Origin of the sequence: Shewanella scandinavica (assembly GCF_031932065.1) — a bacterium.
In the GTDB taxonomy this organism is placed as follows: Bacteria; Pseudomonadota; Gammaproteobacteria; order Enterobacterales; family Shewanellaceae; genus Shewanella; species Shewanella baltica.
Map to the genome: position 1 here is coordinate 1 of NZ_JAUOES010000031.1, position 55,622 is coordinate 55,622.

50 protein-coding genes and 1 riboswitch are annotated in these 55,622 nt (G+C 46.9%); of the genes, 31 read left to right on the forward strand and 19 right to left on the reverse strand.

The features are described 5' to 3' along the window. From Q4Q50_RS19560 to Q4Q50_RS19575, 4 genes are all read right to left on the reverse strand, one after another. On the reverse strand, positions 1–403 hold a 403-nt coding region (locus Q4Q50_RS19560; RefSeq protein WP_311900739.1), incomplete at its 3' end, for a helix-turn-helix domain-containing protein. An 11-nt stretch (positions 404–414) separates the two neighbouring features. Then, positions 415–1,179, reverse strand: coding sequence for an SDR family oxidoreductase (locus Q4Q50_RS19565; RefSeq protein ID WP_311900741.1), 765 nt, complete (start codon positions 1,177–1,179; stop codon positions 415–417). A gap of 184 nt (positions 1,180–1,363) precedes the next feature. Continuing rightward, a complete protein-coding gene (locus Q4Q50_RS19570) occupies positions 1,364–1,552 on the reverse strand; it encodes a hypothetical protein (protein WP_006085974.1) in 189 nt (62 codons plus the stop codon). Positions 1,553–2,231: 679 nt separating this feature from the next. Then, a complete protein-coding gene (locus Q4Q50_RS19575; RefSeq protein ID WP_012088350.1) occupies positions 2,232–2,435 on the reverse strand; it encodes a YheV family putative zinc ribbon protein in 204 nt (67 codons plus the stop codon). Between the two features lie 253 nt (positions 2,436–2,688). On the opposite strand from Q4Q50_RS19575, the gene Q4Q50_RS19580 reads away from it, so the two are divergent. Both Q4Q50_RS19580 and Q4Q50_RS19585 read left to right on the forward strand, forming a co-directional pair. Next, complete coding sequence (locus tag Q4Q50_RS19580) at positions 2,689–4,602, forward strand: ABC transporter ATP-binding protein (RefSeq protein ID WP_006085975.1); 1,914 nt, start codon at positions 2,689–2,691, stop codon at positions 4,600–4,602. 54 nt (positions 4,603–4,656) lie between these two features. Next, positions 4,657–5,118: a TIGR02444 family protein gene (locus Q4Q50_RS19585; protein WP_126491226.1), complete on the forward strand. Its 462-nt coding sequence runs from the start codon at positions 4,657–4,659 to the stop codon at positions 5,116–5,118. A gap of 84 nt (positions 5,119–5,202) precedes the next feature. On the opposite strand, the gene Q4Q50_RS19590 is transcribed toward Q4Q50_RS19585, so the two are convergent. Both Q4Q50_RS19590 and Q4Q50_RS19595 read right to left on the reverse strand, forming a co-directional pair. Next, the gene (locus tag Q4Q50_RS19590; protein WP_259566436.1) at positions 5,203–5,613 is read right to left on the reverse strand and encodes a GFA family protein; all 411 of its coding nucleotides are present in this window, start codon (positions 5,611–5,613) and stop codon (positions 5,203–5,205) included. Positions 5,614–5,726: 113 nt separating this feature from the next. After that, positions 5,727–6,062, reverse strand: coding sequence for a winged helix-turn-helix transcriptional regulator (locus Q4Q50_RS19595; RefSeq protein ID WP_006082956.1), 336 nt, complete (start codon positions 6,060–6,062; stop codon positions 5,727–5,729). A gap of 102 nt (positions 6,063–6,164) precedes the next feature. On the opposite strand from Q4Q50_RS19595, the gene Q4Q50_RS19600 reads away from it, so the two are divergent. Beyond that, positions 6,165–6,947, forward strand: coding sequence for an SDR family NAD(P)-dependent oxidoreductase (locus Q4Q50_RS19600; RefSeq protein ID WP_012586878.1), 783 nt, complete (start codon positions 6,165–6,167; stop codon positions 6,945–6,947). 116 nt (positions 6,948–7,063) lie between these two features. Beyond that, positions 7,064–7,729: a cupin domain-containing protein gene (locus tag Q4Q50_RS19605; protein ID WP_311900744.1), complete on the forward strand. Its 666-nt coding sequence runs from the start codon at positions 7,064–7,066 to the stop codon at positions 7,727–7,729. A gap of 138 nt (positions 7,730–7,867) precedes the next feature. Here the strand turns inward: Q4Q50_RS19605 and Q4Q50_RS19610 are convergent, their stop codons facing one another. Then, the gene (locus Q4Q50_RS19610) at positions 7,868–9,463 is read right to left on the reverse strand and encodes a GMC family oxidoreductase N-terminal domain-containing protein (protein WP_311900746.1); all 1,596 of its coding nucleotides are present in this window, start codon (positions 9,461–9,463) and stop codon (positions 7,868–7,870) included. A gap of 69 nt (positions 9,464–9,532) precedes the next feature. Then, positions 9,533–10,039: a hypothetical protein gene (locus tag Q4Q50_RS19615; RefSeq protein WP_006082960.1), complete on the reverse strand. Its 507-nt coding sequence runs from the start codon at positions 10,037–10,039 to the stop codon at positions 9,533–9,535. A 200-nt stretch (positions 10,040–10,239) separates the two neighbouring features. On the opposite strand from Q4Q50_RS19615, the gene Q4Q50_RS19620 reads away from it, so the two are divergent. The 3 genes from Q4Q50_RS19620 to Q4Q50_RS19630 all read left to right on the forward strand — a co-directional run bounded on the left by Q4Q50_RS19620 (position 10,240) and on the right by Q4Q50_RS19630 (position 12,490). Continuing rightward, complete coding sequence (locus tag Q4Q50_RS19620; RefSeq protein WP_311900749.1) at positions 10,240–11,283, forward strand: hydrolase; 1,044 nt, start codon at positions 10,240–10,242, stop codon at positions 11,281–11,283. After that, positions 11,267–11,512: a YheU family protein gene (locus Q4Q50_RS19625; RefSeq protein WP_220775937.1), complete on the forward strand. Its 246-nt coding sequence runs from the start codon at positions 11,267–11,269 to the stop codon at positions 11,510–11,512. The genes Q4Q50_RS19620 and Q4Q50_RS19625 overlap by 17 nt, the downstream gene beginning before the upstream one ends. Before the next feature lie 90 nt (positions 11,513–11,602). Further along, on the forward strand, positions 11,603–12,490 hold the full coding sequence (locus Q4Q50_RS19630; RefSeq protein ID WP_311900751.1) for a phosphoribulokinase: 888 nt from the start codon (positions 11,603–11,605) through the stop codon (positions 12,488–12,490). Positions 12,491–12,776: 286 nt separating this feature from the next. Here Q4Q50_RS19630 and Q4Q50_RS19635 read toward each other — a convergent pair whose 3' ends face one another. Beyond that, positions 12,777–13,283: a GNAT family N-acetyltransferase gene (locus Q4Q50_RS19635; protein WP_311900753.1), complete on the reverse strand. Its 507-nt coding sequence runs from the start codon at positions 13,281–13,283 to the stop codon at positions 12,777–12,779. Positions 13,284–13,473: 190 nt separating this feature from the next. Further along, complete coding sequence (gene pepB, locus Q4Q50_RS19640) at positions 13,474–14,766, reverse strand: aminopeptidase PepB (RefSeq protein WP_311900755.1); 1,293 nt, start codon at positions 14,764–14,766, stop codon at positions 13,474–13,476. A 188-nt stretch (positions 14,767–14,954) separates the two neighbouring features. On the opposite strand from pepB, the gene sfsA reads away from it, so the two are divergent. The 10 genes from sfsA (at position 14,955) to Q4Q50_RS19690 (ending at position 24,539) form a co-directional block, all read left to right on the forward strand. Next, on the forward strand, positions 14,955–15,659 hold the full coding sequence (gene sfsA, locus Q4Q50_RS19645; RefSeq protein WP_006085987.1) for a DNA/RNA nuclease SfsA: 705 nt from the start codon (positions 14,955–14,957) through the stop codon (positions 15,657–15,659). 163 nt (positions 15,660–15,822) lie between these two features. Next, the gene (dksA, locus tag Q4Q50_RS19650; RefSeq protein ID WP_006082967.1) at positions 15,823–16,266 is read left to right on the forward strand and encodes an RNA polymerase-binding protein DksA; all 444 of its coding nucleotides are present in this window, start codon (positions 15,823–15,825) and stop codon (positions 16,264–16,266) included. Between the two features lie 163 nt (positions 16,267–16,429). Then, on the forward strand, positions 16,430–17,344 hold the full coding sequence (gluQRS, locus tag Q4Q50_RS19655; protein WP_311900756.1) for a tRNA glutamyl-Q(34) synthetase GluQRS: 915 nt from the start codon (positions 16,430–16,432) through the stop codon (positions 17,342–17,344). Between the two features lie 19 nt (positions 17,345–17,363). Continuing rightward, the gene (locus Q4Q50_RS19660) at positions 17,364–18,905 is read left to right on the forward strand and encodes a polynucleotide adenylyltransferase PcnB (protein WP_063883918.1); all 1,542 of its coding nucleotides are present in this window, start codon (positions 17,364–17,366) and stop codon (positions 18,903–18,905) included. After that, a complete protein-coding gene (gene folK, locus Q4Q50_RS19665) occupies positions 18,905–19,393 on the forward strand; it encodes a 2-amino-4-hydroxy-6-hydroxymethyldihydropteridine diphosphokinase (RefSeq protein WP_311900757.1) in 489 nt (162 codons plus the stop codon). Before Q4Q50_RS19660 ends, folK begins: the two co-directional genes overlap by 1 nt. 56 nt (positions 19,394–19,449) lie before the next feature. Continuing rightward, entirely contained in the window at positions 19,450–20,244 is a 795-nt protein-coding gene (gene panB, locus Q4Q50_RS19670) for a 3-methyl-2-oxobutanoate hydroxymethyltransferase (RefSeq protein WP_106649539.1), read from the forward strand. Positions 20,245–20,271: 27 nt separating this feature from the next. Continuing rightward, positions 20,272–21,117: a pantoate--beta-alanine ligase gene (gene panC, locus Q4Q50_RS19675; RefSeq protein ID WP_311889713.1), complete on the forward strand. Its 846-nt coding sequence runs from the start codon at positions 20,272–20,274 to the stop codon at positions 21,115–21,117. A 408-nt stretch (positions 21,118–21,525) separates the two neighbouring features. Then, entirely contained in the window at positions 21,526–22,053 is a 528-nt protein-coding gene (locus tag Q4Q50_RS19680) for a DUF4124 domain-containing protein (RefSeq protein WP_311900758.1), read from the forward strand. Between the two features lie 561 nt (positions 22,054–22,614). Then, the gene (locus Q4Q50_RS19685; RefSeq protein ID WP_107946592.1) at positions 22,615–23,034 is read left to right on the forward strand and encodes a curlin; all 420 of its coding nucleotides are present in this window, start codon (positions 22,615–22,617) and stop codon (positions 23,032–23,034) included. Between the two features lie 14 nt (positions 23,035–23,048). Further along, positions 23,049–24,539 carry a curlin gene (locus Q4Q50_RS19690; RefSeq protein ID WP_311900759.1) on the forward strand — a complete coding sequence of 497 codons (1,491 nt, stop codon included), beginning with the start codon at positions 23,049–23,051 and terminating at the stop codon, positions 24,537–24,539. Positions 24,540–24,711: 172 nt separating this feature from the next. Here the strand turns inward: Q4Q50_RS19690 and Q4Q50_RS19695 are convergent, their stop codons facing one another. Continuing rightward, the gene (locus Q4Q50_RS19695; RefSeq protein ID WP_006085993.1) at positions 24,712–25,377 is read right to left on the reverse strand and encodes a helix-turn-helix transcriptional regulator; all 666 of its coding nucleotides are present in this window, start codon (positions 25,375–25,377) and stop codon (positions 24,712–24,714) included. 396 nt (positions 25,378–25,773) lie between these two features. Then, positions 25,774–26,382 carry a DUF2238 domain-containing protein gene (locus Q4Q50_RS19700; protein ID WP_012088339.1) on the reverse strand — a complete coding sequence of 203 codons (609 nt, stop codon included), beginning with the start codon at positions 26,380–26,382 and terminating at the stop codon, positions 25,774–25,776. 154 nt (positions 26,383–26,536) lie between these two features. On the opposite strand from Q4Q50_RS19700, the gene serA reads away from it, so the two are divergent. Beyond that, on the forward strand, positions 26,537–27,766 hold the full coding sequence (gene serA, locus Q4Q50_RS19705; protein ID WP_012088338.1) for a phosphoglycerate dehydrogenase: 1,230 nt from the start codon (positions 26,537–26,539) through the stop codon (positions 27,764–27,766). A gap of 176 nt (positions 27,767–27,942) precedes the next feature. Beyond that, the gene (gene ygfZ, locus Q4Q50_RS19710; RefSeq protein ID WP_311900760.1) at positions 27,943–28,905 is read left to right on the forward strand and encodes a tRNA-modifying protein YgfZ; all 963 of its coding nucleotides are present in this window, start codon (positions 27,943–27,945) and stop codon (positions 28,903–28,905) included. An 88-nt stretch (positions 28,906–28,993) separates the two neighbouring features. Here ygfZ and Q4Q50_RS19715 read toward each other — a convergent pair whose 3' ends face one another. The 3 genes from Q4Q50_RS19715 to Q4Q50_RS19725 form a co-directional block, all read right to left on the reverse strand. Next, positions 28,994–30,010, reverse strand: a complete 1,017-nt coding sequence (locus Q4Q50_RS19715; protein ID WP_028759378.1) for a response regulator — start codon at positions 30,008–30,010, stop codon at positions 28,994–28,996. A gap of 48 nt (positions 30,011–30,058) precedes the next feature. Beyond that, complete coding sequence (locus Q4Q50_RS19720; RefSeq protein ID WP_311900763.1) at positions 30,059–35,392, reverse strand: PAS domain S-box protein; 5,334 nt, start codon at positions 35,390–35,392, stop codon at positions 30,059–30,061. 130 nt (positions 35,393–35,522) lie between these two features. Beyond that, positions 35,523–36,881 carry an alanine/glycine:cation symporter family protein gene (locus tag Q4Q50_RS19725; RefSeq protein WP_311900764.1) on the reverse strand — a complete coding sequence of 453 codons (1,359 nt, stop codon included), beginning with the start codon at positions 36,879–36,881 and terminating at the stop codon, positions 35,523–35,525. A gap of 250 nt (positions 36,882–37,131) precedes the next feature. Beyond that, positions 37,132–37,255: riboswitch (glycine riboswitch) on the reverse strand. Between the two features lie 462 nt (positions 37,256–37,717). Here Q4Q50_RS19725 and Q4Q50_RS19730 point away from each other — a divergent pair. The 11 genes from Q4Q50_RS19730 (at position 37,718) to Q4Q50_RS19780 (ending at position 49,421) form a co-directional block, all read left to right on the forward strand. Next, positions 37,718–38,392 carry an ABC transporter ATP-binding protein gene (locus Q4Q50_RS19730; protein WP_311900766.1) on the forward strand — a complete coding sequence of 225 codons (675 nt, stop codon included), beginning with the start codon at positions 37,718–37,720 and terminating at the stop codon, positions 38,390–38,392. Continuing rightward, positions 38,382–41,006 (forward strand): ABC transporter permease, encoded by a 2,625-nt coding sequence (locus tag Q4Q50_RS19735; RefSeq protein ID WP_311900767.1) that lies wholly within the window; start codon positions 38,382–38,384, stop codon positions 41,004–41,006. The genes Q4Q50_RS19730 and Q4Q50_RS19735 overlap by 11 nt, the downstream gene beginning before the upstream one ends. After that, positions 41,006–42,199, forward strand: coding sequence for a lipocalin-like domain-containing protein (locus Q4Q50_RS19740; RefSeq protein ID WP_311900769.1), 1,194 nt, complete (start codon positions 41,006–41,008; stop codon positions 42,197–42,199). Before Q4Q50_RS19735 ends, Q4Q50_RS19740 begins: the two co-directional genes overlap by 1 nt. A 319-nt stretch (positions 42,200–42,518) precedes the next feature. Then, on the forward strand, positions 42,519–42,899 hold the full coding sequence (locus tag Q4Q50_RS19745; RefSeq protein WP_006086002.1) for a type IV pilin protein: 381 nt from the start codon (positions 42,519–42,521) through the stop codon (positions 42,897–42,899). Continuing rightward, a complete protein-coding gene (locus Q4Q50_RS19750; RefSeq protein ID WP_107946583.1) occupies positions 42,900–43,337 on the forward strand; it encodes a GspH/FimT family pseudopilin in 438 nt (145 codons plus the stop codon). Continuing rightward, positions 43,334–43,744, forward strand: coding sequence for a prepilin-type cleavage/methylation domain-containing protein (locus Q4Q50_RS19755; protein WP_311900772.1), 411 nt, complete (start codon positions 43,334–43,336; stop codon positions 43,742–43,744). The genes Q4Q50_RS19750 and Q4Q50_RS19755 overlap by 4 nt, the downstream gene beginning before the upstream one ends. A gap of 2 nt (positions 43,745–43,746) precedes the next feature. Beyond that, a complete protein-coding gene (locus tag Q4Q50_RS19760; protein WP_311900773.1) occupies positions 43,747–44,316 on the forward strand; it encodes a PilW family protein in 570 nt (189 codons plus the stop codon). Positions 44,317–44,334: 18 nt separating this feature from the next. Then, positions 44,335–45,978, forward strand: coding sequence for a DUF7305 domain-containing protein (locus Q4Q50_RS19765; RefSeq protein ID WP_311900775.1), 1,644 nt, complete (start codon positions 44,335–44,337; stop codon positions 45,976–45,978). Between the two features lie 253 nt (positions 45,979–46,231). Continuing rightward, positions 46,232–46,501 (forward strand): chaperone NapD, encoded by a 270-nt coding sequence (locus Q4Q50_RS19770; protein ID WP_006086007.1) that lies wholly within the window; start codon positions 46,232–46,234, stop codon positions 46,499–46,501. Then, a complete protein-coding gene (gene napA, locus Q4Q50_RS19775; RefSeq protein ID WP_311900777.1) occupies positions 46,498–48,993 on the forward strand; it encodes a nitrate reductase catalytic subunit NapA in 2,496 nt (831 codons plus the stop codon). Before Q4Q50_RS19770 ends, napA begins: the two co-directional genes overlap by 4 nt. Beyond that, entirely contained in the window at positions 48,990–49,421 is a 432-nt protein-coding gene (locus tag Q4Q50_RS19780) for a nitrate reductase cytochrome c-type subunit (RefSeq protein WP_311900778.1), read from the forward strand. The genes napA and Q4Q50_RS19780 overlap by 4 nt, the downstream gene beginning before the upstream one ends. 267 nt (positions 49,422–49,688) lie before the next feature. Here the strand turns inward: Q4Q50_RS19780 and Q4Q50_RS19785 are convergent, their stop codons facing one another. After that, entirely contained in the window at positions 49,689–49,841 is a 153-nt protein-coding gene (locus tag Q4Q50_RS19785; RefSeq protein WP_006082989.1) for a hypothetical protein, read from the reverse strand. 93 nt (positions 49,842–49,934) lie between these two features. Here Q4Q50_RS19785 and Q4Q50_RS19790 point away from each other — a divergent pair, with 93 nt between their 5' ends. Then, on the forward strand, positions 49,935–50,822 hold the full coding sequence (locus Q4Q50_RS19790; protein WP_006086011.1) for a LysR family transcriptional regulator: 888 nt from the start codon (positions 49,935–49,937) through the stop codon (positions 50,820–50,822). A gap of 176 nt (positions 50,823–50,998) precedes the next feature. Here the strand turns inward: Q4Q50_RS19790 and fusA are convergent, their stop codons facing one another. From fusA to Q4Q50_RS19805, 3 genes are all read right to left on the reverse strand, one after another. Next, complete coding sequence (fusA, locus tag Q4Q50_RS19795) at positions 50,999–53,092, reverse strand: elongation factor G (protein ID WP_220592060.1); 2,094 nt, start codon at positions 53,090–53,092, stop codon at positions 50,999–51,001. Positions 53,093–53,533: 441 nt separating this feature from the next. Further along, a complete protein-coding gene (locus Q4Q50_RS19800; RefSeq protein ID WP_311900779.1) occupies positions 53,534–54,982 on the reverse strand; it encodes a diguanylate cyclase in 1,449 nt (482 codons plus the stop codon). A 334-nt stretch (positions 54,983–55,316) separates the two neighbouring features. Continuing rightward, on the reverse strand, positions 55,317–55,622 hold a 306-nt coding region (locus tag Q4Q50_RS19805; protein WP_311900781.1), incomplete at its 5' end, for a transposase.

The following is a 55,622-nucleotide window of genomic DNA, read 5'->3' on the forward strand; positions in this document are numbered from 1 at the left end:
CCCGGCAAACACCACGCAGAGTTACGGCCACAAACATGGGCCCCAGTGGGGTAGGATGGACTCCATACTCGATCTGTACGTCCTTACCTCGATTTTTATACTCGCCGGGTGTGACTGCTTCCAGTTGCACAAAGTGATCATGCAACCTTGAACTGCCGCTTAATCCAAGCTCATGTGAGACATCAAGCAAGGAGCGAGAATTATTAAGCAATCCTTTACCCCGCTCCAATGTCAGGACCTGTAAAAAGCGCTTCGGCGTAGTACCTGCCCAACGACAAAACAGCCTTTGAAAGTGATACGGACTCAGATGCACATGGGCGGCTATCTCTTCAAGGCTGGGCTGATCAATTGCCCGCTCAACCAAATAGGCCATAGCGCTTGCGATTCGGTCATAGTCTGACATGGGGCGGCCTCTCAAATACGATTTATAGATACACCACCATCGACCAGCATTGCAGATCCCGTGGTGAAGCTGGAGGCATCGGAGGCAAGGTACAAGGCAGATTGGGCAATTTCATCTGGTGTCGCCATACGCTTAAGAGCATGCAGATTATGCACAAATGCCAATGCTTCTGGCGTATTGGCAAACTCACGTCCTGCCGGCGTATCAGTCCCACCGGGCAAAAGGGCATTGACCCGGATGTTCTGAGGTCCGTGCTCGGATGCCAGCACCTGAGTCAGTCCAATCAATCCCGCCTTACTGGCTGCGTAGGCTGCCATGCCTGGCATACCTGCCGTGTAACCAACGAAAGTAGAGGTGAAAATTAACGAACCTCCTTTTCGGGCAGCCATGGCGGGAAGCTGGTACTTTGCGCCCAAAAATGCGCTGGTTAAGTTGGTCGCAATAACTTGATTCCAGTCCGTGAGCGACATCTCAGGGACAGGGCCCATAGCACCCAGAATGGCAGCATTGTTAAAAGCGATATCCAGGCCACCAAAGTGGCTTACTGCCTTATCTACCAAAGCTTTGGCGAAAGCTTCTTCACCAACATCACCGGCGAGTGCCAGTGCCTGCCCGCCTTCCGTGATGATTAAATCCACCAGTTCATCAAGCTCCTTCTGTCGCCTTGCAGCCACCACTACGGCAGCACCTTCTCTGGCAAAAAGTTTCGCGGCTGCGTAGCCAATGCCGGTACTGGCACCGGTAACAATAGCGACTTTGTTGGCAAGTATAGTCATCGTTATTCCTCTAGGATCTGCTTACTATAAAAGGGCATATGCCCGAACAGATGCTATATTAGGAGGCCGAACGACTAATGCCGACCCGAATCTTGCTGAATTTCAATTGCGCTATAACGCCCAAAGCCGCTGCGCGGTAAGCGTCAGTTACCTTTGTTTGTTATATACCTTGCGTAAAAACTTATTAGGCTTTTGATTTGCCATTTTTAGCCAATAAAAATAAGCCAGTTATTGGCGCAAAAAACCATCCCATAAAAAACCATAACCAAGCACTTCGTTTAGTATTTTGTGCCCAATGAGCGCAAAAAATACCAAATAGGAATTGAACCAAGCTAACCGTTGCGTAGGCATTTTCTGCAAAACTAACTTCCATTTAAAAAGTACTCCTGAATCTCATTGGTATATAACGTCTTAGTATTTATGCGCTGCGCTGTTTACCTCATTAGGCCGGTGAAAACGCGCACAGTTAACTGATTGTATTGCAAAGAAGTTATCAGCTTTACTTTAAATACGCACCAAGAAAAACGCTCATGCGCGTTTTTCAAACCTAACACCCACTTAATCAAATGCACAAGACATTGATTTTTTTAAATAATTAACTTGAAAAAATGAGAATACGCGCACAAATGCAGGATAAAAATCGTTATGATTTGAATACGACTGTATAATTATCCAGTTTTTTGATGGGCAGTAGTGAATTACATCACACAGGTGTAATGATGAAAATGTCTAAGACAGAAAGTACGTTCGTTACAGCTCTACTGACAACTTGTTAACTCGTTTTGGGGCAATAACTTTTTAGCTGAACGAACAGCCAAAAGGTTAGTGAAGATTGGTATTGTTGCACCAGTGACCTTCTAAAACAGGAATGCTCTAGTTGAATCCTCAGGGATGCTTCTTTTAAAAGAAAATAGGCGTCGAGTCACTGGGGAAACAATGACAATTCATGCTGCACAACTGACGCGATCGTTATCTTGAATGGTTAGCCAAGCTTTGGAATGTGACCTTTAAAGTGGTCACATTCAGATTCTCACTTGAATTGAATCTTCAACCTAGTCAGGTTTAAACACGCCGATCACTGCGCCGGTGGCTTTTTCTGTCACCTTTTCATCGGTTTGCTGTTCACGGTAATCACACTCAGTACATTCAACGGTTTCGATGCCGTTTTCCTTATAGAGTAAAATGCTGTCTTTGGCGCTGCATTTTGGGCACTTAGCACCGGCTACGAAACGCTTTTTGATTTTAGTGTTTGTCATAATAGATAAAGGACCAGATAGCAGGGCCAAGGGACTCGGCCGAAGAAATTGCCGCTATTTTGCCACACTGATGATTGAATACCAGTGTTACCTGAAAGTATGAGGCCTTAAGCCAATGTGATGCGATTCGCTAAAGATCATCCTGAAAAGTCGAATAATTGTCCGAGTTATCGGGTCAGGCTGTGGTTTGAAACTGGGTTGTACGCTATTATCTGTGCCCTGACGAATTCACGTTCTAACCAAGTTGTAGTCAATGATCAGCATCAACCAAGCGCAATTAATCCGTGGCAGCAAAACCCTGCTAGATGAGACCTCTCTCACGATTTATCCCGGCCATAAGGTCGGTTTAGTCGGTGCTAACGGCACAGGCAAATCTTCACTGCTCGCATTAATTTTAGGTCACTTAAGCCTAGATAAAGGTGAATTTAGTCTGCCTTCTGGCTGGCAAATTGCCACTGTGGCCCAAGAAACCCCTGCGCTCGACGTCTCGGCACTGGAATATGTGATCGATGGCGATAGCGAATATCGTCAATTAGAAGCCCTATTACACAAGGCCCAAGAAGATAACGACGGCAATGCCATCGCACTGTTACACGGCAAAATCGACGCTATCGGTGGTTATGCGATTCATTCGCGCGCGGGTTCATTGTTAGCGGGTCTGGGCTTTAGTGAAGCCGATCAAAGCAATCCAGTGAAAAGCTTTTCGGGCGGTTGGCGTATGCGCCTCAACTTAGCCCAAGCGCTACTGTGTCGCTCTGACTTATTGCTCCTCGACGAACCGACCAACCACTTAGACTTGGATACCATGTACTGGCTCGAAGGTTGGATTAAGTCCTATCAAGGCACGCTGATTTTAATCAGCCATGATAGGGACTTTATCGATGAAATCGTTGATGAAATCGTCCACGTTGAAAATCAAAAACTCAATTTCTACAAAGGCAATTACAGTGCCTTTGAGCGCATTCGTGCTGAACGTATGTCGCAGCAACAGGTTGCCTTCGAGCGTCAACAAAAAGAACGTGCGCACATGCAGTCCTTCGTTGACCGTTTCCGTTATAAGGCCAGTAAAGCCAAACAAGCGCAGAGCCGCTTAAAAGCGCTAGAACGCATGACTGAGTTGTTGCCGTCTCAAGCCGATAGCCCATTTTATATGGAGTTTCGTGCTCCAGAAGCCCTACCCAATCCGCTGATTAAGATGGAGCAAGTCGCGATCGGTTATAGCGATAAGCCAATCCTTAGCAAGGTGCATTTAAACTTAGTACCGGGTGCGCGTATTGGTTTGCTCGGCCGTAACGGCGCAGGTAAATCGACATTAATCAAGCTGTTATCGGGTCAGTTATCGCCAATGACAGGTTTGTATGAACCTAATCCTGGCGTCAATATCGGTTACTTTGCCCAGCATCAAATCGAATTTTTGCGCCTCGACGATACGCCGATGCAGCATTTAGTGCGTCTTGCACCCAATGCCAGAGAGCAAGAGTTGCGTAACTTCTTAGGCGGTTTTGGTTTTAACGGCGATATGGCGCTTTCTCCGGTGCGACCCTTTTCCGGCGGCGAGAAAGCCCGTTTAGTGTTAGCACTATTAGTTTGGCAACGCCCTAACCTATTGCTGCTCGATGAACCCACCAACCATTTAGACTTAGAGATGCGCCACGCCCTAACGATGGCATTGCAAACCTTTGAAGGTGCTATGGTTGTCGTCTCGCATGATAGGCATTTACTGCGATTAACCTGTAGTGATTACTATCTGGTCGATCAAGGTGAAGTGCGCGCCTTCGACGGTGACTTAGACGATTATCACCAATGGTTGCTCGATGCGGCGAAAGCCAACTCGAATCAAAACAGCACCAGTGACGAGATCAAACCTGCCGCTGATAAAAAGCAGCAAAAACGCCTCGAGGCCGAAATCCGCCAAAAGGTATCGCCGCTCAAGCGCAAACAAACTAAGTTAGAAACCGAACAGCAAAAGCTGAGCGAACGCCTCGCCGAGCTAGAACACTTGCTGGCCGATAGCGAATTGTATGATCAAGATAACAAAGCCAAGCTAACCTCGGTATTAACTGAGCGAACGAGCTTGACGCAAACCTTAGAAGACAGTGAAATGCAATGGCTCGAGTTGCAAGAAGAGATAGATGCAATGGAACTTGAGGTCATGGAGCAACAATAACTCCAGCGTTCTTTTACATAAAAGTCAGTAGCAGCGGCAATACAAGGAAATAGTATGGCGGTTTTAACCCAGTTCGACAGTCAACTCTGGCAATGGTGTGATATGAGCTATGCGCAAAACAAAGCGCTCTGTCTCGAATTGCAAAATAGCTGTCAGGTGAACGTCAATCTACTGCTACTGGCACAATATTTAGATATCACTATGGATGTGTCTGGGCCGCAGCAATACAGCACAGACCAATGGCAAACGCTGATGAGCGCCGTGGGTGAATGGGATGAAAGATTTCTCATGCCCTACCGCAAATTACGCAAACTCGCCAAGTCCAGCTTGAATGAGCAAGAGTATCAACAAATGCTCGCCGTTGAGCTGATGATGGAACGTAAAGCGCAGCGAACCATCTTAAATAAACTCAATGAACTCAGCCCAAGCGGCCAAGCAACGAATCTGGTGAGCTACTTAAGCTTGTTTGGACTCAGTGACATGGACGCCAACGAAATCGGCCTCATCGCGCCCTGATCTAATCCAAACAAATCACGTTAAATCAAGCACAGCTAAGTTAGATCGAGCTCAATCAAATTAACACTATGATCATCTGAACCGCTAACAGCTGCGGCCTTGTGGATAGCGTTGACAGTCATCCTTGATCACCAACCAATTCAACTGACTCTCAGTATAAATATGGTACCTAGGCTGAACTTGGTTAGCGTCGTCCAGACTCGCTATGCTCAAGGTCGAGTAATCGGGATATTGAATATGTCGGTAGGTTAACGATGTACCGCATTGGTTACAAAATCCACGGCGAATAAGCTCAGACGATGCAAACTCAGTCACCTGACCTTTAAGCCAAATCACTTGGCTGAGTTTAAAATCCATCCAAGCCCCAAATGCAGAGCCCGTGCTTTTTTGGCACGAACGGCAGTGGCAATAATCCGCATCAAAGGGTTCACCTTCAATCTGATAACGAATCGCGCCGCACAAGCAGCCACCTTCCCGTAATGTATTTTTAGGCATACACACTCCTATTTCCGACTACCCGCATGCTCCCTTGAGTAGCGCTTCATCTCGATAAAATAAACCGCTGCGATTTACCTTATCGACATTGAACTGCTACAAAGGAAAGTTAATTAAGCGTCGATTTCTTGCTGTAACTTTTCCAGCTCATCCAAAATATGCAGAAATTTTTGGCCAAACTCAGTCACTTGATACTCGACCCGCGGCGGCAGCTCGTTATAAATGACCTTATCTAAGATGCCAAATTCTATGTTCTTTTTTAAACATTGATTCAATACCTTAGTTGAGAGCCCCTCAACTGAGCGCACCATTTCCCCCGGTCTTTGTACCCCACTGGCCAACAGCTGATAAACCGTTAATGACCATTTACAGCCATAAATCGTCTCGACCATACGGGCAGAACGCTCAGGGGGCGATTTGCGTGAAATAATTTTTTCATTGTTATTCATAAAGATGTACCAAAAAGTACCTGCCTTACCTATTTGTACTTACTGTTCAAACAGTTATTGAGTTCTTAAGATTACCACCTTGATAATACTTAGGAGTAGAAAATGCAATTTAATACCTCAAATCTCGCCATTATTGTCGGTGGTAGCAGCGGCATAGGTTTCGAAACGGCGAAACAACTGGCCGAACAAGGCGTATCAGTACTCATCGTCGGTAATCAGCAAGATAAACTCACCGCAGCCGTTGCTGCGATCAAACATGCCCATCCAGCAGCCGAGTTACGCGTCGACGGTTTTCAAGCCAACCTTTACCAAGCTGCGGATGTTAATCGGCTGATTGCGCACATTACCCAGCTTGAGCAAAAGGTCGGCTACCTAGTCAATGCGGCGGGTTATTTCAATCCCAAATCCTTTATCGACCACTCAGAGGCTGATTACGATCTCTATATGGCGTTAAATAAAGCCCTATTCAAAATCACCCAAGCCGTGACCCACAAGATGATCGATGCGGGCGGTGGTAGTATAGTGAACATAGGTTCTATGTGGGCAAAACAAGCGGTTAAAGCCACGCCTTCGTCGGCGTATTCCATGGCCAAAGCCGGATTACACGCATTAACCCAGCACTTAGCGATGGAACTGGCGGACAAGCATATTCGCGTCAACGCGGTTTCACCCGCCGTGGTGAATACGCCCATCTATAACGCTTTTATCCCAGAGGCAGAGCTAGACCAAGTGATTGAAAGCTTCAACGCTTTTCACCCTATTGGTAGAGTCGGCACGCCAGCCGATGTAGCAAACAGCATTTGTTTTCTTTTATCCAATGACACCAGCTGGGTTACCGGCGCGATTTGGGATGTTGATGGCGGCGTGATGGCTGGACGCAACTAATATTGCAGACAAAGCGAGTATGCTAATACACAGCTAACATCGCAGAGCGCAGCAAGACGCAACGAACACAGTAAACAATCACTATTCTAAGTTAAGGTTAAATAAGGTCTAACACTATGCTCAATATGAACTTTAGCGAACGTGTCGTTATTGATACGCAGCAGCAACCCTGGTTGCCAAGTCCTGCTCAAGGCGTTTGGCGCAAGCCTCTCGAGCGGGAGGCTAAAGAATCAGGGCACACTAGCAGCATAGTGAAATATGACGCGGGCTCGCAGTTTGCGACCCACCCGCATCCGCTGGGCGAGGAAATCTTAGTGCTCGAGGGGGTATTTTCCGATGAAAACGGCGATTATCCCGCGGGCAGTTATCTTCGCCATCCACCAGGGAGCCAACACGCGCCGTTTAGCCAAGAAGGCTGCGTCATCTTAGTTAAACTCAATCAATTCGATCCGCGAGATCTCGATGTGGTCAAGATTAACACTCAGAAGACTGAGTGGTTACAAGGCATAGGCGGCTTGCAAGTGATGCCGCTACATGAGTTCGAGTATGAACATACTGCGCTAGTGAAATGGCCTAAGGGTGAAACCTTTCAACCCCATCGGCATTTTGGCGGCGAAGAAATATTGGTGTTATCGGGCAAGTTTCAAGATGAGCAAGGGGAATATCCGCGCCACACTTGGATACGCAGTCCGCACATGAGCGGCCATTTTCCTTTTGTCGAAGAGGAAACCATTATCTTAGTGAAAACAGGGCATTTACCCATTAGCACCATTCAGCCCTAAGCCACGGCGAGCATGGTCTTAAGCTACATACATTTCTGCAGCATAAATTACTTCTGCATAAGTTGCGGCAACATACGTTTCTGCAGCTGAGCTATCTGCAAGTAATCTTCTGCATCAGAATCATCGGCTAAGGTAACATCACCCTTTGCCGTCGGTGAGTTTTTGTGCAAGTGCGGTGGCATTACGCGCTGTGATGCCATAAATCGACAGCTGCGGGTTAGCACCAAGACTGGTGGGGAAGATAGACCCATCCATTACAGACAGATTTTCTAAATAGTGCGACTGACCATAACTATTTACCATAGAAAGCTTTTCATCTTCGCCGAAGGGACAACCGCCCATCACATGGGCCGATGCGACGATAGTACGCAGTGGCGCGAGTGACATCTGCGCAATGCTCTCTTTGGCGTCCTTCCACGAAGATAAGTAAGGCATGCCATCGCTGATCGGCAACACTTTTAAGGCACCCGCCGAGAATTGTAACTCCGCCATACTGGCAAAAGCGCGTCTCGCGGCCCGCCAAAAGGCATCGGTCAGCGGATAATCTAGGGTAAATCCCTTAGGGGTTAAGTGCACTTCACCGCCCTGACTGTCGGGATGATAACCATCGCGGATTAAGGCAATCGTCACTTGCAACTGATTGAACTGCGCCATTAACTCGGCATGACTCGCACCATAACCTAAGGTTTTAGAGGCAATTAAAATCGGGTGCACTGGCGGCACTTCGAGTTTATAGCCGAGCTCACCATCGGCGTCATTCTTCCACACAAATTCATCGGAATAGATAGATTGCGGCGCGCCACTATGGCCATTGATCGAATCGGCAAACACGCCGCCGGATAACAAAGTCGGATGTAAAAAAGTGCGTTTACCCAAAAGTTTGTGGGGATCTGGCACCTGCGAGCGCATCAAAATCGTCGGCGTATGGATAGCGCCCGCACTCAAAATATAATGTTTAGCCTTAAATAACAGCTCAACGTTAGTGGGTCGTAAATTCACATCCAACGCCTGCGCCTTTAACGCAAACACTTGACCGTTATGGTGCTCAATCTTAGTCACTTTAGCGCGGCTGATCAGCTGCGCGCCTTTCTCAAGTGCCGAGGGAATAGTGGTGACTAACATAGATTGCTTCGCATTAACCGGACAACCCATGCCGCAATAGCCGGTATTCCAGCAACCCGCCACATTGCGTTTAATGACTGTGTATTCCCAGCCAAGATTGATACAACCTTGCTTCAGGGCGGCATTATTACGATTAGGCTCATAGTTCCATTCATGGATATTGAGCCGCTGCTCCATTTGCTCAAACCAAGGGTCTAAGCTCTCGCGATTAAGCCCTGCAACCGACTTATGTTGCGCCCAAAAAGCTAACGCCTCGGTCGGCGTGCGAATAGAAGTAGTCCAGTTAACTGTGGTTGAGCCACCGACTGCGCGGCCTTGAAAAATCCCAATCGCCTTGTCGGCGGTTTTCATCGCCGCGGCTTGTTGATACAAGTTGGGATAAGCGACCCGCTCTTCCATATTAAAATCGCTGGAGGATTTTAGCGGTCCCGCCTCAATCATGATCACGCTTAGCCCAGCTTGGGTGAGGATTTCGGCCGCCACACCGCCGCCAGCACCTGTGCCGACAATAATAACATCGGCTTCAAACTGTTGGTTTTCTTGCAATTGGCTCGCATCGGTATGTAACCAACCTGAGTTTAAACCATTCACTATGGGATCTATGACTGCCAACTTGAGTGCTCCACTGTCGCGGGAAAGATGCTTATTATTGGGTGTTTGATTCGGTTACAAACGGGCGAGCTATTTGAACAGTTCAGGTTTGGCATAATGCAGGCGGCTCCAATGTTCAGGGCAAGCGTAGTAACTGGCCATTACTAATTCCCGCAACCCGAGATAAGCCGTTTGTAACAGCGCAAAATAACTGTGGCGCCAGGTTTCTAGCATTTCAGTTAACTCGGCGGGAGAGCGCATCAATAACGGTGTCATGCTTGAGGTCAGTACGAGTAAGCCGAGGCGATTTTCGAGCATATCGAGCAGTTCAAATAACTCGGTTTGCTGCTCCTCGGGTAACACAGAAATTGACTGTTTGATGGCATCTAAAGTGCGATTTTGCGCCGCGAGCTTGTGAGTTGCCACATCGGGCAAAGCACCGTCGAGCATCACTGGTAAAAGCACGCTAAACAACAAGCGATAATCTTTGCCTTCGCTGTCCTCGGGCAAACTAAACTCAGGAGAATAAAGATTGACCCCTAAGGCTAACGCCGCCGTACCGGCAAACGCGCCCATCAAAAAGGTTCGTCGCTTCATCTCTATCTCCTAAATATCAATCTAAATATCAATCTAAATGTCGGCCTAAATATCAGCATAAAAAACAATTGTGCTACACTGCCCACGAGTTTATATCCAAGCGACCTCAAAATAAGAATTTCAGCATTTTGAAGTCGCTTGGATATAAATTAAACACACGTTTTAATTTTCAGCAATAGCCGATACCAAGATAAACACCCATGCCAAATTCCTTTATGCCGCCTTGGTGGGCCAAGAGTCCCCATGTACAAACGATTTTACCCGTATTCACTAAAGTGGCCAAACCAGCATTACAGCGGCAGCGCTTAGAGTTGCCCGATGGCGATTTTGTCGATTTAGATTGGCAGGATTTTCCGCAGTCTGGCAAACCGATCGTGGTGATCATCCACGGCTTAGAAGGAAGTGCTCAGTCCCATTATGCGCGGCGGATACTGCAAGCCTGTAAAGAACAGCAACTCGCAGCCGTCGTGCACCATCACAGAAGTTGCTCGGGTGAGGCCAATCGCCTCGCGCGCAGTTATCACAGTGGTGACACGGACGATTTACAGTTTAGTCTATCGACACTGAAAAGCGCGTATCCGCAATCGCCCTTATTAGCCGTAGGTTACAGCTTAGGCGGCAATGTGCTGACTAAGTATCAGGGCGAATATCAGGATGACAGTTTATTAGATCGCGCAGTGGTTGTCTCGGCGCCGCTGCAATTGTCCGCCTGCGCAAAACGTTTAGAAAATGGTTTTTCGAAGGTGTATCAAAGCTATTTAATCAAACAGTTGCAGCAAAAAATCAGCCATAAGCTGAACGATCCCGACTTAGCCATCTCTATGCCGCTGAGCCAGTTGCAGGTCGACCGTTTAAATACCTTCTATGATTTTGACGATAAAGTCACAGCGCCATTGCACGGCTTTGACGGCGTCGACGATTACTATACGCGTGCCAGTGGTTTACCCTTTGTCAGCCGCATTACTAAACCGACGCTTATCATCCATGCCAAGGACGATCCCTTTATGACCGATGAAGTGATCCCCCAGCAAAACCAATTATCGGGTTATGTAGAATACGAACTGCATCCCTATGGCGGTCATGTTGGCTTTATCGAGGGCGGTACACCTTGGAAACCGCGCTTCTATCTTGAGCGACGGATTTTACACTTTTTACTCGGCGATCAAAGTGTTGACCCACTTAGCGTAGACCCTATCAACGGCGACAATATTCCCCAAGGAAGCACCGATGCTCATTCCCTATGAAACCCTGTTACAACTCCCGCAGGAAACGCTGGCCAATTTGATCCGCGAATATCTCTTCGGTCAAGTGGAGGATGGCAGCTTTGCCAGTCTCGATGAGCAGGAACTGGCGCAGGCGATAGTTCAATGTCAACAAGCACTTAAACAAGGTAAGCTGAAATTAGAGTACAGTGAAGACGATGAGTCCTTCGCGATACGCTCGACAGATCAAATAGCACAGCAGCAAGATTGACCAGTCCTACCTCTGTACCGTATAAATAGTACTCGCGTTTTTATCGCTTCCCCATAAGCGGCTCTTTTGGTTCCTAGCTAGGTAGAAAAAATGTCAGCAAAACATCCCATTATTGCAGTTACAGGCTCATCAGGCGCGGGAACGACCACGACTACCACCGCCTTTAGCCATATTTTTCGCCAATTAGGGATCAATGCTGCCTTTGTCGAAGGCGACAGCTTTCATCATTTTACCCGCGCCGAAATGGAAGTGATGATCCGCAAATCTCAAGCTGAAAACCGCAACCTCAGCTATTTTGGCCCAGAGGCCAATAACTTTGCCCGCTTGGAACAATGCTTTCGAGATTACAGCGCCACAGGCCAAGGCGAAACCCGCAGCTATTTACACACCTTCGATGAGGCAGTGCCTTTTAACCAGATGCCCGGCACTTTTACCCAATGGCGCCCGCTACCTGAAAATACCGACATGCTCTACTACGAAGGCCTGCATGGCGGCGTGGTTACCGGGGATGCCAATGTCGCCCAGCATGTCGATCTATTGATCGGCATGGTGCCCATAGTCAACTTAGAATGGATCCAAAAAATTATCCGTGACACATCGGAGCGCGGCCACAGCCGCGAAAAGGTCATGGGCTCGATTGTTCGCAGTATGGACGATTACATTAAGCACATGACGCCGCAGTTCTCCCGCACTCATATTAACTTTCAGCGAGTGCCAACGGTCGATACTTCTAACCCCTTTAGCGCCAAAGATATTCCGAGCTTAGACGAGAGCTTTGTGGTGATCCGCTTTCGCGGCATCAATAATGTCGATTTCCCCTATTACCTCAATATGATCCAAGGGGCATTTATGTCACGGGTCAACACCTTAGTAGTGCCCGGCGGTAAAATGTCACTGGCCATGGAGCTTATCCTCACGCCTTTGATTAAAGATTTGATGGAAAAACGCCAGCAACTCAATACTCCCGAAGCAAACTAAAACTTTGCGAATGGGGGACGAATTTAACGAAAGGCTAAGGAAATAAAGTCTTTTTTTGCAATAGATTAAGTTTGATTTAAGCCATTAGCGCTAATCTTATCGGCATCGGGATTTCAGGCGAAAGAACGATAGTTGGCATACTCTTGGGAGTTAATTCCCCCATCTTGATCTGTTGATTTCCTTGAGTATGTCAGCAACCTCTCAGAAAATAGGTTCTAGCAGCGAAGCGTTCTAGCAGTTGCAAAGCAACGCCCTAGATTCTAGCAGCAGCGTTTTTTGCGGCGCCCTAGCAAGCCAAAGGCCGCCCTAGATTTTTATACATCACCCTGCACTCTAAAGCTATGCCTCTAGGCGAGCAGTAGATGGATTCCTCTTCTAAACCTTCACCACCAAAACCACAGCGGCGATAAAAATCCACCGCATTCAAAGTCGATTCCAACCTCAACTGGGCAATACCTTGATTAAAAGCCATGGTTTCAATAAATTGCAGTAGCACTTTACCGACCCCAAGCCCCATGACATCGGGGGAGACAAATAATGCCTCTAACTGTGCGTAGGGTTCATCCAACATGACCATACCGACCACTCTCTTAAGCGGCTCGTCATTGGATTGTTCTGCCACATAAAAATGCGCATCGACGATACGACTAAATTGCTCGGTCAGTTCACCTTCGGTCCAAATAATCAGATCGCCCGCATCATAAAATCCGGCGCAGCCTTTATTGATGGCCGCATTGCGGATATCCCAGCAGGCCTGAGCATCTGCTTTCGTTGCTTTTCGTATAGTTATCATCATGCTTCCCGATTAAAAACGCTCAGCCATAACATGCCATGAAGCCGCTGAAACGCCAAGTAAACTATCGGCCTAGCATTTCACCCAATAAAAAACCGCCCGTAGGCGGTTTTAATCCAGTCAGCAGAACCTTAATGGATCTGCGCTGGCATATCTAACTTAAGTCTTAGCGCTAGACTTAAATCTAAGCTTAGCCTTTGATCAATTCACTAATAGTCAATACGCCATGGGTCGTTGCACCCGCGCCCCACATGGCAGAAGCTGAATCTTCAAAAGCGCCCGCTAAATCAACGTGCAACCATTTAGCTTCTGGTGAAACAAAGCGCCATAGGAAACCAGCCGCATTAGAAGCACCACCAGCACCGCCGCCTTTCATTGCGCGGCTGTTGGCTGTGTCAGCATAAGCAGATGGACACATTTCTTTGTGCCAAGGATCCAGCGGCAACGGCCATACACGCTCGGCAACACTCGTGGCTTTTTGCTGGGCCAGTTGCAACACATCAGTCTGTGGCGAGAAAATCGCGTTGTAGTTAGAACCCACTGCCATCACAGCGGCGCCTGTAAGGGTCGCTGCATCGATAATAAAAGGAGCGCCTGTCGCAGAAGCAGCTTGCAGACCATCTGCCAACACCAAGCGCCCTTCCGCATCTGTGTTCACCACTTCAACTGTTACACCATTTTTGTAGGTCAGAATATCACCTAACTTATAGGCGCGGCCGCTGATCAAGTTTTCAGCGCAACATAAGAAGAGTTTAACCCGTTTGTTTAGGCCAGATTTAATTGCTAAACCGAGCGCTGCAGTCACAGTCGCCGCGCCGCCCATGTCGCATTTCATGCCTAACATGCCTTCAGAGGCTTTGATGCTGTAACCGCCAGAATCAAAGGTAATCCCTTTACCCACAAGCGCCACAGACACGGGTGCATCGGCGGCTAATGGGTTGAAGTCTAACTCTAACATTGCTGGTGGACGCTCACTGCCGCGGCCCACTGCATGGATACCAATCCACTGTTCTTCCAGCAGCGCTTCGCCTTCGATAATCCGATAGCTCACCTTATCGCCACCAATTTCAGCTAACCATTTCGCCGCTTGTTGGGCAAGCTTCACTGGCGACAGGTTTTCAGGCGTATCGTTGATCAGTTGACGGGCAAAGGTTGCCACATAGAGTCGGCGTTGCAATTCGGCTTGCACAGCTTCATCACCACACCAATGGATTTGATAACCTGGTTTTGCCGTCGCGAAACCTTGGGCAAACACCCACTGGCTATTGAGATCCCAAAGCTGTCCGGCCAATACCACACTGCTAATGCCTTGGCTGCGCAGTTTACGGGCCGCCATTTGAATTTGACGTAGCTCATCGCCACCTGCTAAATGAATTTGCGCACCGTCGGCAGTATAAGTCACATCAGCCTTGCCCCAGTGGGCGGCTGGTGCTTCTTTGGTTAATTGCACTTTCATTAATTCAGTTACTTTTAGTTCACTCATTAGGGATCCTTATTTTTCGATTCGTTTTAGAACAATCAATCAGCAATCAGAACAAACTTTATGGCGGCAGTTTACTGCTAGCAGGCGATGACGCAAAGCGATTGGCTGAAGTTACTCAGGTAAAATCTGTAAACATTTGCGAAATTTGCTAGGCTTTGCGACCTAGAACAGCCGAGATAGGTCTACCGATGGAATTTACACCGCCACTACAACAGGGCATTTTATTGCGCCGCTATAAGCGTTTTCTGGCCGATGTGCAGCTAAGCGATGGCAGTGAGATCACCCTACATTGCCCCAATACGGGTTCTATGCGTAATTGCCTATATCCCGGTGAAACCGTATGGTTTTCTACCTCTGATAACCCTAAACGTAAGTACGCCCATACATGGGAACTGATGACCACGCCAGATGCTGGACTAATCGGTATCCACTCGGGTCAAGCGAACACCTTAGCCGAAGAAGCCATCAACAAAGGTATCATCAAGGAGCTCACGGGTTATGACAGCCTAAGCCGTGAAGTTAAATATGGTGATGAAAACAGCCGCATCGATATCCTGCTACAGGGTGCTCAAAAACCCGCCTGTTATATAGAAGTCAAAAGTTGTACTTTGCTCGAAGATGGCCAAGGTTATTTTCCTGATGCAGTGAGTCTTCGAGGTCAAAAACATTTACGTGAATTGATGCACATGGTCAGTCAAGGCCACAGAGCCGTATTGCTGTTTGTGGTGCAGCACAGTGACATATTCAGTGTTGCTCCCGCAGCACATATCGACCCTGAATATGCTAAGTTACTGAAAAAAGCAGTGTTAGCTGGAGTGGAAGTCCTTGCCTATCGCTGTGAAATGTCCCCGACTGAGATTCACCTAGCCCAAGCCTGCGTTGTCCGAGTATGATGTTAAGGCTGAGTTAAATTTGATTTCATTTGAATTAGCGAACATAGTCAAAAAATTCAATCAAAGCAGAATGAAAAGTTTGCCTCGATGTGAAGATTCTGCTATAGATAGCGGCCGTTCTTAAGGACGCCCTACAAACGCAAATGATTACAGGAGATGCGTTATGCCTGAAGGCACCAAAAAACTTGGCGTACTCGCTATCGCAGGTGTAAATCCTTACCAGGAAAAACCGGGTGAGGAGTATATGAACGCTAAGCAACTGGGTCACTTCAAGACAATTCTTGAAGCTTGGCGCAATCAGTTGCGTGAAGAGGTCGACCGTACTCTTAGCCACATGCAGGACGAAGCCGCAAACTTTCCCGATCCTGTTGACCGTGCAGCACAAGAAGAAGAGTTCAGCCTCGAACTTCGTGCTCGCGATAGAGAACGTAAGCTGATCAAAAAAATCGAAAAAACACTGCAAAAAATTGAAGAAGACGATTTCGGCTTCTGTGATTCTTGCGGTATCGAAATCGGCATCCGCCGTCTCGAAGCGCGTCCAACAGCCGATCAATGTATCGACTGTAAAACGCTTGCAGAGATCAAAGAGAAACAAATGGCTGGTTAATCAAGCATACTGGGCGGGGATTTCCCCGCCTATTTGTTTCTAACAATGCCTTGACTCTTAGAGTTGAAGCCAAGCTCACTCCAATTTACCCCGATTCGCTTTTATCCTTGTATCCCTCTAAAATACGCCCACTTTGACTGACACTAGCTGCTAACTCAGTACTATGGCGACTTTATCTTCTCCAACTTCAATTTATCGCCCCTATGTCGGCCGTTTTGCGCCTTCGCCTTCGGGTGCCTTGCACTTTGGCTCGCTTATCGCCGCCCTTGGCAGTTATCTGCGTGCGCGATCGCAACAGGGTAAATGGTTAATTCGTATTGAAGACATCGATCCTCCGCGGGAAGTCAAAGGCGCCGCCGATGATATCTTGCGCACCTTAGAAGCCTATGGGTTTGAATGGGATGATGTGCCTCTGTATCAGAGCCAGCGCACTGCGGCCTATCAAGCACAAATTGATTCGCTGCTCGCCCAAGATAAAGCCTATTTCTGCCAATGTAGTCGCAAGCAAATTCAAGCCATGGGCGGCGTCTACGATGGCCGCTGTCACCGCTTGCCACAAACCCAAGCTGCAAATGTGGTTAAGTCTGGGGCGGTGCGGATAGTCAATACCGCGCAAGTGCAGCAATTTGACGATAACCTCATGGGGCATATTCGCGTCGATAGCCATTTTGCCGCCGAGGATTTCATCATCAAACGTAGCGATGGCCTATACGCCTATCAATTGGCCGTGGTGCTCGACGATGCCTATCAAGGGATCACTGAAGTGGTTAGAGGTTGTGACTTAATCGAAGCCAGTTGTCGCCAACTGAGTTTGTATCAAAACTTTGGCTTGGCTGCACCGCAATGGTTGCACTTGCCGCTTGCCTGTTTGAGCAAGGGATTTAAACTCTCCAAACAGAATCATGCGCAGGCGATTGATACGCTTCATCCGCAGTCGAGCCTCAATGCGGCGCTGGCATTTTTAGGTCAACAAACTGTTGAGACCCAAGGTTCTGTGGCGCAAATGCTCGTTCAAGCCGTGGATCAGTTTCAATTATCCACTATACCGCAACAATCTGAGATACTGATCGAGCCCTGATATACTCATTAGGCTGCATTTGGTATATGATAGCCGCCAGATTTTTAATCAAATAACAGATCATATTTCGAGGTGTCCCATTTTTCGCCGTATCAGCCAATTCTGCAAACAGCTATTTGAAGACGCGCCTAAAACGACCGCTCCGACTCAAGCTCAGATTGAACCAACAACGCCAGAACAAAGTTCCGGTGCGTTAAGCTTAGAGTTAGTGCCGAGAGATGCCCATACCATCTCGCGCAAACAAATCAGCGAAAATGCCCTTAAGGTATTATACAGACTGAATAAATCAGGTTTTAAAGCCTATTTAGTCGGCGGCGGTGTACGCGATTTACTCTTAGGGATTGAACCGAAAGATTTCGACGTTGTGACCAATGCGACGCCGGAAGAAATCAAAAAACTATTCCGCAACTGCCGAGTCGTCGGTCGTCGTTTCCGTCTGGCCCATATCGTTTTCGGCCGCGATGTTATCGAAGTGGCGACCTTTCGTGGTCATCATGGCGAAAGCAATGAAAAAGTTTCCAAAGCCAATGCCGAAGGGCGTTTGCTGCGCGATAACGTTTATGGCGAAATCGACGAAGATGCCGAGCGCCGCGACTTTACCGTCAATGCCCTCTATTACGATATCAGCGATTACTCGATCCGCAGCTACGGCGGCGGTATGACAGATCTCAAAGCTGGCACACTAAGATTAATTGGCGATCCAGAAACCCGTTACCGTGAAGATCCGGTACGTATGTTAAGGGCGGTGCGTTTCGCCACTAAACTCAACATGGGTATCGAAACCGTCACTGCGGCGCCGATTAAACAATTAGCGCCACTGCTAAAAGATATTCCCGCAGCGCGTATGTACGAAGAAGTGCTGAAACTCTTCTTTGCAGGCAAAGCCTTAGCCAACTTCGAACTGATGCAAGAATACAAGCTATTTGCGCCGCTGTTTCCGCAAGTGGCCGCTCTGCTAAAAGATGATCCTAAAGGCACGACCATGAAAATGGTGCAAGCCATCATGAAGAGCACAGATCAAAGAGTTAACGAAGATAAGCCGGTGACGCCTTCATTCTTCTATGCTGCGCTTCTCTGGTATCCACTGCGTCAACGCGCCGAAGATATTGCCGTTGAAAGTGGCCTGACCTTATACGATGCCTTCTTTGCCGCTATGGGCGATGTGATGGAGCAGCAATGCCAAACCATTAGCATTCCACGCCGTTTTAGTACGCCAGCAAAAGACATTTGGCAGTTACAGTTACGCTTTGATCGTAGCCAAGGCACTCGCGCCTTTAAACTGATGGAACATCCTAAGTTTAGAGCCGCATACGATTTACTCTTGCTCAGAGGCGAAGTCGAAGCGGGTAATGTCGCTAAGAGTGCCGCTTGGTGGCAACAGTTTGTTGAAGCCGATGAAACCGAACGCTTAGCCATTGCGCGTAGCGGCAGTAAATCGCCAAATCGCAACCGTAATGCCACTCAACGTCGTCGCCGTCCTCGCGCGCCGAATGCCGATGGTTCAGCGCCGACGAGCGCACCTAAAACAAGTGGCACACCAAAAGCGAAAGCGGCGGAATAATGCCTCGCGTCTACGTCGCATTAGGCGCGAATCTCGACGATCCCAAGGCGCAATTGGACAATGCCGTCACGGCATTGTCCGCATTAGCCTTAGGCAATAGTCTACTGGTTTCCCCTTATTATCATTCGACGCCTATGGGCGATGTCGTGCAACCCGATTATGTTAATGCGGTGGTCAGTTTCGATACCGATCTTGAGCCATTAGCCTTACTCGATGCATTGCAGCATATCGAAAACACCCAAGGTCGAGTGCGTCTTGAGCGTTGGGGGCCCAGAACCTTAGATCTCGATTTACTCTTGTACGGCAATGAGAATATTGACATACCTAGACTCAAAGTGCCCCACTACGGCATGAAAGAGCGCAGCTTTGTGCTCGTGCCTTTAGCTGCAATAGCTCCGAATCTTATTCTGCCGTGCAACACTGTAATCTGCAGTCTTATCGATACAAAAATGTTGGCCGAGTTACAACAACTGGGCATTGATCATTGAAGTCCGTCCCCAGTTAGCTTATAACACCACTTCTATTTGGTTTGAAGATCATCCATATGTCTAAAATTACTAGCTCAACCCTGTTGAAATACAAACAGGAAGGTAGAAAATTCACGGCACTGACAGCCTATGATGCCAGTTTTGCCAGCGCGTTCGATAGCGAAGGTGTAGATGTGCTGCTCGTCGGCGATTCTCTAGGAATGGTTCTCCAAGGCCATGACGATACCCTGCCCGTCTCTACAGCAGATATCGCTTACCATACTCGCTGTGTCCGTCGCGGTATCGAACGTGCCCTGCTGATCGCCGATATGCCCTTTATGAGTTACGCCACACCAGAACAAGCTATGGTTAACGCCACTGAGTTGATGCAGGCTGGCGCGAACATGGTCAAAGTCGAAGGTGGCCACTGGTTGCTTGAAACTGTCACTAAGCTCACGGAACGCGGTATTCCCGTGTGTGCTCACTTAGGCTTAACACCTCAGTCAGTCCATGTATTTGGTGGTTTTAAAGTGCAGGGCCGCGACGCCGAAAATGCCCAGCGCATTCTCGACGAAGCAAAAGCATTAGAAGCGGCTGGTGCTCAACTATTGGTTGTGGAATGTATTCCTGCGCCACTCGCAACGGCGATCACTCAAGCCTTAACGATTCCGGTTATTGGGATTGGCGCAGGCGCATCAACCGATGGACAAATTTTGGTCATGCATGATGTGTTAGGTATTTCAAGTGGTTATATTCCACGTTTCTCGAAAAACTACCTAAAACAAACCGGTGAAATTCGCTCGGCCGTGCGCGCCTATATCGACGAAGTTGCCCAAGGAACATTCCCTGGCGACGAACACACTTTTAATTAATAACCGATTTATGCAAGGTAAGGCTCAATGATCACTAGCGCCCACATTGATGATATTCGCACCCAAGTGCGTGCATGGCGTGCCAAGGGCGAAACCGTCGCCTTTGTGCCCACCATGGGCAATCTCCATCAGGGACACATTACTTTAGTCAAAGAAGCCGCGAGCAAGTGTGACCATGTGGTGGTCTCAATTTTCGTTAATCCAATGCAATTTGGTCAGAACGAAGATTTAGATGCTTACCCACGCACACTGGCTGCCGACAGCGAAGCCCTCAACGCCGCTGGCGCTGAACTGTTATTCACCCCGACGCCAGCCGTGATGTATCCCAAAGGTCTAGAGCAGCAAACCTATGTCGAAGTCCCAGGGATTTCCGACGTGCTTTGTGGTGCGAGCCGTCCGGGACATTTTCGTGGTGTTGCGACTATCGTTTGTAAACTGTTTAACATAGTACAGCCCGATGTGGCGCTATTCGGTAATAAGGACTATCAACAGCTGTTAGTGATCAAAACTATGGTTGAAGACTTGTCATTACCGATTGAAATTATCGGTATTGATACCATACGTGAAGACTCAGGCTTAGCCATGAGTTCGCGCAATGGTTACCTCACTGCCGCAGAAAAAGCCGCAGCGCCTGCACTAAAACAAGCCATAGATGCCATGGCCACTGGGATCAAGCAAGGTGAAAGTTTTGAACAAGTGACTGAGCTAGCAAAAGCCAAGTTAATCGCGGCCGGTTTTACGCCGGATTATCTCGAAATTCGCCACGCTCACACGCTAGAACAGGCCCAACATCAGGATCAAGCCTTAGTGATTTTAGCCGCCGCCTATATAGGTAAAGCGCGGCTTATCGATAACTTAAGGTTCGATCGCTGATAGTTAGCGTCAATCAATAAAGGGAGCTCTCGCTCCCTTTTTTATGCTTTGAATCTGCCGCGCACCATTAAATTTATCGTTTAGAATCAACCTTAGCGCCAAAAAATTGAATCGTCAAAAAACTGGTTTTATCCCTAAACTTACGCCATAGTATGATGCAGATGTTAGCGATAAGTAAAATCTTGGCCACTACAATAAACACAGTAAATTTGCCCCTATACTGATATATGGCTAATACTTTAATGCCTTAGGTTTAATGGATCAACAACCCAGCGTCCCACAAGGACGAGACATAAATCAATGGTTGAACAGACTTAATAGCGCGAGCGTTAAACTGACTTTTTATCAACTGTAATCAAATGATTAAATCATAATCTCTATGCTAGTGTACAAAGGATTTGTGGCCTAATGGCAAGACTGATAATCACCCTAATTTGTGTTATGTTGCCTAGTGCAGTACAGGCAAATACAATTTATAAATGCCGTAAAGATGACAAAATTGTCTTTAGCCAAACCGCTTGCCCGCAGGAATTTAGCCAACATAAAATCGAATATCAGCTGGGGATCACCACTGAAGTCGACTCAGATAAAAGGGACATTCCAGTCGATCCCCTGCAAGCGCTACTGAATCGCCAAACCATTTCTAAAGAAAAATTACTGCAATTACTCGATGGCGAGATCTATCGGCTTAAACAGGAGAACAGCTATTTTGAAATTCTGCGCGCCAGTGAATTACAAAAACTAGAGCGTAAACGTTATTGGCAAAATAAAGAAAAAAGCGATCCTGAATACATTAACGAAATGGACGATATCAATACTCGCTTCAATGCGCTGACTGTGAACAATAACAGCGCAATGCAGCAACTGAAGGATAGAAAAAGCCAGATCAGTGCAGAGGTCTCCCCTGAAGAATCGAAGGAGCCAGAGAAACATTGATCTCATATAAAAGGTTAGTGCTCAGCTTGTCACTCATTCACCAAGGAATTCGACCACTATGGTTGAATTTTTTAACTCATTAAACCGCTCATGGACTCTTCATCACTCTTTAAGGACAGCCGAAGTTCAAACCTTCTAGTGCACCTTTTAACACGCTTTAATACCGCTAAATAGCCCTTAAATTGAGTCAATCCAAAAGCACTATTCCCACCATATTTCCTATAATTTGTTTCCCCAAAAAATATCACGTGACAGTCGATGCATTGCTTAATTTTGTTGCACCCTTGTTTAAAAATGATGAGATTGCTTAGCAACGAATACGACTTAACTACTAGGCCAACTAGACTACCCTACCTAAATAAACACCATCTATAAAACAGATAAAAACATATTAATCAATTAAATAGCAATACATTCATCATTTATCCGCTGTGAATCCTTTGCGTAATAAATACCCTTTTGGCCAATTGCGACATGTTAACGGGACTCGTATCTTCAGGGCTGAATTTGGAGTGTCTGTTGTTTTAGACAGCCCAAGATATTTGATGCAAGGAGTCACCCGTGCCAAATACCTCTATACGCTTTTTGGTACCGCTGCTCCTGCTCTGTAGTTGTATGACCTCAGCACAAGAGCTGAATGTCAATGAGTTACCTATAACCCTGCAGGCATTACTGGAACGTTCCGGTCGCGATAACCTTATCGAACTGGTGCAACAAGGCAATGCTAACCAAGGATTACTGTTCCAATCAGGCAACGATAACAAAGCCGATGTGACACAAGTCGGCAATGATAACGATGCGCTAATCACGCAGATTGGTTCAAACAATAAAGTGCAACTACTGCAAGTGGGCAGTCAAAATACGGCTTCAGTGACACAAATTGGCAATAACAATCTCGTGCAACTGAACCAGCTAGGAAGCGGCAATTTTTCGATTCAACAGATTGCAGACGGTGCTGCAATCTCAATAACTCAATATTAAACAGGGAGCGTCACATGAAATCACAAGCTAAAAAATCACTTATTGCTTTGGCCATTGCAACAGGTTTAAGCGGTCAAGCCTTTGCTGCCAGTACAGTGAGCGAAATTAGCGTAGTACAGTCAGGCCAAGCCCAAGACACCTTAGTCTCACAAACGGGTGGCCTTAACGCTGCAGCAGTTGTGCAAACAGGTAAGGATCAAACCGCAACCGTTATCCAAGACGGTGTGTGGCATGAAGCCGCAATTAATTCGACGGGTGCTGATAACAAAGTCCAGATAACACAACAAGCTGATTGGCATGTGGCAAGTGCAAATGTTGTCGGTGACAACAACAATGTCAATGTGTCGCAAGACGGTTTCTTTAACCAAAGCAGCAATGATGTTACTGGCAACAATAACACGGCATTCGTTAATCAATTAGGTGAAGTCAATGAAAGCCAAGTTGAAATCACTGGCGCTGAAAACAGCGTATTTGTTAAGCAAGAAGGCGATGCTAACTTTGCAGTATTCCGCGTTGAAGGCAACAACAACGACGGAAAAATTACCCAAGTAGGTGACAACAACCAAGCGGGTCTAATCGCCCTTGATTTAACCGCTAACGTGGGTAACAACAACGACGTTTCTGTTAATCAAGCGGGTAACAATAACTTTGGCGCGGCTAAAGGTATTGCAGGCGACAACAACACAGTAGACATGGTCCAAAAAGGTGATAACCATGTTGGCTTCGTTTACGCTCTTGCTGGCAGCGACAACGATATTTCAATGGATCAAAAAGGTAACGGCAACACAGCTTATCTTGCTATGACTACGGGTGATGACAACACTGTCGATATTACCCAAAATGGCAGCGGCAACACTATCGGCGATACTTTAGTGGCCGATATCCAAGGTGATGATAACGATATTACTATCACTCAAAAAGGCGATGTAAACGGTGCAGAATTCCAAGTATGGGGCGATAGCAACGACGTTGACTTGAAACAAAAAGGCGATGCTAACTTCGCAACCTTTGGTGCATACGGCACAGATAACGACTTCGATTTATCTTCTAAAGGCAATAACAACGAAATCGTTGCCTTTGCTGATGGTCAAGATAACAGTATTGAAGTTAGCCAAGAAGGTGATACTAACTTTGCCTATGTCGATGCAGTAGGTAGCGATAACGAAGTGGATGTTGAGCAAGATGGTGCTCAAAACGAAGCCGTCATTTCCATTGTTGGCAACAATAATGCTGATGTCACTGCACTGCAAAATGGCGACCTTAACCTTATCGATTTGATTATCGAAGGTGATGAAAACACTGCACAAATCGCTCAAACAGGTAACGGTAACTGGATTGGTGGTGACGCAAGTAGTTCATTTGAAGTAAGCGGTGATAATAACAGCCTGTTGATCACTCAAACAGGTAACGATAACTTAGTACTAGGTTCTCAAGCTGGCAATAACAACAGCATCAGCGTTAATCAATCAGGCAATATGAACGTTGCTACTGTAGTGCAATACTAGTCAATCCTGTTAAAACCACCACAGCTACACTCTTTGGTGGTTTATCAAAAGGGTGTTGAACAAAAAGCGGGAATGTTTAAATAAACATTCCCGCTTTTCTATTCTGACTAACCAGCAATTATTAACATTAACCACTCAAAGCGAAAAGCTAACGATCAATATCTTTAACTACCTAGCTGCACAGCTCAAAGTGAGTCTGATAGGTTTGTGCCCAACGCAACAACTCAACACGATTACGGGACTGGGTTTTACGGAAGATAGAGGAAATATGAGCCTTCACCGTATGTTCGCTGATGCACAATCTGTGGGCGATTTCTTTATTCCTCGCGCCACTCGACACAAATTGAATAATAGTGCGCTCACGGGAAGTCAGCATCTGTAGCATAGCCACTGTATCGGAGAGCATCTCATTATTGCCATCGAGCTTTTGTACTACACGACGGAACACTTTACTCAGTAATGTTCTGTCGTACCAAAGTTCCTCTGCCACCATTTTACGCAAACCCGTCAACATCAAATCCAAACGTTGATCGGCAAACAACAGGCCACGAATACCGAGTAACATAGCCGACTCTTGATCTAAAGAGTCACGCTCAACTTGGTACAGCGCCACGGGGAAATGTGATACTAAGCGCGAAGCCAGTAAAGGGATCCCCTTGTTATCGAGTGCAGCGCCCTTTTGGGTGATCAGATAAAAACTTCGACGACTCTTATCTAAATCTAATTCCGCCGCATGCTTAACGATACGAGTTTTCAAGCCTATGGATTCAGCGAGTAACGCTAAATGACATGGTGCCGCCATTTGATGTAAAAAAACTAATTCATTAATTGTGCTCAATGACTCTCCTCCCTGAAAAGTATTTTCTATTAGCAAAATGGTATGTTTGACCAGCCTCTTTAGTTAGATTTTTAAACATTCCATTAACCTAGTTGATTCTGACTAGTTAAAGACTGAAAAACATCACCCAAATGTACTATTCCCTTTTAAATCCTAGTAAGTTCGACTAACTGACGGAATATAATTGGAATAACAGCATAAAACTCCATTAGGTTTAACCGACTCACGAAATCTAGTACTTTCAAACTATGAAGACACCCATCGAAAGTTGCAACACAAAAATAACATACAGGCAATAAGAAAGTGTGACAGCTAAATGCCATCACACTAATGTTAGAAGCTTTATGGAAGAATGAACTTATGACTCAAGCTGAAACAATCAGCAACTCACGGCCACTAGCGTCTGAGTTTAAGTGCTGCTATTTGCTTATCTTGAAAACGAGACAATAAAACGAGTGCGACAATTGCGCCAATTAATGCCATTAACATATCTGATTGAGTGTCCCACACATAGCCTTGGGTTCCCAAAAAGGCTTCAGCGCCTTCACCTGTTGCCACTGCAACCCACCATTCAATGAGTTCATAAAACGCCGAAAACGCGAGCACAAAACATGTGACCAAAAACGCACACCAAGCACCGGGTTTGACCGCTTGATTACGCAGCATAATTTCACGCGCTAACATGGCAGGGATAAAACCTTGCGCAAAGTGACCTAACTTGTCGTAATTATTACGTTCTGAACCCATCCAATGGGCAATCGTGTCGAATAATGGCACTTCAGCATAGGTGTAATGCGCGCCGACAAACAGCACACAGCAATGGGCTAACACTAAAACATACACCAGCGGCGTTAATGGGAAGCGTTTGCGGGTAAAAAATAGCAGTGGCACAGCCACTAATGCGGGAGCCGCTTCGAGCCACCAAGTGAAAGGATCTGCGGGATTTATCGCCGACCAAACGAGCACTAAGAGGTAAATAGCACACCACGCGATTTTGTTATTCAATGTTTCTTCCTCTTATGCGATATTGTTCTTAATTTAGAATATTAACTTTAGCCATCTAGCCCTCCACACTGAGTAAAAAAAGTGCTATTTTGGTGGGTGAAGGTTGTCAGCATATCATAAGAAACATTTCTATTAATTAGAGGGTACCCATATCATGGCGAAACATTCGCTGGACAAGGATAAGATCAAGATCCTGCTGTTGGAAGGCGTCCACCAATCTGCAGTCGATGTACTTGAGCGTGCGGGATACACTAACATCGAATACCACAAAGCCTCATTAGGCGATGAAGCATTAATTGAGTCCATCAAAGATGCACATTTCGTGGGACTTCGTTCACGTACCCAATTAACTGCCGAGGTGCTGAAACGTGCCGAGAAGTTGATCGCGATCGGTTGCTTCTGTATCGGAACCAACCAAGTTGATCTTGCCACCGCCGAATCCCTTGGTATCCCAGTATTTAACGCACCATTCTCCAACACGCGAAGTGTTGCCGAACTCGTGATTGGCGAAATCATTATGCTGATGCGCGGTATCCCTGAGCGTAACGCCATCGCCCACCGTGGTGGCTGGATGAAAACCGCCGCTGGCAGCTACGAAGTGCGCGGTAAAACCTTAGGCGTAATCGGTTACGGTCATATCGGTACTCAGCTTGGTATTCTGGCTGAGACGCTGGGCATGCGCGTGGTGTTCTTCGATATCGAAGACAAACTGCCGCTAGGCAATGCACAGCAAATTCATTCAATGGAACAGTTACTGGCGCAAGCTGACGTAGTGAGTTTACACGTACCAGAAACCCCACAAACCAAAGACATGATAGGCGCAGCTGAATTTGCGGCGATGAAAAAGGGTAGCATCTTTATCAACGCATCACGCGGCACTGTAGTCGATATCGAGGCCTTAACGGTCGCACTCAAAGAGCGCCACCTTGCGGGCGCGGCAATTGATGTGTTCCCAGTTGAGCCGCAATCTAATGACGATGAATTTATCAGCCCACTTCGAGGTCTTGATAACGTATTGCTGACACCGCATGTGGGCGGCAGTACCGCTGAAGCCCAAGAAAACATTGGTATAGAAGTTGCTGGCAAGCTCGCTAAATACTCAGACAACGGCTCGACCGTATCTGCAGTTAACTTCCCTGAAGTTTCGCTGCCTATGCATAAAGGCACCTCACGCTTACTGCATATTCACCAAAACCGTCCAGGCGTGCTGATCAAGATCAACCAAGCCTTCTCGGAAAAAGGCATCAACATTGCCGCGCAATATCTGCAAACCACCGCTGAGATTGGTTATGTGGTCATGGAAGTCGACACCCACCAAGCCGAAGAAGCCTTAGTAGAGTTGAAGGCGATTGAAGGCACACTGCGTACCCGCGTGCTGTTTTAACTGCGTACCCACGTGCTGTTTAATAGTTAAGCCCAATCGCATTAAGCGTATCGGCTAAAGTACAAAGACTGAGGCGCACATGTCATTCACAGATATGTGCGCCTTATGCTTTTGGGCCTAAAGGAATTCCGTTACAATCTAGCCTCTCACATCGTCTTCATTTTCAGGATCTCGCTATGACTATTTCAGTTTCTACGCCCCATTGGGATCTGGACGCTTCTTTGCCTCCACTCATGCTTGCCAACTTATCTCATATGGGCCTTATCAAAGTGGTTGGAGAACAGGGCCGCAGTTTCATCCATGGCCAAGTGACCACAGACATCAGCTCATTAGCCGATGACCAATGGCGCTGGGGCGCACATTGCGATCCTAAAGGTAAAATGCTGGCCAGTTTCAGAACCTTTGCCATTCAAGATGCACTCTTTATGTTGATGCCAAAGGATGCCATCGAAGTCGATTTACCCCAGTTACAAAAATATGCCGTGTTTAGTAAAGCCACCTTAAGCAATGCATCCGCTGAATGGACTCTGCTCGGCGTTGCTGGTGAACAGGCAAGCCAATTCGTGAACAAACATTTTGGTGACATTCAGCAAGAGCTCACACTCATTGAAAAGGGTGCGATTTTAAAAGACGCTGAACGTTTTATTTTAGTATTAACACCAGATGCCGCAGCAGCTTTAGTTGCGCAATCGGAACTGAGTGTATTTGACGCCAGTGCATGGCAAGCGTTAGAGATTGCAGCAGGTTACCCCAACCTTGCCGCCAGCCATGCCAGCCAGTACGTACCGCAGATGTGTAATCTACAAGCGGTTAACGGTATCAGCTTCAATAAGGGCTGTTACATGGGGCAAGAAACCATAGCGCGCATGAAATATCGCGGTGGTAATAAACGCGCCCTGTATATTTTGCGCGGTCACACTAGTCTTCAAATCACCCTAGCATCAGGCCTCGAAATCGCGATGGAAGACAGTTTTCGCCGTGGCGGTCAAATCATTGAGTTTGTACAGCGTGGCAATCAAGTCTTGTTAACCGCCGTACTTCCTAATGACACGCCTAATGATACTCAGCTGCGTTTTGCCGACGATGAACAATCACATTTAACGATCCAAGCCCTGCCCTACTCATTAGATGAAGCGTAATGCTTTGATTTAATATAATTAGTATAAAATATTGAAGCAAAATAAAGGCGCCAATGGCGCCTTTACCTTAGTCAATGCACTTCGAGCATCAATTTTCTAAATAAGTATCTCGAATGGCAATTGCTTCTGGCAGGATTTGCTTGAACTCCTCCACCAACTTAGGATCGAAATGTTTTCCCGCTTGATTTTCAAATAGCTCCATAGTTGCTTCAATCGTCCAAGCCTGCTTGTAAGGCCGTTGCGAAGTCAGCGCATCGAACACATCCGCAATCGCGGTGATACGCCCTTCAAGGGGAATTTCTTCACCTACCAAGCCATTGGGGTAACCTGAACCATCCCACTTCTCATGGTGAGTTAAGGCGATACGACGGGCCATTTGCAATAACGGATCGCTATGTTCTCCAATAATTTCTGCACCTATGGCGGCGTGCTGCTGCATAATTTCCCATTCCTGCGCATCAAGTTTCCCTGGCTTTTTCAGCACAGCATCGGGCGTACCGATTTTACCAATATCGTGCATAGGCGCCGCATTAAAAATCAAGTCACAAAAGGTTGTCGGTAAGCCGAGCTTTATCGCTAATATGCGGGCGTAATGGCTCATACGCACAACATGTAGACCCGTCTCGTTGTCCTTGTATTCAGCAGCACGGCCAAGACGACGGATAATCTCGAAACGGGTTTCTTCTAATTCGTGGGTACGAACTTTAACTTGTTGTTCGAGTAGACGTTTTTGATCATAGAGCGCAAGATGCGTTTTAACCCGCGCCTTAACTACAGGCGCACTGACAGGCTTAGTAATATAATCCACCGCGCCCAATGCAAAACCTTGGGCTTCATCAGCAATTTCAGATAAGGCGGTCACGAATATCACCGGAATATGGCTGGTCAGCGGCTCTTGCTTTAGCAGCTTGCAGACTTCATAGCCATTCATACCTGGCATCATGACATCGAGCAGAATCAAGTCAGGCCGCGATTTTGTCACTAACGCTAATGCCCTTGGCCCATCGATCGCCACTTTGACTTTGTAATCATCACCTAGAATACCGATCAAAATATCAATATTCTCAGGTGTGTCATCGACGACTAATATTGTTGCTTTTTCCATTAACAACTCCACTCAATGTCACACATTATAAATTCGCGCTACCGCTTTCTATCCTAACTGTGTAATCACATCGTCAATTAAGTCGATTGCCTCATCAAACTGATACTGGTTAATCATAGATAAAGCGGGGCTTAATGTTTGCCACATTGCACTACTCACCTTCGGCTTTAACGCATCAATTTTTGCCACAGCGCTGGCATCGGCTTCATCTAGATTCTGACGTAAGACCCGTAATGCGGCTCTCAAGTCCTCATCTGATAGCAAGTCCACCGCTCGGGGCTCGGCTTGATTCACTATCGCAGGCTTAGCCTGTTCAATCGCATCGCAGATAGAGGCCACTAGCGGTTGAATTTGAACTAATTCATCTTCATAGGGCGCTTTCTCTGTTAAATGCAACTCAAGCAAACGCGCTAATTCCACCAATTTTGCCGAACTTAAATTACCCGCTAAGCCTTTAAGGGTGTGGGCGATACGCACCGCATCTTCGACTTGATTCGCCGCGATGGCTTTGCGAACCTGCTCCACGACATTACGTTGACTGCTCACAAAACGATCAAAGATTCGTTGATAAAGACGCGTCGAATGCTGCACCAGTTGCAAACCTCTATCGATATCCAACTCAGGGTGTTCTGGCCACTTGAGCAATACCGTTTGATCTGCGCCATTGCTGACTTCACCCTGTGTGCTGGACGAAGTTAACCGAGTTGAGGCTTCCGCCCTTATCGCAGCAGAAATTCCAGAAGAAGAGCCGAGGTATTTCAATAGGGTTTGATAGAGCACATTCACTTCTATGGGCTTGGCAATATGGTCATTCATCCCAGCCCGAAGACACATATCTCTATCACCAGCCATCGCATTCGCAGTCATAGCGACGACAGGTAAATTTGCCAACTCAGGCCTTTTCCTTATTGCTTTAGTGGCTTGATAACCATCCATCACCGGCATTTGGCAGTCCATCAACACTAGATCGAAATGCTGTTGGGATAGCTTATCTAAGGCAATTTGGCCATTGGTCGCTATGGATAAAATAATCCCCACTTGCTCTAAAAACTCGCTGGCGACTTCAAGGTTCATCTCGTTATCTTCCACTAATAAGATACGTTTCCCTTGAAGTGGCAATAATAACTGCGGAGCCAGCTCTTCAGTGCGGCGTCTCACTGGCAATATGCCTTCACGGCCAATCGCATTCATTATGCCATCGAGCATGCGTGAGGCGCTGATGGGTTTACTGATGTACCCCGCCAGTGCTAATTGCTCAATTTGAGTGATAAATTCATGATTCGCATGGGCGGATACCATCAAGATCTTAGGCTGAGACTTAGCCTGTAGTTGGATCTGACGGGCGGTTTCTAACCCGTCCATATTGGGCATTTTCCAATCGATTAATGCCACTTCATAGGTCTGCAGTAGGCAGCGGTTTATTGCTTCTTCACCCGAGCGAACCGTATCGACTCTAAAGCCCATACTTTCGAGCGTTGTACGCATTATGTCTCTGGCGGTCGCGTTATCATCTACCACCAGCACAGACATGCCCTCAAGCTCTTGCTCAAGCACTAATTTTTGGCCCTCGGAAATTTGTAACTTCACAGTGAAATAGAAGGTGCTGCCATGACCAAATTGACTTTCGACACCAATATTGCCCCCCATGAGTTCAACGAGTTGCTTGCAAATAGCCAAACCTAAGCCTGTACCACCGTATTTACGGGTGGTTGAAGTATCCGCTTGGGTAAAGGATTTAAATAATTTTGCTTGCTGCTGCTCAGTTAAGCCTATGCCGCTGTCACGCACACTAAAACGCAGCACGACATCATCATCTTGCTGCTCAACTAAGCTTAGCGACAATAACACCTCACCCCGTTCGGTGAACTTAATGGCGTTATTCATCAGATTAATCAACACTTGCCCTAACCGCAGCGAATCCCCTAACAGATAACGAGGCACATTGGGCGCAACGGCAAACAATAATTCAATCTGTTTGTGGGCGGCTTTCTCAGAAAACATATCGCTGAGATCTTCCAACATAGTGTCGAGCTGAAATGGCACAGATTCTATGTCGAGCTTACCCGCTTCAATCTTAGAAAAATCCAGAATATCATTGATAATTGATAGTAGAGACTGCGATGCCCGCTCAATCTTCTCTACATAATTTTTCTGTTTTTGCTCAAGCTCTGTCTGTAAGCACAGCTGGGACATGCCGATAATGGCATTCATTGGAGTACGGATTTCGTGGGACATATTCGCCAAGAAGTCACCTTTGGCTTTACTGGCCGCATCGGCTTGCTCTTTGGCGAGTAACAGTTCATCGGAGAGTAATTTAAGCTCTGTCATATCGACCATGCTTATCACAGCCGATTCAAATTGTCCTTGGGCATCTAACAGTGCCGACACATTGACCGTCATCCATAAAGGTGCACCAGAAGGACGAATAAAGCTTCTCTCGCCACGATAATGGTCAATTTTGCCACCGACCAATTCCTTAAATTGCTCCTTGGCGATAAGCTTATCTTGCGCGCTAAGGACCTCAAAAATTGCGGTATTGCGTAAACTCTCCCGTGACCGCGCCATATCGGCACAGAATTGATCATTACAATCTAAGATAACGCCTTTAACATCCACATTGACGATACCAATGGTCGCACCATCAAACAGTGCCTTAAAGTGCGCTTCACTGAGGGCTAACTCTTGTTCTATGCTCTTGCGTTGGGTGATGTCCATTACATACCCATTCCAAGTAATAGCGCCATCTTCTTCTACATGGCCGCTCGCACCCGCCTCCATCCAACGTATGCTGCCATTGGGATGGCGATAACGAAACTCGCGGATCCATTGAAACCTATCTTCACTCTTACCCGAAAGTGCCAGCACGACATCCGGCCTTTCTTCATCAAAAATTCGCTCAGCGATGATGTCAAAATTACTAATAAGATCATCACGATGTAGCCCCAGCATTTTCATTGCCGCACCAGAGAGAAAGGTAAATCTGCGATCAGTAGGCGAGTGCCACAACAATTGGTACACGGTACAAGGAATAGACTCTGTAATATTGGTCAATTGCAGGCGCGAAGCCTCTAGCTGCCCTATAGCAAACTTACTCTCTGTGATGTCATCAATACTGCCGTCGAACCAAAGTGGAACGCCCTCTTCGGTATAACTTGCCTTACCTTTCTCATGCACCCAGCGCACACTGCCATCGCGATGGCGGATACGATATTCCACTTCAAAGGTAGCTTGAAGTGCGAGTGCTTTATCCATTTCGTGCAGGCAGAAGCCCCGATCTTCCTCGATGATCAAAGAGATATAAGTACGATTCTGATTATTGATAAATTGGCTTGCGGCATATCCCGTAATTTCACCAATATTGTCACTGATATATTCCATTACCCAAATATCGCCAATACGTAAACGATATACGGCGCTAGGGATATTGGAGACCAATCCACGAAAACGCTCCTCACTCTCCCGAATTTTAAGTTCAACCGCAATTTTATCCGTCATATCGCGAATCGAAGCTGCAACTTGCTTTTGTCCATCCGCATCCGCAGGGAGCATACTCAGCGCAATTTCAGCAATAAATTCATTACCATCGGCTTTTAAAGCCCGAACATGACGCGCATTTGCCATGCCTCTATCGCGGCCTTCGCGAAGGAATTGTTGTCGCTCAAGAACATGTCGGGTTCCCAATTCTTGTGGCAGTAACTGCTCAACTTTCAAACCCAACATAGCCCCTGTATCAAATCCAAAAAGCTGCTGGCAACGACTGTTAGTAAAAACGATTAACCCCTGTTGGTCGACAATCAACATGGCCTCAGGCGCAGCCTCAAGCACGGCATTTGACCAAGCCGCCGCCGAAAACTGCTCAGTAACATCGGTAAATAACATTTCCACCGACATTAACTCACCAGTATCTGATAATAATGGCTGCATAAAGACATCGAGCCTTCTTAAATACCCTTTTTCATCCAGCATTTCCACTTGATGCGAAGGCACATTCTGGCCCTTTAAGGCTAAATCGGTATATTCCCAATTCTTCTCATTGAGGGGATTAGCCGAGAAGAGCCTTTGATATTTGCGCTTGAGCAAATCAGGGGAGATCCCCAGCACCTTAGTTACCCCCTCACTAACCTGGGCGAGTTGGCCATTAGGTTCGAGGGAACAATAGAAAGATTTATCACTCATACCATCAATTAGGCGCGCAAAGCGATTACCGCGGGAATCAAGAATGGCTTGTTCACGTTCTGCAAGTAATTCCGCCATTTGATTGAAGGTATTACTCAGCGTCACAATCTCACTTACGGCACCTTTAGGTACAATAAGCTGCTGAGTTTTACCCTGTCCAAAGGACAAGATACCCGACTCGAGTAGCTCTAACGGCCGAGTTAACCGTTTCGCCGCCAGATAACAAGTCAGCAATAATAAGAGGGTTAATAAGCTTAAATTGAGGATGATAGATGCCAGATCATCAAGCAGAGAGTTGAATAAATCTTGTTCTGGCGCTAATACAATCACACGCCACTTTAAATGCGGTACAGTCGCAATACTCGCAAGATAAACAACATCTTGGTTATCGACAAACCTTGCTTGACCATCAAGCCTTTTATCCTGTAGCGTCCAAAAATCGGCATTTTTATCTTTATTCTTATCGAGCCACTGGGCTGAAGTCGTTGCCAGTACTTTTTCTTTATCTATATGATAAATCAGCCGCCCTTGATCGTCTAAAACCACCAGACGATTTGGTGCAATCCCCAATTGTTTTGGCAATCCATCTAAAGCTAAATCAACCGTGGCGACCCCAAAATAATTGTCTACCTCACCAAAAGGAGCCGAATAGGTCAACATCAGAATATTTCCCGCCCCCTCATCAAAGTATGCCTTTGACCAATAACCGTTCGCTTGATTGATAGCCTTGCTCCACCAATCCCAAGTGCCATCGGTATAGTCGTAGCCTTCAGCGCCAATATCGAGATAATGGAGATCGTCGCTGCCACTGGTGTCGCGGTAAACATAGGGAGAAAAGAGCTTGCGATTAGGAAAGGTGTTCGGTTTAAATGCGACTGCGGAGCCAAAAAAATCAGGATTACGTATGACTCGATTCATCAAGACACTTTTAACACTCTCAGTGTCATTCATGTCTTCTTTACTTGACAAAAAACCAATAAAATCAGCAAGACCTTGGGTGTTGGCCTCCGCATGCTCGAGCAGAAACTGCAGACGAGAAGCCGAATGACTCGCCTCTTGTGTCAGGCTATGGTAAAGCCGATTCTCTGAGGAGATATAACTAAACCAAGCGTTTACACCATAGACACTCGCCATAATTAAAATGAGAGGCAAGGCTATGTGGGATAAAATCCTACTGCGAAAAGTACGAAGTTTACTTTTTTCCATGGCGTCGCCCTAAAGCCCTCGATTTTATAAACACTGCATTTAAAAATAGCACTTATAAAGTAAACGAAGAATTTAGTGGCGACAATGTTAAAGTTAAAAAAATGTAAAGTAATTTGTTGTTTTAAAAACACTAATAAGCCGTCTCTAAGGTTTGATTAGGTAAGATACGAGCAAAATAGCTTTGGGTTTCGGCGATGATGATATGCCTCAAGCCCACAATGGCAATCAAGTTTGGAATCGCCATCAAACCATTAACGGTATCGGCCAACAACCAAATCACATCGAGCTTGATAAAAGCGCCGCCCGCAATCAACACCAAAAACACCACTTGATACAAGCGTAAACCGCGCTCGCCGACCAAGTAATACCAACAGCGTTCACCGTAGTAATGCCAGCCTAGAATCGTAGTAAACGCAAAACACACCAGCGCAATGGTCACCAGATACTGGCCCACAACCGCTGAGCCTCCCAGAGCAAAAGCAGCACTCGTCATCGCGGCACCCGCCGTCTCACCACTCCATACCCCAGTGATAATCAGCACTAAGCCCGTCATAGTGCAAATGATAATGGTATCGAAGAAAGTACCCGTCATGCTGACGAGACCTTGCTCAACGGGTTCATTGGTCTTAGCGGCAGCGGCGGCAATGGGTGCACTACCTAATCCAGATTCATTGGAGAACACGCCGCGGGCAATACCGATTTGAATCGCCTGCGCGACTGTCGCCCCTAAAAATCCCCCCGCAGCTGAGAGTGGCGTAAAGGCAGATTCAATCACTAAAGCTAAGGCGGGTAAAATCTGCTCGGAGAAACCGACTAAGATCCACACGCAGGCCAACACATAACCAATCGACATCGCAGGCACAAGTTTTTGCGCCACATTTGAAATGCGCTTTACGCCACCCAAAGTGACTGCGGCAACTAACACAGTCAACACAGTTGCGGTCAACCAAGTCGGCACCTCAAAGGCAATCGTCAGCGCATCGCTGATGGCGTTAACCTGTGCAAAAGTACCGATACCGAAAAAGGCCACACCAACCCCAAAAAGAGCGAACAATTTCGCCATCCAAGGCAGACCAAGGCCGCGCTCGATATAATACATAGGGCCACCCGCAATCTGCCCACGAGCATCGGTGGTACGGTACTTTACCGCCAACATACATTCAGCATATTTAGTCGCCATGCCGAAAAATGCCGCCAGCCACATCCAAAATAACGCCCCAGGGCCACCCATTTTTATTGCCGTCGCCACGCCAACAATATTACCGGTACCGATAGTGGCGGACAGCGCCGTACAAAGCGCCGCAAAGGAAGATAAATCCCCATGACCTTTTGCCGGTTTAAATAACAATCCCAGCGCCATAGGCAGACGAAAAACTTGGATAAGCTTGAGGCGCGCAGTGAGATAAATCCCCGTGCCCACCAGCAAACAAAGGGTGATTGGACCCCAGACGATGCCATTAATGCTGGCAAGAAAAGCTTGAAAACTCATGATATTCCTCGAATATTAAACAACAAAATTAATAAACGGAGGAGGAAAAGAAATGGCTGTGACGCGCCGCAGTCGGACGCTATTGCAAACTACTTCTAGCCTGTTCTCGACTGAGAATCGCCCCAGCTGAACGCGAAATGCGCAGCAAGCGAGTCCTCTAAACGAGTGCTTTTAATATATGCAAAAATACACTATCTCAAGCAAAGGGTAAAAATAGCCCACGACGACAAACGACAGGGACTGTGCAGTCATCCTCTCCTCTGTCCTTTTGCCTGAGCGTTTCGCGTCGCTTGAATAACACCACGACACTTTCGCCTTCGGCGCTACCTGATTGCACAATGAGTGCAACTGGTAGTCTCTCCAGAGGCTCGTCCAGTAACAGTCCACGCCTTACGGCACCTGAAAGAGTGCTTTGTTTTTATGGGAAGATTCGATTCAATAAAACCGTCGCTTCACTAAAACCAAAGTTGCCTCGTCGGTGTGGGGTCAATTCCCCACTCTCCTGCTACCTTCATCCGAACGGATTGCTAGATTGAGATTAACTCCCAAGCTAACAGGACGCACAGAATGCAACAAACGCGGCGTCAGCTCAAGCCGTTTGCTCACAGTTCGTCGAGGATTTAACTCAATTGACTATTTTTACGGCAAGTGACGATTTATGTTTTGTGATCCCGTTTATGATCTCATTACAGGAAAAATCAGTATCTATCTGAATAGAAAATGCTTTATCTTGAACACTGGATTGCAACACTAAATTGCAGCCAGGATATGTTGCAGCCACAGTTGAAAACACTACTGACTACACCCGCCGCCAATGGATATAAAGGAGTTGCTCAATGGTCGACGTCGCTAAGCTTAATCAAGTCACCAAAGGCTTTCGCGATGGTGAGCAATATCATCAAGTGCTGCAAGCGGTCAATCTACAGATCCACAGGGGTGAAACCGTCGCACTCACAGGCCCCAGCGGCAGTGGTAAGAGCACCTTGCTCAATCTCATTGCCGGTTTTGAAACACCAGACTCGGGCGAAATCTTGCTAGAACAAGCGTCCACCGCCACTTGGCAAGATAAAGAGTGGAGCCGTTTCAGGCGCGATTCCTTGGGCGTTGTGTTTCAGCAATTTAACTTACTCACGCCCCTAAACGTGAAAGACAATATCGCCTTCTCCTTAAGTTTAACCGCGCAGCCATGGTCAGCTTGGTGTGACTATCTGGTTGAAAAACTCGGGCTCTTACCATTACTTCATCGCCCAGTTGAAGCCCTGTCCGGCGGTCAACAACAGCGGGTTGCCATCGCACGCGCCTTAGCCCATAAACCGACCTTGCTACTGGCCGACGAACCCACAGGTAACTTAGATGATGTATCGGGTAAGCAAGTCATGGCATTACTGTGTGAACTGGCACGGGAAAGCCAAACCAGTATATTAATGGTCACCCACAGCGAAGAATGCGCCGCCTTTATGCAAAAACGTTGGCACTTATCCCAAGGTGCAGTCGCTATCTATGAACAATAAACCGCTCACGAAAGCAACATCTGCTGGACTTCAGCAGACTGGGCTGAGACTGACATGGCTCAGCCTAAAGGTGTTTATCGCCCATTATCGCCATGCGCCCATACAAGCAGGAGCCATTCTGCTCGGTATCGCCTTGGCCGTGACTCTGCTGATTGGGGTTAAAGCGACCAACGACAATGCCGTGCGCAGTTATAGCGATGCGACTGAGCTTTTGAGCCAGCGTGCCGATGTGTTACTCACGCCGCCCCTTGGACAAAACACCTTAGATGAGTCCGTCTATTTCGACTTAAGACGGGCCGGATTAAGTCAGAGTCTCGCCGTAGTTAATGGCAAAATCTCCGGCAAGAATGGTCAGTTTTGGCAACTGGAAGGCAGCGATCTGATTGCCGCATTAACGCTACAAAAATCGAGAAGTAACACCTCGACTGAAACGCAGTCAACAACCTCGCCGCAGATGAATGACTTACCGCTTGCCGATCTGCTCAACGGCGCCCCCACAGTAATAATGAGCCGCAGCCTAGCCACCAAAGTAGCGCCAGAGGGTAAACTTGTTTTAGAAAATAACACCTTAGATGTCATTGCAATTGATGATAGTTTTGGCCTCGGCAGCGCCATCTTGGCCGATATTTCCCTCGCCCAGCAATTACTGAACATGCAAGGCCGATTAAGCTATATCGCCATGTTCAGCGAGCGAGAAAACTTACCTCAACTAAAATCCCAACTCGACGCTTTAGGGATTACGCCGCAAAAGGCCAGTTTTAGCCAGCAAGATCAAGGCCAAGCACTGATAGCGCTGACCCGCAGTTTTCATCTTAATCTCAATGCCATGAGCATGTTAGCCTTCGTTGTCGGCCTTTTTATCGCCTACAACGGTGTGCGCTACAGCCTAATGAAACGGCAAAAACTGTTAGTGCAGTTATTGCAACAGGGAATCGAGCGCCGCGCCTTGATGACGGCGCTGATGTTAGAATTAATTTTGTTGGTTGTCATAGGCTCAAGTTTGGGCTTTATCAGTGGCTTGCAACTCAGCCACTGGCTGCAACCTATGGTCGCCATGACCCTTGAGCAAATGTATGGCGCCCATTTACTCCCCGGTATTTGGCAATGGACTTGGCTTATCGAGGCGATTGGCCTCACCTTAATCGCCGCGCTCGGGGCTTGTTTGCCCTTGTATTTAGATCTTACCCGCCAAGCATTGGCCCAAGGGGCGAATCGTTATCAGCAAATGCAGGCGCACCGCAAAACCCATAGCATTCAATTTGCCTTAGCCTGCGGCTTACTGACCGTAGCGGCGCTGCTGTTTCCCTTCAGTCAAAGCTATAACATCAGCTTAGTGTTACTCGGTATCGTCGCTATCGCGATCCCCTTGTTGTTACCGCAATTATTGCATTGGGGCGTCAGTGCGTTAATGCCCTTGGCACGTCCTGGATTATGGCAATATCTGCTCGCCGAAACCCGCGAGCTTATCGCACCACTCTCCCTTGCTATGATGGCGATCTTGCTGGCGCTCAGTGCCAATGTGTCAATGAACACCCTAGTGGGAAGCTTCGAGCAAACCCTGCGGACTTGGCTAGAAACCCGCTTGCATGCCGATCTCTATATCCGCCCACCGAGCCAGCGCATCGACACGATTCAAACCCAGCTGATGCAGGATCCTAGAGTCAGTGGTCTTTATCAGCAGTGGCAAATTGAAGCCCAGCTTTCACTCCCTGTATCGACGGGTAATTCGAGCGCACAAACAATTCCAATTAGCCTACTTAGCCGTGATGAATATTCGATTCGCCACACCAGTGCACTAAAAGAAAGCCTACCGACTCTGTGGCAATCCTACTTTAATGCGCCCGTTATCTTAGTGAGCGAACCCTTAGCCATTAAATATCAATTGCAGCTTGGCGATAGCGTGTCATTGGATGCGCTTAAGCAAACCGGTAGCAGCAAAGCCATTATCGGCGGCATTTATTATGACCACGGCAATACCCGCAACGAGGTGATTATCAGTCAGCCGCTTTGGCAAAAGGCACAGTTACCTGTACTACCAATCAGTTTGGCAACGAATTTTTACGGTAAAGAGCAAGGACGCAAGATCAGTGAAGCAGATCTCGATGAACTGCAAATCCAACTGGCAAGCGAATTAGGTTTATCCCAAGCGCAAATCTACAGTCAAACTAAGATTAAAACCCAAGCTATCGCCATGTTTAAGCGGACTTTTTCGATTACCTTAGTGCTGAATAGTTTGACGCTGATTGTCGCCGCTATTGGTCTTTTTAGTGCCTGTTTAATGTTAACTCAGGCACGGCAAGCGCCACTGGCACGACTGTATTCCCTAGGTGTGAGTCGTAATGCGCTGCGCGGTATGGTGTTTATGCAAATGCTGATTGTAGTGCTGATCACTTGCCTGCTCGCTATGCCAACAGGTGCGCTGCTAGGTTACCTGCTTATCAACAAGATCACCTTGCAAGCCTTTGGCTGGACGATAAAAATGATTTGGGATTGGCAAGCCTATGGCAAAGCAATACTGATTGCCTTAACCACCTGCACCTTAGCCGTGCTCTTGCCGCTGTATTGGCAAACCCGCAAGCCATTGGTCGCCAGTCTGCAGCAGGAGACCCTGTGATGAAAAACCTCAATCTGAACAGTATTGTATGGGCAGTGGTTGGGTTAATGCTTATCGGCGGCTGCGATAAAACGCCATCTACACAAAGCACTCAATCCAAATCCATGGCCAATGTAGTAGGCACAACCTCTGCTAATCAAGATGATTTGGCCTTTACCCCTGTCGTTCCCGGCTATATATTTGAATTTCCGCGAGATCACATGGCACATAACAGTTTTCGCCAAGAATGGTGGTATCTGACCGCCAATTTAACCACAGAAACAGGTGAGCAACTCGGTGCCCAGTGGACGCAGTTTAGAGTCGCCCTAAAACCCACTGATCAGCAATCAATAGCACCGCAAGCAACAGATGTGGTTCCTAAAAGTGAATCCACTTGGGCGACTCAGCAACTTTACTTAGCCCACAGCGCATTAACCTCGAGTCAAACTCATCTGGCTCACGAAAAGTGGTCGCGCCGCCATAGCGAGTTTGCCGAGGTGAAATTAGATCCCTATCAAATCCGCCTCGATAACTGGCGCTGGCAGAGCGAAACCAATGCACTCTTTCCCGCCACATTAACGGTGGAGAATCCTGATTTTAGCTACCAACTTCAGCTTAACAGCCAAGCACCACTGCAATTCCAAGGCACTAACGGCTATAGCCTTAAAAGCCGCGATGGCCAAGTTGCCTCTTACTATTACAGCCAACCCTTTATCGAAATCTCAGGTGAAATCAACCGCAATGGCAAAGTGGAGCGAGTCACAGGCCAAGGCTGGCTCGACAGGGAGTGGAGCTCGCAATTTCTCACTAAAACGCAACAAGGCTGGGATTGGTTCGCGCTCAGGTTAAACGATGACTCGACGCTGATGTTGTTTCAGCTACGGGATCAGTCTTCAGCAGAGTCCGCAAAGAATACACCTATCTCAGCATTTTATAGCGCCAGAAGAATGTTTGCCGATGGCACTGGGCGCAACATCAATTCCACTGACAATCCCAATGACATTCAGATGACGCCTCTTAAATGGCAACACACAGTCAATGGCGACTATCCCGTTAGCTGGCAGGTAAAAATCCCCAGCGAAAATATCGATCTCACTATCACCCCGCTCAATACCAATAGCGCTATGCCATTATCAACTCCCTACTGGGAAGGCCCAGTGCAACTCTCTGGCAGCCATACAGGTACGGGTTATATGGAGCTAACGGGCTATTGAGCCTAAACATCGCTCTTAATAACCAGAAATGCTAAGTCAGCGCGAAGTAACATAACAAGATAGCCATGTTGAAAAATCATCTTAAGCCACTGTTACATAAAGATATATCAACATCAGATACGTGACCAAGCCCACAATAACGCCCTATTTGCGATCGAGTTAAAGACTAATAATCAACCAATTGTTGCATTTTAATGTCAACCCAAATACATTATCATAAATTGAAATGACAACGTTGTCATAACGTACAGATAACAGTTTAACTCTCACGTTAATGAGTAACTGCAATACGCATCAACCAGCACAAATGGAGTTGTGAATGAGTTCTATCATCCGCATAGAGAAAGGTTTTACCTTAATTGAACTCATGATCGTCGTAGCCATCATCGGCATTCTCGCCGCTATCGCTATCCCTTCTTTTTCCGAATACCTAAAGCAAGGTCGTCGTTTCGATGCCCAGCAATATTTGATGACGAGCGTGCAAGCATTAGAACGCAATTATTCCCGTCAAGGTAAGTATCCTGCTGCGCAAACCTTAACCAACAGTCCTTACTACACTTTTAGCTACACACCGGCGGACGACAAGTTAAGTTTCTCCCTCTCGGCAGTCCCAACCAGCCGCCAATCGGATAGCTGTGGCACCTTAAGCATTAATCAGAAAGGCGTGCGAACTCCTGCTGCCAATTGTTGGACAAATTAAATGTCGAACACGTGGAATCAAGGATTTACCTTAGTTGAGCTTATGGTTACCGTCGCGATTATCGGTATTTTAGGCAGCTTAGCACTCCCTTCGTACCGCGATGTTATGGCACGTGAACAGCTAACCGCTGCCGCGAATGAATTGGTCTCTAGCTATAAATTTGCCCGCAGCGAAGCGATAAAACGCAGCACTTCAATTACCCTCACGGCAACAGAAGCGGGACTTTGGGTCATTAAAGATAGCGACGATAACGAATTGAAGGTTTTTACGCCCCCGACACGTGGGGTTGCTGTAACAGGACTGGCTAGTATCAGTATCAGTGCCACGGGCAATACAGCCAAAACCAGTATTTCATTGGCGAACAGTCAAGGTGAAAACATGAATTTATGCATTTTACCGAGCGGCCAAAGTCAGCTTCAGAGCGGGGATTGTGCATGAAAGCCTTTAATCACATAGGTAAAAAACACCTTGGCTTTACCATGACAGAAGTTTTAGTCTCACTCGTGGTATCAGTCACTTCATTGCTTGCACTGGCAAAAGCGCAGCTATCATCGCTACAACATGCCACCAATAGCTTTCAATACACAGTTGCCACAGTGCAAGCGCAAAATGTCATTGAGCAGATTTGGCCAAGATTATGCGAAGTGCAAAAGCAACCCGCCCGCTTCGAAGATATCAATTTTAGAGCCAGTTTAAGCCAAGATTTCCCCGCAGGCTTTGACTTAGTATTACCCGCCACTTATCAAGACAACATGGCAATTACTGTGACTTGGCAAGATGGTCGAGTCGATACCGATAATAGCGTCAGTCTTAACGCCAGTTTCCCCCATCTGTGTAAGGCCTAACTGTGATTTCAGCTCATCACACTCAATGGAGACACATTAAACCCGCCTTAAGACAAACGGGGTTTAGCTTATCCGAACTGATGATTGCCATGGTATTAGGGCTAATCATCATGATCGCAGTGATCAATTTCTTTGCGCCACTTAAGACTACTGTTGAGGAAAGTAAACGTCTAGAAAATGCCGCTGACGCCTTAAGGTACGCCACGCTAACGCTCAGTAAAAGCATCAAACAGGCGGATAATGTCGCCCTTGTATCGGCTAACGAACTCGTCCTAAGCACGCGTGCCTCCGCAAACCAACCGAGTATTAGCTGTTTAGGCCAAAGTAAAACCGCTGATTACACCGAAACCTTTAGCTTTTTAGCACCTAACTTATCCTGCGACGATGGTGATGGCGCACAAACGCTTCTCACTGGGCTAGAAGCGGCTCACTTCTCTCAAACTGGTGAACTCGTCAGTATTAATTTGAAACCCTTAGCTTTACCGACCCAATATGATCAGGGTATTAGCTTGCAGGTCGCACTGCGTAAACCTCTTTGGCAACAAGCCATTAATTCACAACAAGTGCCATAGGCACGAGGAAGCACAGACATGCACACGGAACGTTCATTTGCTCACGCTTCGCCACTTCGCGGCAGTATTAATAAGCAAAAGGGTGCAGTGTTACTTATCGTCTTAGTCTTCAGTATATTAGCCAGTTTATTGGTCGTGACATCGCTGCGAGATAACTTAGTACAAGAGCGGCTGAGCGGGAACTTCCAGAAGCAAGTCAATGCACAACTCACCGCCGAACAAGGCATGTATGAAAGCTATAACACCCTCAAAGCGACTTTAATTAAAGTGCCCCAAAGCACGGCAGCCTCTTTAAATGACAGCCTGCCAAAAAGTGCCTCAGGCAGTATCGACAGCAGCGCCTATACGTTGACAAAAACCGTGACCCCGAGCGCCGAACTCAGCGTCAACAGCACTGGGCAACACTTAGAAGGTCAGGCCAAACTCAATGCACTCTTCGCCCTAAAAGGCGCAAAGGGCAATAACATTTTTAACGATGCCATCGTTTCCTGCGAGAGCCTCAATCTGACTGGTAGTAGCACAATCGATGGTTATGACTCACGAAAAGGCGCCTACGGCGATAGCTTCAATAATGATCAAGGCAACAGCCAACTCAATAAGCACGGCAAAGGCAATGTGACGACGGTTGAACCGAATGCCGATGTAACCTTGTCGGGCAATTCGCCGATTTACGGCGATGTCAGTGCAACGGGAAATGTCACATTAACTGGCTCATCTTCCCTAATGGGCAATATTCAAAGCAATAAAGATGTCATCGTAGGCACAGGTACGGTCGGTGGGAATATCGCTGCGGGTCATAATTTCGAGCTAAAAAACAGTGGCACTGTTGAAGGCTCAGTGCAAGCCAATAACAACGCATCAACGGCCCCTGGTGCCAAAGTGAATGGGACACTTCAATATGGTGGTGATGGCAACTTCCATCAAAATAGCAACATTGGCCAAGCAGTGAATCTAGCACCCAATGTCCCTCCCGTTCCCACTAAGTCCTGCGATCCCTTAGATATTGGCGCCGTGATGGGAGGGTTTAAAATGCCCAACAATGGCGCGAGAACAATAGCATCAACCCAAAATGTCACCATTTCGCCAACGGGCTCGACAGCGAGTTCAGGTAACAGTAATGCGTTTCCTGCCCTGTCCTCAAGCTCAGAAAACATCTTCGGTTCTGAAACCCCAGTATTTAACCTCGACAGTTTAGTCATGAGTAGTGATGGTGTATTAAACATCAGTGGTGGGGATGTCACACTGATCATCAATGGTGATTTTAAAATGAGTGGCGCAAACCAACTTAATATCGCCCCAGGTTCAAGTTTAACGTTATTTGTGAATGGTGAAATTTCCTTTACGGCAGGCACCAATAACGGCAATAGCATTAAAAGCCAAACCTTAACCAGCAGCAATAAACCGCCGTTAGCGATTTATTCGGGTTCAAATAAAGATGTAACTGTCAGTGGAAGCGTGCCGATATATGCCGCGCTTTACGCGCCTAAATCCAAAGTCAATCTGCCCGGTGGGCCCGAAATCTTCGGCTCTGTAAGAGGCAAATCCATTACCGCTACGGGCGATGGCAAAATCCATTATGACAATGCTTTAGGCGAAGCCGATTTAGGCAGTGACAATGCCATTCCCCCCGCGATAGTACTTAAAGGTTGGCAATATTTATAATCTTGAATTATTGGCCGTATCCCATATACGGCCAAGTACAACACACCTCATCCACAATAAACACACCGCTTAAATTTCAAACTGAGAGTTAGATCACTCGCAAAACTTTGATCCGGATCGACTATCGCTTGTAATACCTCTTGTGAGGTATACCCACATTTTTTATCAGGTCTAGACTCGCCAGTATCAGCACTCGGTTGCTCTCCTTTTTAATATTAAGCAACCGAGTTAACGCCAATACAGGTCAGCCCTTATGAGTCAGGAATACCACGTCACCAGCCTTGTGGTGCATGCCGCGCCTAAAGTCTTACAGCAGGTTGAAGCCAATATCCGCTCATTATTGGGCGCCGATATTCATGCGGTTACGCCCGAGGGGAAATTGGTTGTCACCCTCGAAGGGAGTAGCCAAAGGGCGATACTCGACAATATTGAAGCCATCAATGCCCTGTCCGGCGTGTTATCTGCCAGTTTGATTTACCACCAAGTCGCACCTTTAGAACAAGAGAGTGAGGAAAGATTATGAGCATAAGCCGCCGCGAGTTTCTCAAGGCCAACGCAGCGGTTGCCGCCGCAACAGCCGTTGGTGTCACGCTTCCCATTAAAATGGTTGAAGCCGCCGAACAGCCAGACAATATCAAATGGGATAAAGCCCCTTGCCGCTTCTGCGGTGTGGGTTGTAGCGTATTAGTCGGCACCAAAGCGGGTAAAGTCGTTGCTACTAAGGGCGATCCTGAAAGTCCAGTCAACCGTGGCCTTAACTGTATTAAAGGTTATTTCCTCTCAAAAATCATGTACGGCAAGGACAGATTAACCACGCCCTTGCTGCGGATGAAAGACGGCAAATACCATAAAGAAGGCGAGTTCACCCCAATCAGTTGGGATATGGCCTTTGATACTATGGCGGCTAAATGGAAACACAGTCTCGCCACCAAAGGCCCGACGTCTGTAGGTATGTTTGGTTCAGGTCAATGGACTATTTGGGAAGGTTATGCCGCCTCTAAACTTCATAAAGCAGGTTTCCTTACCAACAATATCGACCCTAACGCACGCCACTGCATGGCCTCTGCCGTAGGCGGCTTTATGCGCACCTTCGGTATCGATGAACCCATGGGTTGTTATGACGATTTAGAAGCCGCCGATCAGTTTGTGCTTTGGGGCGCGAACATGGCCGAGATGCACCCAATTCTATGGGCACGTTTATCCGATAGACGTTTAAGCAGTCCAACTTGCCGCGTGCATGTGCTGTCGACCTTTGAAAATCGCAGCTTCGATTTAGCCGATAATCCTATGGTGTTCCGCCCGCAATCGGACTTAGTGATCCTCAACTTTATTGCCAATTACATTATTCAAAATAACGCGGTTAATACCGACTTTGTCACTAAACACACTAAGTTTGCCTTAGGCGTTGACGATATCGGCTATGGCCTGCGTCCAGATCATCCATTAGAGAAAAAAGCCAAAAATCCAGGCAATGGTAAATCGACACCGATTAGCTTTGATGAGTACGCCAAGTTTGTCAGCACTTATACGCTGGAATACGCAGCTAAGATGAGTGGTGTGGAGCCCGAGAAATTAGCAACCTTAGCCAAGGCCTATGCCGATCCTAAGGTTAAAGTGATGAGTCTGTGGACCATGGGCATTAACCAACACGTTCGCGGCGTGTGGGCAAACAACATGCTCTACAACATCCACTTACTCACGGGCAAAATTGCCACACCGGGTAACAGTCCATTCTCGTTAACCGGTCAACCTTCGGCTTGCGGGACTGCACGTGAAGTCGGCACCTTTGCCCATCGTTTACCCGCCGATATGGAAGTCACTAACGACAAACACCGCGCCATTACCGAAAAACTATGGCAAGTGCCTGAAGGGACTATTCCCGCCAAACCTGGCTACCATGCCGTACTCCAGAGCCGTATGCTCAAAGATGGCAAGCTCAACTGCTACTGGACCATGTGCACCAACAACATGCAGGCGGGTCCCAACATCAACGATGAAATTTATCCGGGTTTCCGCAATCCAGAAAACTTTATAGTGGTTTCAGATCCCTATCCAACCATCACGGCCATGGCGGCGGATTTAATTTTGCCAACGGCTATGTGGGTCGAAAAAGAAGGCGCTTACGGCAACGCCGAGCGCCGTACTCATATGTGGCACCAACAGGTTAAAGCCCCCGAAGGCGCGACCTCAGATCTGTGGCAATTAGTCGAGTTTTCAAAACGTTTTAAAGTATCTGAAGTCTGGCCAGCTGAGTTGATAGCTAAGCAACCAGAATATGCGGATAAAACCTTATATGAAGTGCTATTCGCCAACGGCGTGATCGACAAGTTCCCCGCATCGGATTGCAAAGCAGATCTCAACGATGAGAGCGAGCACTTTGGTTTCTATCTGCAAAAAGGCATTTTTGAAGAATATGCCACATTCGGTCGTGGCCACGGCCATGATCTAGCCGACTTTGACCGTTACCACGAAACCCGTGGCCTGCGCTGGCCAGTCGTTGATGGCAAAGAAACCCTGCGCCGTTTCGTTGAAGGTAGCGACCCTTATGTCAAAGCGGGTGAAGGCTTTAAATTCTATGGCAAACCCGATGGTAAAGCGGTGATCTTCGCCCTACCTTACGAGCCCGCCGCCGAAGAGCCGAATGAAGAGTACGATTTGTGGATGTCGACCGGCCGCGTGTTAGAGCACTGGCACACAGGCTCGATGACAGCGCGCGTACCCGAGCTTTACCGCGCTTTTCCCGACGCGCAGATTTTTATGCACCCAGAAGATGCCAAAGCCCGCGGCGTACAACGCGGCGATGAAGTCATAGTCGCATCACCACGCGGTAAAGTAAAAACCCGTGTCGAGACCAAAGGCCGTAACAAACCGCCACGCGGCGTGGTATTTATGCCTTTCTTCGATGCGCGACAGTTAGTCAACAAACTGATATTGGATGCGACCGACCCCCTGTCAAAAGAAACTGACTTTAAAAAATGCCCAGTGAAGGTCTTCAAGGCGGAGAATAACCAATGAGAAAAATACTCACCTTAACAGCGTTACTTATCGGCATAGCGGGTTGTTCCGATCAGCCTGCCTACACCAACGTAGCACCAGTTAATATTCAATCCCTCGCAGGAAACATGGCGATCACCGACATTCGCCCAGCCGATGCCATGGCGATTTATCCCAGTCGCGGCACCGCCATTGAGCGCAGCTTTAGCGAGCAACCACCGCTCATCCCACATAAGGAGGATTACAAGATCACCTTAGATAAAAATGGCTGTCTAAGCTGCCATAGTTGGGACAAAGCAAAACGCATGAAAGCCACGCCTGTTGCTAAGTCCCATGTGATTGATGATAAAGGCACAGTTAACGGGCATAACTATTTCTGTACTCAATGCCACGTCGCTCAAGCCGGAAACAAACAACCACTCGTGGAGAATCAGTTCTCAGACAAGTAAATCACCTTCCCCTGCAAAGCAAAGCCACCCGAATTTATGAGGGTGGCTTTTTGCTATTTAAGCATCCCATCGTAATGAGTTGGCTTACTGTCGGTGATGAGTATTCAAGTAAATATAAGACTAAACGTCTATCGCTGGCTTAGCGTCCGTTACTGAACAGTACTTTCACCGAGGAAGGGATTGAGCAGAAGTTAAAAAGGCGAAGTGAGAATCGAGGGAAATAAAGATAAGAGCAGAATCTAAAACGCAGAAAAGTAAAAACCCAGCCTAGGCTGGGTTTACTTGTTGTTTTGCTTTATGCAAATCACCCGCTGGAGCCGTTTTAGTGACTTGCGCCGCTTTAGCGTTTTGCACCTCTTTTGCCACAGGCATAGCCGCCTGCCACAAAGCCCCTACCCATAGACTCGAACTTGATTTCATCGGTATTCCCCTGTTTTGTTAACAAGGTCAAAGTAATACTTAGGCCATCATTAGTAAAATGAATAAATTCCATAATATGGATTCCATTTGAGCATGAACATCCCAATCAAGACCTTACAATGTTTTCTGACCCTAGTGGAAACCGAAAACTTTACCCGCGCCGCACAGAAATGTTTTATCACTCAGCCGACACTGAGCAAAATCATCCAAAGACTCGAAGAAAGCCTAGGGGAAACCTTGCTGATCCGAAATAACCAAAAGGTTGAGCTAACTCAGGCAGGGCAGCTATTTGAGCACAGTGCGCGGGAAATCCTCGGCCAATGGCATAGATTGCAGGAGGACATGAGTAACCTCAGCGGTCTCAAATCAGGGCGGTTACGACTGGGTGTATGCCCTATGATGAGCAGCCTTATCATAGGCTTGCTCACTAGCTACCGTAAACGTTATCCGGGGGTTGAACTACACATGTATGAGTACGGCGGATTCGGCTGCGAGCAAGCCCTGCTCAATAACAGTCTCGATATCGCCTTTACCGCGCTACCCACAACCCATGAGACAGAACTCGTCAATCAACCCCTGACTAAGTACCCTTTGCTTGCATGCCTGCCTGAGGGGCATCCCTTAGCAGAGAAAGACCACTTAAACTGGCAGGACTTCCAACCCTATCCTTTTATCCTCTATAACGAAGATTTCTCTCTCGCTAAGTTGATCAATCGGCTCAGCCGCAAAGCAGGTGTTCAGCTCAACATTGCCTTTCGCAGCGGCCAGTGGGATTTTCTCGCCGCCATGGTCGAAGCCGATATGGGTGTCGCCATTTTACCTGAGCCGATTTGCAATAGACTAAGCACCAGCAAACTGGTCTTTAAACCTATGCAACCCGCAATGACATGGGATCTGGCGCTTATTTGGCGACAAAGTTTACCTTTAACGCCCGCGGCCAAGGCCTTGCTCGAATTAAGTAAACAAAAGACTGAACGCTGAGAAGATAAAGCAAGAACTGACATTCTATTAAACAAAGGGGTACGGAGCTTCGTCAGCCGAAGCTGATAATGACCGTTGGATCTCACCCATAAAAAAACCGCTGCTAGCCTAGAGGCCGACAGCGGTTTTTATTAGCTAACTAAGCTAATAAAATATTAGCTTAGTTAAGTTAAAAATTACTTCTTAGCTTCAGCAGCTTTACGTTCTTTAACTTGAGCAACAACTTTCTCAGCTACGCTAGCTGGACATTGGCTGTAGTGTGAGAACTCCATAGAGAACTGACCACGACCAGAAGTCATTGTACGTAAAGTACCGATATAACCGAACATTTCTGATAACGGTACGTCAGCTTTAACGCGAACACCTGTTACACCAGCAACTTGGTCTTTGATCATGCCGCGACGACGGTTTAAGTCACCGATCACGTCACCCACGTTGTCATCTGGGCTGAACACGTCAACTTTCATGATTGGCTCAAGAAGTTGTGGTTTAGCTTTAGCGATAGACTGACGGAAAGCGCCTTTAGCAGCGATTTCGAACGCGATTGCTGATGAGTCAACTGCGTGGAATGCACCGTCAGTTAATTCGAACTCAACGTCTAACACTGGGAAGCCAGCGATAGTACCTGTGTTCATCATGCTCGCGAAACCTTTCTCAACTGCTGGCCAGAATTCCTTCGGAACGCTACCACCAACTACTGAAGATTTGAACACGAAACCAGTGTTTGGCTCACCTGGGCGAATGATATATTCGATCTTACCGAATTGACCAGAACCACCAGATTGTTTCTTGTGAGTGTATTGATCTTCAACCATTTGAGTAATGGTTTCACGGTAAGCAACTTGTGGCTCACCTACGATCAATTCAACGCCATAAGTACGCTTCAGAATGTCTACTTTGATATCTAAGTGAAGCTCGCCCATACCTTTAAGGATGGTTTCACCTGAATCTTCGTCAGTTTCTACGCGGAATGATGGATCTTCAGCGATCATCTTACCGATAGCGATACCCATTTTCTCAGATCCACCTTTATCTTTTGGCGCAACTGCGATAGAGATTACTGGCTCTGGGAACACCATGGCTTCAAGAGTACATGGGTGTTTCACGTCACATAAAGTGTGACCAGTTTGAACGTTTTTCATACCCACGATAGCGATAATGTCGCCAGCTTGAGCAGATTCAATTTCAATACGGTCATCAGCATACATTTCACACATACGGCCGATACGCTCAGTTTTACCTGTAGCGCTGTTCAGGATGGTGTCACCCTTCTTCAGTTGACCAGAGTAGATACGTACGAAAGTCAGGGCGCCGAAACGGTCATCCATGATTTTGAACGCTAATGCTTTTAACGGTAAATCAGCAGAAACGATAGCGAATTCGCCAGTTTCGTTGCCTTCTTCGTCAGTTAATGGTTGTGGATCAACTTCATCTGGTGATGGTAAGTAGTCAACAACAGCATCAAGAACCAGTTGCATACCTTTGTTCTTGAATGCAGAACCACAGTATGTTGGGAAGAATGCCATAGTACGAGTACCCGCACGGATACAACGCTTGATGTCTTCCATAGATGGCTCTTCACCTTCCATGTAAGCTTCCATCACAGCATCGTCTTGCTCAACGGCTGTTTCGATCAGCATTTCACGGTATTCTTCAACAAGATCAACCATGTCAGCAGGAACGTCTTGAACTTCGAAGTTCTCTGGTAAACCTGAATCATCCCATACATAAGCTTTACGAGTTAACAGGTCAACAACACCTGTGAATTCGTCTTCAACACCGATTGGTAAAACCATAACCAGTGGATTAGCAGCTAATACGTCTTTAGTTTGCTTAACAACACGTAAGAAGTCAGCACCCATACGGTCTAACTTGTTTACGAAGATAATACGCGCAACTTCAGATTCGTTCGCATAGCGCCAGTTAGTTTCTGATTGAGGCTCAACACCGCCTGAACCACAGAATACACCGATACCGCCATCAAGCACTTTCAGAGAACGATAAACTTCAACTGTGAAGTCAACGTGTCCTGGGGTGTCGATAACGTTGAAACGGTGATCTTTCCAGAAGCAACTAACTGCAGCAGACTGAATAGTAATACCGCGCTCAGCTTCCTGTACCATGAAGTCAGTGGTAGATTCACCATCGTGAACTTCACCGATTTTATGGATTTTACCGGTTAGCTTAAGGATACGCTCGGTGGTCGTGGTTTTACCCGCGTCAACGTGAGCGAAGATACCAATGTTTCTGTATTTGGATAATTCGGTCATGATTCAACTTTAATGAGTAGTTTAAGAAGTAGACGGAGTATGCGACAAACACCGACACACCGCACATCAGATTATTTTAGGCGCATATTGTAAATTGGAACCCTTCTCGGCGCAAATGGCTAGACTACTTTTTCACGATAAAGTCGCGTAATAATTTAATAAAATGGCCATAAACACGAACTAAAACAACTTAGTAAAACTCTTTAGCTTATTTTTCAGTCAATCAATAAAAAACGTTAAAAAAACTACATTCTAATGGGATAAGGTCATTTCTAATGAATTTCTATCATATTGTTAGGTACAAACCACTAACATTAACCCATGAGCATTACGGCTGGTGCAATAATGCTAATCCTTCCTCTAAAATAAAGATGGCTTAGTAAACTCATCTCAGTAGCAACCATTTACTTAAATAACAGTAAATCATACTTGCGCAAATGTTTACCTGTCGGTGCACATTTGATTACGCCCTTGTGCTTTAGCACGATAAAGCGCGCGGTCGGCACGTTCAAAGCACAACATCATAGGTTCGTTATCGGCAAGCTTAGCGACGCCAAAACTGCAAGTTAACTGCACATTGTCAGTAAATTGATAATGTTTGATCCTCTCAGCTATCCGCACACACAAGCTTTCAACTAAGGGTAAGGATGACTGCTGGCAGAGGATCACAAACTCTTCGCCGCCCCAACGGGCAACCACATCAGATTCACGCACGCAGTGCTGTAGTACCTGCGACACTTGCTCAAGGATCCGATCCCCGACGTTATGCCCTAGCGTGTCATTAATCTCTTTAAAGTAATCGATATCAATCATCACAAGGCACATGCCTGCTTTAGCAGATTGATCATGCTGCTCATTATTAATAAAAAGGCGATTAAAGTAATGTCGGTTATACAACTTGGTCAGGGGATCATGGGTAGATAAAAACTCGAGTTCGGCATTTGAAGCCTCAAGCTGCTGTCGTAAGGTTTCGAGCTGCTGATTCTTATCGGTGAGTCTACGGTTATACTGGCTGATAAAGTAAGTTCTTGCCCCCAACATTAGCAATAACAAACACGTCGCGCAGATAACTTGATAAACAAGCGAATAGTTAGTCTCATCTATGACAGTCACATTATTCCACTTCTGATAAATCAAGATCCGCTCCTGCTCACTCACAGCATTTAAGGCCTTATTTATCACAGGTAACAAGGACTCTTGACCATAGGCAACCCCCATCCGCAACTCATCTTCTGGTCCGCCCCAACCGGCTATTTTCAAATGATTAAATCCCGTTTGTTGGATGTAGGAGTTAACCGAAAACATCGATCCCACAAACAGATCGGCACGTTTATCCAGCACCGACTGCAATCCTGCGGGTTCACTGGCAACGGTAAGCGTCTCTATCTGAGGATAATAATGCTGAATATATTCGGCCAAACGATAGCCTTTAGGTACGGCTAAAGTACGTGCGCCAATATTCTCAAATCCTTGTAGAAAAGGCTGCTCTTTAAGTGACACCAATACATTAGGAGAGCGAAAATAAACATCACTGAAGTGCAGATAAGTCTCTCGTATCAGGGTTTTATTCAGCATAGGAGTTAAATCACACTGTCCGCTTTGCAAAAAAGATAAGGTCTCGGTCCAAGAGGAAGTCGGCACCAGCTGAAACTTGAGCGAGGAATGCGATTCAATATAATCAATATAGTCTGACGAAATACCCAGATGCTTACCCTCTCGGATTCCTTCATAAGGCAACCAGTCAGGGTCGACGCAATATCTTACTGTCTGAGTAACACTAACATCTTGGCCAGCAGGCTTAACATTCGCCATCGCTAAACGGTCGGCATAAGCCAGTAATGGCATACACATCAATAGCGGCAATAACCTCAATAAGCCACGCAATTCCATTGATAGTTTCAACCTAAAAGCAGATGCGCGATGGGTAATGTAAAAAAGTGTATACGTGAAAACCGCATAATACCAATTCCCATCACGATGAGTGCGAAGCAGTTACTTATCTATAGTCGGCTCAAAACGCCAGAATATGTGTCAACGCGACACAATAATGGATATGTAGACTGGTATAAAAGCCTCTTGAGTGAGGATGGCTAACATTGAAGTAAATAATGAATGAGGCAAAGTATCACTTATTTCTGATACTCAGATTAGAGCTTTCAAATTTGGCGAGCCTAACAGGACACGATTAATTTACAACTATATCAACAACTTATACCATTCCGCATTAAAGTTCAGTCACCTTTACCCATTCCCGAGAGCACATTTTTACCACGCGTTTTGTACAGCTGATAAAGCTGTTCCATGCCTGGCTGCAGGCATCCACTATGTCCTCATATCCTTTAAAACAGCGATTGGCGAGATAATGTTGGCGCAGCCAACTCCATACCTGTTCGATGGGGTTTAGTTCTGGGGAATATGGCGGCAGTTTGAGTATAGACAGGTTGGGGATATCAGCAGCAATGTCATTGGTATGCCAACCCGCACCGTCCATTACCACGACAGCATGGCGGCCAGGTTTGGTGCGTTTTGC

Coding starts and splice junctions, on each gene's coding strand:
- Q4Q50_RS19740 (WP_311900769.1), top strand. CDS start 41,006: ATGAAAAACCTCAATCTGAACAGTATTGTATGGGCAGTGGTTGGGTTA.
- Q4Q50_RS19595 (WP_006082956.1), bottom strand. CDS start 6,062: ATGAATAACAATGAAAAAATTATTTCACGCAAATCGCCCCCTGAGCGT.
- Q4Q50_RS19715 (WP_028759378.1), bottom strand. CDS start 30,010: ATGGAAAAAGCAACAATATTAGTCGTCGATGACACACCTGAGAATATT.
- Q4Q50_RS19620 (WP_311900749.1), top strand. CDS start 10,240: ATGCCAAATTCCTTTATGCCGCCTTGGTGGGCCAAGAGTCCCCATGTA.
- Q4Q50_RS19750 (WP_107946583.1), top strand. CDS start 42,900: ATGTCGAACACGTGGAATCAAGGATTTACCTTAGTTGAGCTTATGGTT.
- panC (WP_311889713.1), top strand. CDS start 20,272: ATGATCACTAGCGCCCACATTGATGATATTCGCACCCAAGTGCGTGCA.
- gluQRS (WP_311900756.1), top strand. CDS start 16,430: ATGGCGACTTTATCTTCTCCAACTTCAATTTATCGCCCCTATGTCGGC.
- Q4Q50_RS19800 (WP_311900779.1), bottom strand. CDS start 54,982: ATGGAATTGCGTGGCTTATTGAGGTTATTGCCGCTATTGATGTGTATG.
- fusA (WP_220592060.1), bottom strand. CDS start 53,092: ATGACCGAATTATCCAAATACAGAAACATTGGTATCTTCGCTCACGTT.
- Q4Q50_RS19755 (WP_311900772.1), top strand. CDS start 43,334: ATGAAAGCCTTTAATCACATAGGTAAAAAACACCTTGGCTTTACCATG.
- Q4Q50_RS19790 (WP_006086011.1), top strand. CDS start 49,935: ATGAACATCCCAATCAAGACCTTACAATGTTTTCTGACCCTAGTGGAA.
- Q4Q50_RS19580 (WP_006085975.1), top strand. CDS start 2,689: ATGATCAGCATCAACCAAGCGCAATTAATCCGTGGCAGCAAAACCCTG.
- folK (WP_311900757.1), top strand. CDS start 18,905: ATGCCTCGCGTCTACGTCGCATTAGGCGCGAATCTCGACGATCCCAAG.
- Q4Q50_RS19745 (WP_006086002.1), top strand. CDS start 42,519: ATGAGTTCTATCATCCGCATAGAGAAAGGTTTTACCTTAATTGAACTC.
- Q4Q50_RS19630 (WP_311900751.1), top strand. CDS start 11,603: ATGTCAGCAAAACATCCCATTATTGCAGTTACAGGCTCATCAGGCGCG.
- Q4Q50_RS19585 (WP_126491226.1), top strand. CDS start 4,657: ATGGCGGTTTTAACCCAGTTCGACAGTCAACTCTGGCAATGGTGTGAT.
- Q4Q50_RS19780 (WP_311900778.1), top strand. CDS start 48,990: ATGAGAAAAATACTCACCTTAACAGCGTTACTTATCGGCATAGCGGGT.
- dksA (WP_006082967.1), top strand. CDS start 15,823: ATGCCTGAAGGCACCAAAAAACTTGGCGTACTCGCTATCGCAGGTGTA.
- pepB (WP_311900755.1), bottom strand. CDS start 14,766: ATGAGTGAACTAAAAGTAACTGAATTAATGAAAGTGCAATTAACCAAA.
- Q4Q50_RS19680 (WP_311900758.1), top strand. CDS start 21,526: ATGGCAAGACTGATAATCACCCTAATTTGTGTTATGTTGCCTAGTGCA.
- Q4Q50_RS19730 (WP_311900766.1), top strand. CDS start 37,718: ATGGTCGACGTCGCTAAGCTTAATCAAGTCACCAAAGGCTTTCGCGAT.
- Q4Q50_RS19605 (WP_311900744.1), top strand. CDS start 7,064: ATGCTCAATATGAACTTTAGCGAACGTGTCGTTATTGATACGCAGCAG.
- Q4Q50_RS19570 (WP_006085974.1), bottom strand. CDS start 1,552: ATGGAAGTTAGTTTTGCAGAAAATGCCTACGCAACGGTTAGCTTGGTT.
- Q4Q50_RS19735 (WP_311900767.1), top strand. CDS start 38,382: ATGAACAATAAACCGCTCACGAAAGCAACATCTGCTGGACTTCAGCAG.
- Q4Q50_RS19635 (WP_311900753.1), bottom strand. CDS start 13,283: ATGATAACTATACGAAAAGCAACGAAAGCAGATGCTCAGGCCTGCTGG.
- Q4Q50_RS19615 (WP_006082960.1), bottom strand. CDS start 10,039: ATGAAGCGACGAACCTTTTTGATGGGCGCGTTTGCCGGTACGGCGGCG.
- Q4Q50_RS19590 (WP_259566436.1), bottom strand. CDS start 5,613: ATGCCTAAAAATACATTACGGGAAGGTGGCTGCTTGTGCGGCGCGATT.
- Q4Q50_RS19625 (WP_220775937.1), top strand. CDS start 11,267: ATGCTCATTCCCTATGAAACCCTGTTACAACTCCCGCAGGAAACGCTG.
- sfsA (WP_006085987.1), top strand. CDS start 14,955: ATGGAATTTACACCGCCACTACAACAGGGCATTTTATTGCGCCGCTAT.
- ygfZ (WP_311900760.1), top strand. CDS start 27,943: ATGACTATTTCAGTTTCTACGCCCCATTGGGATCTGGACGCTTCTTTG.
- Q4Q50_RS19765 (WP_311900775.1), top strand. CDS start 44,335: ATGCACACGGAACGTTCATTTGCTCACGCTTCGCCACTTCGCGGCAGT.
- Q4Q50_RS19725 (WP_311900764.1), bottom strand. CDS start 36,881: ATGAGTTTTCAAGCTTTTCTTGCCAGCATTAATGGCATCGTCTGGGGT.
- Q4Q50_RS19785 (WP_006082989.1), bottom strand. CDS start 49,841: ATGAAATCAAGTTCGAGTCTATGGGTAGGGGCTTTGTGGCAGGCGGCT.
- Q4Q50_RS19575 (WP_012088350.1), bottom strand. CDS start 2,435: ATGACAAACACTAAAATCAAAAAGCGTTTCGTAGCCGGTGCTAAGTGC.
- Q4Q50_RS19720 (WP_311900763.1), bottom strand. CDS start 35,392: ATGGAAAAAAGTAAACTTCGTACTTTTCGCAGTAGGATTTTATCCCAC.
- Q4Q50_RS19770 (WP_006086007.1), top strand. CDS start 46,232: ATGAGTCAGGAATACCACGTCACCAGCCTTGTGGTGCATGCCGCGCCT.
- Q4Q50_RS19565 (WP_311900741.1), bottom strand. CDS start 1,179: ATGACTATACTTGCCAACAAAGTCGCTATTGTTACCGGTGCCAGTACC.
- Q4Q50_RS19600 (WP_012586878.1), top strand. CDS start 6,165: ATGCAATTTAATACCTCAAATCTCGCCATTATTGTCGGTGGTAGCAGC.
- panB (WP_106649539.1), top strand. CDS start 19,450: ATGTCTAAAATTACTAGCTCAACCCTGTTGAAATACAAACAGGAAGGT.
- serA (WP_012088338.1), top strand. CDS start 26,537: ATGGCGAAACATTCGCTGGACAAGGATAAGATCAAGATCCTGCTGTTG.
- Q4Q50_RS19690 (WP_311900759.1), top strand. CDS start 23,049: ATGAAATCACAAGCTAAAAAATCACTTATTGCTTTGGCCATTGCAACA.
- napA (WP_311900777.1), top strand. CDS start 46,498: ATGAGCATAAGCCGCCGCGAGTTTCTCAAGGCCAACGCAGCGGTTGCC.